Consider the following 57671-nt stretch of genomic DNA (forward strand, 5'->3'; position numbering starts at 1 on the left):
AAGCTCGTTGTTTTCGATTGCTGTATGTAGCCTATTTTCTATTGTTCTTCTCCGGGTATCATTCCCCGTTTGTAAATCTTCATGATATAATTCAAAGCTATTAACCCCATTGGCCTTCGCTTTTTGTAACGATTTTTCAGCATTTATTAATAATGTTTCAACCTGTGAGCCATCAAAGGGATATAAACTAATTCCTACACTAACTGATGTATATACCTCTTCGTCATATAAATAAAAAGGCTGTTTGAGTGTTGAAATGACATCCTCAGAGACGTGGACAGCTTCTTTTACATGCTTTAAATGGGGCAAGACAATGATAAACTCGTCGCCGCCAATTCGTGCAATCACATTTTCGTTTTTCAACATTCTCTTTATTCTTGCTGCAACTTTTTTCAGCAATAAATCCCCATATCCATGACCTAGTGTTTCATTAATCGCTTTAAATCGTGCAAGGTCTAAGTGTAACACAGCGAGTGTTTGATTGTATTTTTCAGACATTTCGATTAAGCGGCACAGCTCTTCATTCAATAAAGAACGGTTAGCCATTCCTGTCAAAGCATCATACCGAATCAGTTTTTGCAGTTGATTTTCCTGATGCTTCCTATCGGTGATATCAGAAAACAACGCAACATAGTGTGTGACTTCTCCAGATTCATTCGTAATGGCAAGAATCGTTAACCACTCAAGGAAAACCTCACCATTTTTTCGTCTATTCCAGATTTCTCCGCTCCATCTTCCACATTCCCCTATCTCTTTCCACATGGCATCATAAAAATCTTTTTTATGATATCCGGATTGAAGAATATTTGGCTTTTTTCCAACTGCCTCTTCTTCTGTATATCCTGTCACGATTTGAAAGGCTGGGTTCACGGATAGAATGACACCATGCTTGTCCGTATATAAGACACTCTCTTCAATATTCATGAAAATTTTTTCAGCAAGGATCCTTTCTGTTTCTTCCCTTACCCGAAAATCATGATGATCAAAAATAACAGAGTAAAACATTTGTCCCTTTAATGAGATTCCACTAATTTTCATTTTACTTTTAAATCGCTCTCCATTTTTACGGATCATAATTGGAGAGCCAGTATAGGATTGACTACTTCGTAATTCCTTACTCATCATTTCAACCTCATGCTCACTGGCAAATAAAGAAGGAAATAAATGGCCACATTGTTTAAAATCAGAGTATCCGATAATTTTCTCCGCCGCCTTATTCCATTGGATAATTAATCCTTCTTCAGTATAGACCAAAGCCCCCTCCTGCATTTGCTGCAGCATGGTATCAGCCAATGAAAACACTTCCGGAAAACCAACCTGCATATCCCTCATGTTGAAAACCTCCGATAGTACACTAGTTTATACTTCCATGATAAAGTATTTTACACACGTAGTGTTAAGAAGGGGAAATCCGACATTGTTTTGACATATTTAGATTAGATAAAATTTCATAAACAAAACAAAAACTCTCCTTTCACAAGGAGAGTTGTTCTTTAATTGTTATATGGTAACGTTCTGTAAGCCATGTTTTGTTCCTCAGTACTGCAAGCGACTTGCGTCTCGTACTTCGGCGGTAATCATCTATCTACAGAAGCAATGCTTCTGTCCTTCTCCTCGTTCAATTCCAAGGAAGAAAGCGCCCCTACCATTAATTTGGGTTTCTCGCTCGTGGGGTTTACCTCGTTCCACCCTTTGCATTTCTGCAAAGGCTCCGTCACTGTGGCACTTTTATAGGTATTCATGCCATATCCAAAAGGACTTAGGCATTTTCCCGGCCGTCAACAGTCAAAGACTGCTGCCCAAGCTTATTTTTTCGCCAGGCACGAACACTACGGGCATCTCAGCCCGTGCGAGCATGGACTTTCCTCAACTGCATAAATGCAGCAGCAATTACCCAAACGTTAACATAACATTAATGATTATAACCCATAAACAAATAAAACACAATACAATTTCAAAAAAGAAATAAAACCAAGCAATTAATCGAACAGTTTATTTCCAAAGACATGCTTTTCTAAGTTGGATAACCGTTTTAAAATATCAAAGTTTGTAGTACCAGGAGTTGCTCCTGGAGCAGGTTGACTCGGACGTTTCGGATTCTCTTCGGTTTGTTTTTTCAATTTAAGATTTTCTTGTTTAAGATCTTCAATTTCCTGATGAAACACTTCATAATCCTTGATGATAAGATCTAGAAACTGGTCTACATCTTCAGGTTTATAACCTCGCATAGCCGTTTTAAAATCTTTTTCAAGAATATCTTTAGCCGTTAATTTTATCTTATCGGATAGCATAAGACTTCACCTCAATACTTTCGCCAATACAATCGACTTTTTATTATTTTTTCAAATCTGCTTGGATTTGTCAAACAAACACATTTTTATTTAAAATAAGGACAAATTTTTTACGACTTGCAGGACTACCTTTTGTTTCTAATTTTCATCATAATATGATTATGCTCTGGAAACAACATTTAGTCCATGATTTATTGCTTTATGGTTTAATCGTTAGCCCAGTTATCCTCTTCCGCTACTTGCTGCAAATCGTCAAAGCTAATCTGGTAAATGGGATAGGCTAGGGATTCCGCTTTTTTCATGGCTTCATAATATGGATATTTTGCAGATCCTTCCTTTTCAGGATCGAAAACAATCAACATGGCATCACTTTTCTTGACCATGTAACGATTTTTAACTTTCAACTGCTGTGGTCCTTCATAAGGCTTCTTGAAAATTGATTCGACAAAGTCGGCACGTGTCAAAATGGAACGGTAGAAATCCTGATTCGTCTCATTCCATGACTCTTCCTGATTCAAAAAAGGAGTAAGCACACCCAATTTTAAGGAAGGGTACTCCTCTTTCACCTCGAATACCACCTCAGCCCCCCATAGCTCCGATCCTAACTGGCCGGAAATAATCACCCATTCAAGTCCATCCTCGACTAAGGGAATGAGCCGTTGCCTAATCGCTTTTTTTATGTATTGTACGCCTTCATGATCATTTTTAAATATCCCTAATTCGAATGCTTTATAACCAGTTAGATACAAAACCTTCATCTAAAGACCACTCCCCCTTTCAGACATTATGTAAGAAAAATAAGGGCTTATTAGGCCCTTAATTTTTTCAGTATCCAAATTGCCTAGGTGGGCAGCAAGGATTGACTGGCGGCATACCACAAATCAAGTTTTGAGTGTAACACTCGTTCACTACAGATTGAGTATGCGGGAAATAGTGTTTATATGTGTTGCAATGTTTATTAACGGTTGTTGTATGAGATGGGTGAATAACAGGAATCACTGTATTAGATACATTTGTGTTTACGTATTGCTGAGTAGGAGATACTTGTGCCGGTGCCGTTTGCGTAGGAAGAGCCTGGGTTTGACCATGTACTGGAGAAACAGCAGTCGGATAGTGTTGCGCTCCCATCACATTGGATTGTGCCCCCATTACATTGGATTTTGCTCCCATCACATTGGATTGTGCCCCCATTACATTGGAGTGTGCTCCCATTACATTGGATTGTGCCCCCATTACATTGGAGTGTGCTCCCATTACATTTGAGTGTGCTCCCATTACATTTGAGTGATATCCCCCACAATTACGAAAATACATATATAATTCGTCCCCTTTCATCAAGATAAGTTTTGCCTTACCATTACAGACTATGAAAAAAAGGGTAGACGTGTACTGATGAAATAACCTATTTATATCAATTAATCCAATAATCAAGGAAAATTCAAACTACCTTTCATCTTATGTGGGCAGCTTTACCTCGTGCTTTTTATAAAAAAGAATAAAAACTATCTTTTAATGATGTAAATAAAACAATCGTCAAACATAGGACAACAAAAAATAGAAATAATGTGGTTTTATACATTTCTTCGCTCCGCTTTCACTATTAAATTTATTGAACGGATGGATGTTTCTACATTCATCCTCGACGACTATCATTTTACACATTATGACTTGAGGCTACAATACTTGTTTACTACATTTTTATCACAAGAAGAATTTGGCAATTGGTAGTTACTTATTAATCATTAGAGCTTTTATTGTAGGAGTCTATTTTTTCTTTCAAGCCGCAACATCCTTTTTTCTAATTCCAAAAGTTTTTTCTCCAAGTTCAGCCTATTCCCATTGCCCATTTCCAGCATTTCTTGATATGCCTTCTTGCTGCAAGTAAGGGCAGCAGCGGGATTCTTGGATTGGTGCTCCAAAATTTTTGCGCATTCAATCTGAGCCTGAATCCTCAACCGAGGTATCCCATTTAACGCTACTTCCTTCCAGATTGTAAGTGCCTCGTCAAATTTCCCTTGTTTCTTTTTCTGAAAAGCTATTGCATGACCTGCCGAGATCCGGTCTTCCTCATTTCCGACTTCCCTTATTTTTTCATACGCCTCCACAGAGTCTTCCTTTTTCCCTAAGTAGGCGAACCAACGGGCAATCTCCAATGATTCTTCCGTATATCCGTCCATTTGTAGGATTTTTCGGGACAAGTGAATATACAAGGTGATTAGCGATAAAATATCCAATTCATTATGTTTCATGATCCCAAAAAGAATGTCCGGATTCTTCCGTTCAACAAAATCGAAATAAATCATTGGTGCCAAGTACCCTGGGATATCATCTTCGCGTTCAAACCCTAAAATGTCCGTTTCCACTGCAGATAATTTCACTCGTTCTAATTTATCTTTCCAGAGCCGTCTTGAAGCATGATATAAATCAAAGTGACCGAATTCCGGAAGCTTCGGGACATGTTCCTTTATCAAGGTATGCCTTGTTTTTAACTGTGGCCAGTCAAATGCCTTTCCATTATACGTAACAAGTGTTTCATAATTGATGTTCTCAAGAAAGCTTTGGTAAAGCGGGACCTCACTACCAGGCTGGGGCAGGATATGCTGTTTGACGACGACTTCATCCCCTTCAAAATAAGCGTAACCCAGTAAAAAGATGGTGTTGCCTGCCCCACCACCTAGTCCTGTCGTTTCCGTATCAAAGAAAAAGAGATCTTCGCCCTTAATCCCTTTAGCAGACAAGGGGTGCTCTACAGAAGATTGATTCCATGCCTTTACTATCCCCTTCAACTCCAGGAACGAATACAAACCATGTTTATGTTCCAAGGGATAACGAACTTCACGGACGAAGCAATAATCTCCATCAAAATGGTAGGCACTCGTGTCATTTCCAAGCCACTTTTCAAGAAATGGAATGTCAGTTTTCACCATGTCGTCGCATTCCTTTATCAGTGGTTGTCTATCTTGTGTTTCATGGTTCATATGGGGCTTCATGCGATTCAGTTTATTTTTCAATGACAAAAAGCTACACCTCTATTCATGTAATCCGGCCATTGAATGGTTTTACCGAAAATACAGGTTCAACATCCGGAGAGCTTTAAAATTAACTCGTTCTTTCTTTCAACTAAAATTGGTCTAGCAACTCCACACTTCTCTTTTTGGCACGTACCCCTTCTATTTCAGTCCCTATACATGAAGGGCACCCATCTTTGCATGGGCATTTTCTTATAAGATTCTTCGCTGCCTCTTTCACCTGGTCAAAACGCTTATAAACATCTTCAGCTAGCCCTATTCCACCTGGATAATGATCGTACATAAATATAGTGGGTAGCTGGGTATGTGCCGCTTTTATTTGGGCAACAACATGGATATCATTCCTATCGCACATAACAAGAATGGGAACTACGTGTCCCAAAACATTAGCAACCCCTTGTAGGAGCTGCTCCAGTGTTTTTTCGCCAAGTGTGGAATCAACTTCTTTTATTTCCAACCAAGTTGCGCTAGTATGCAGTTCTTCCTCTGGTAAGTAAATGGGACCTGACCCTATGTTTTCAAATGTCGTTAGTTTTATCTTTTTAAAGATGCTTGGTAAGATATTGATGGTAACATCGCCATAATTGATTGACGATTCCCTCGTATTGACCGTTTTATCTATTTCCAGTACTTTTAGCTGTACGGCTAAGTTTGCATCTGTGTAATATTCCACGTCCACTTCCCGCACATATGCCTTTTTATGTTCCCAATCTAGTTTTTCAACTTGATATTGGACTCCTTCATGTAAATAAATTGCCTCATCATGTAGGAGTGTCATAGCGCTAAACCTATCCATTTCCCCGATTATTTTTACATTTGCCGTTTCTGATTGATCGACTATAACGACATTTTCTTGGGACGCAGACCGTAAACTGATATTTCCAGCCGGGAAAGATTGATTGGCCCAGTAGAATGTATCACCATTTTGGTGAATAACCCTTTCTTCCACTAGATACTCCAAAATTTCTTTCACATCCAAGGGACCAAATTCTTCATTTTCCTTAAAAGGGAGTTCGTAAGCGGCACACTTTAAATGGTCAACCAGAATAATTAAGTTTTCCGGATTAATCCGGGCCGACTCAGGAGAACGGTCAAAAAAGTATTCTGGATTTTGTACAATGTACTGATCTATGGGGGTAGAACTTGCCACCATCAGTATCAAAGCTTCCCCATGCCTTCTCCCTGCTCTCCCAGCCTGTTGCCATGTACTCGCCACACTTCCCGGGTATCCTGTCATGACACATACCTGTAACTGCCCTATATCCACTCCCAATTCTAAAGCGTTCGTACTGACAACACCTAGAATATCGCCTTCCCTTAAGCCCCGTTCTATTTCCCTTCTTTGTTTTGGGAGATATCCTCCGCGATAGCCCCTAATGGATTTCGACCCGATTTGACCTTTCACGAGGTCCTGCAAATGACTTAATATGATTTCCACTCTAACTCGGCTACGAGCAAAAACGATGGTCTGGATTTTATTCTTCAAGAATTCCTTTGCTAGGTTGTTAACCTCTACAGTTGCACTTTTCCTGATGTTCAAGGGCTTATTAACAATTGGCGGATTATAAAAAACGAAGTGTTTTCTACCGCTAGGCGCTCCGTTATCATCTATTAAGCGCATGGGATTACCAGTTAGCTGCTCCGCCAATTCCTTCGGGTTGGCGATTGTAGCGGATGTACATATAAAGATCGGATTACTTCCATAAAATTTACAGATTCGTTTCAACCTTCTAATGACATTGGCAACATGGCTTCCAAACACGCCCCTATATGTATGGAGTTCATCAATGACGACATACTTGAGATTTTCAAAGAGACTCACCCACTTTGTATGATGCGGTAAAATGGCCGAATGCAACATATCCGGGTTTGTAATCACGATATGACCAGCCTTTCTCACCACCTGGCGAATGGCAGGCGAAGTATCCCCATCGTAGGTGTAGCTTTTGATGTCTATCCCCATTTCACTGATTATCTCGTTCAGTTCGCTTTTCTGATCTTGGGCTAGAGCTTTAGTCGGGAAAATATACAACGCACGGTTTTCCCCATTTTCTGCAATGGATTGTAACACTGGAAGGTTATAACATAGTGTTTTTCCCGAAGCCGTAGGGGTTACGGCTACAATATTTTCTCCTTTCCTCAATGTTTCATATGCTGTGTATTGATGGCTATACAGGTCACCAATCCCTCTTTTTTGCAAAGCATTTTTAATTCTATCGTCAACGCTGGAAGGCAACGGTCTCGTCTTCGCTTCCCGCGGTTCAATTTCATGCCAATTAATGATATTTTCATTTTCCCTTAATTCTTTTATTAATTCCGAAAGTGATTTCTTTCCAATCATACTAGTCACCTCTTTGTACATAATAGTTTACCGAATAAACGTTTGGTTGACCAGTTGGGATATACTGCCAAACAAAAAAAGACCTAAAACTGCTTAGGTCCATAGTTAGTGTAATTTTAGCTTTCACCAATTGATAAAATTTTCACCTTCTACTATTTGACTTCTTCAATGAAATGTTCAATTTCACTCGCAAGCCTTTCAGGGTCTTCAAGCATTCCCATATGGCCGCATCCTTCTAGGACTACCTCTTTTATATTCTTACCCTTTATGGAAAAGGTCTTTTCCGGGGCGATGACTTTATCCTTTTCACCTGCGACCAAAAGGACTGGTAGCTTGGTATCCTGTAAGACGTAATTTTTATCTTTTCTATTTCTCATAGCATGTAACGATCCAATTGCCGCTGTTTCCCTCGTTTGATATCCAATCCTCTTAACCTGCTCGATTTGAGGGTCATTGGAATCCGCAAATAACTTAGGGATGAGTCCATCAATGAAAGGCGGCATACCATCAGCCTCAATTTTTTCAACTGCCTTCATGCGCCCTTCCTTCCCTCCCTCATCATCCGGAAAAGCAGTAGAATGAATAAGTGAGAATCCGTTCAATTTTTCCGGGAACTTCTCAGCAAAGGCCAAAGTTATATAGCCTCCTAGAGAATGCCCGAATAAATATACCTGCTCGATATCCTGGTCTTCTAAAAAGAGTGCAATATCCTCAGCCATATCTTCAATAGAAAAAGATGTTACATTCGATTCGCTTGCTCCATGGCCACGCAGGTCGACCGCAATGACTCTATACTTTTTCTGCAAGTTTGGAATTAGCTTCTGCCAATATTCATGGCTCCCGCAAAATCCATGAATAAACAATAGTGTATCTTTTCCTTCGCCTCGATCTATGTATGATAAATTACTGCTTCCAGTCATCTTCAATCCCCCATCCCCAAGATTATGTTTAATATTGTTATTCCCCGTGGGTCTATATCTAAACCACTTATGTCCATTCACACATCTTTAGCCTCTACATAGCCTATAGGCAAAGGAGTTTTTTAGATAGGAGGACCGTGATGACCCCTTTTGAAAAGAATGATCAACCCCAAGAAAGAAAAGAACCTTTTACCCACTTCATTAACAAAATGGATCGTTTGTTCTCTGAAAGGCCCGCCAGAGGCATGCTACAGTCCCTGGACGGATTCTTTGGCTCAGCTAAAGAACAAACTTTCCCCATCTACCTTGATGAAACAAATTCGGAATATATCCTTACCGCAAGCTTGCCCGGTATTCCCAGGAGCCAAATTTCCATCGATTTATTGCCACAATCCGTGACCATCTCCACGAAGTCCAAAGTAGGGGAAAAGTTTCGCCAACCCCCAGGCTTCATTCAAAATACGCAATCATCTAGTCAGTTAACAAAAACCATTTCCTTTTTAAAACCAATCGATGAACAAAATGTAAGGGCTAGGCATCGCGATGGCATCCTAACGCTTAATCTGCCTAAAGTGAAAGGGAATCGAATTGAGATCAACGATTGAATTAGGGCAAACTTAAGTAGACGTAAAAAGTGGCTGGGTCACTTTTTACGTCTACTTTTTTATTTTACCCATCTAAACTTTGAAGAACCCCCCTACTCCCTTGACCATCGAAGAAACTTGAGAGACCGTATTCATCATTTGTCCAGCTGTATTCATCATTTTTGTAATATCCATCGATCCGTCCTGTGTTTTAAATTGGTTCATGACAGACTTAATTCCCGAAGGCTGCTGCTTTTGCATGAATTGTTGTTTTGGATATGGGTTATAAACTTGTTGTTGCATTTGCGGAGGTCGTTTCGTCGGCTGTAGCGGGTTATCAAAAGGGTTGAAGCCTTGAGTTTGTTTTGGCATGTATTGATTGACAGGCATTTGTTGATTGGGGTACATAGGTTGAATAGGTGGCATTGGTGACATGGGTGGCATTGTCTGATTCGGTGGCATCGGCTGCATTACACTACTGCCCGGGGCCGCCCCTGTATTCATGGCCTGTTGTGGCACCGGTTGGTAGGATGGAAAGGCAGGTTGCTGGTATGGGTCTTGATAGGGTGGCACCAAGCCTCCATTATACTGGGGAGAGTAATGGTGCATATTCGGGTCCTGAATGGGTGACTGCTGAGGGTACGGCATTGGTTGCTGATATCCCCCCCAGTATTCAGGCATGGATTGCGGGTACTGCTCTTGATTAGGGAAGACAGGATTATAATCCGATCTCATCATGTTCTATGCGTCTCCTCTTTTTTCCTGACATGGTTCCATTATTATATGAAAAAAGAGGATTTTAGTGTTTGGAAGATCATGATAGTAATCTGTCCACTTCTGATTTCACATTGTGAAGGATATACTCAATGGATTGAACATGGCTTTTAAACCGTTTATAGCTGGTCTTCGGAAAGAATGCCTGAACCGCGACATCCGAAAGATTATTGGCCGTTTGTTCGATTTGCTCAGGAAATAGATGTTTGAATGGCGTTTCTTTCATCCACTCTTTTATACCATGCTCCCATTCCGCACAATTTGCTTGGACTTGATCGGCAAACGGCTTGACCTCCGTAAAGAAGTCTTTTTCTATTCCTTCCTTTCGAACACTTTCATAAACTTCATTCGCTTGACTTACGTAATGTATTAATTGTTCGGTTAATTTTTGAAGTTTCTCTTTTTGCACGATGAATTCCTCCGTAGCATGTTTCCAACAGTATAATCGAATTGATGAAAAAATGAAATTCTAGCGACTCATACTTATACACTTAAACTTCTGCTAAAATTTTGGGTACCATCATTGATTTTATTGATTTAACGGGATAAGGTCGGCTTATTTCTTCTGTCTCAACCAAGAAATCCCCGGCTTTCTCCATCGCTTCCTGTGCGTCATCCACTAAATTGTGCTGCTCCGCCCATAGCTTACAACGAGCCGTATTCATGGTCTCACCATAAGCATTTTCCAATTGATCCAGACTGGTACTGATTTCAGCTATCATACTTAAAATTTCTTCTGTTGCTACACTTTTATTGATCATGCTGACCCCTCCCATTCTATACCTGTTACTATTCTTTTTTTAAATAAAAAGCCCTTCTAGGTTGACAAAACTAGAAGGGAATCGGCAAAGAAAGTGGAATTTTCTTAATTTATAGGGGCCTTCGACAATATGGAGCGAATGAAGCTGGCCATTTTAAACAAGAATACAAGCAGGAGGTGATTTATTTGCAGTCGAATGAAAGCAGACAGCAAAAAAACGAAAAACGACAAAAGCCGCCGGCAGAAAAGGCAGGAAAAGGTAATCCAAAACTTAGTGGTGAAAACAAACCCTCTACCTAAACGAATAGGGGTATGACCACACATCAGGGAAGGCGGAAACATCGCCTTCCCTACTTCTTTTTCAAGACCAGCTTTTTGAGCAAGATGACCGTATGCAATTGTTTTTGTTTACGATCGAACCAATCGGTCAAAAGAGGATTTTCTTTCCACTGCGGTTCGAAAAACCATTCTTTTTTTAATCTTTTCTTTATACACCATTTCTCCGGGAGAATGGGATGATGATCGATGATTGGATAAACCATACGCAGCATCGGCGTTTCATGTAGCCTGGGTATCTTTCTGTACTGTTCATAATCAAACCTCGATCCGGTCGGCTCCGTTCGACTGGCGAATTCCAAAAATAATGGAAAAAGCTCTTTCCTAAAAAGAAGATCAGCCAATCTTTTCCCCAATTCGATTCTTTCATCTAGATTCCGAAAATGAGAAACGGATGCGCCATATAACACCCCTTTACATGTGGGAAATAATACGGTGCTAAAATGCATACAATCCTGTAGAAAAAATAAGATGGAATGAAATACGAGAGATCGCTTTTTTATGATGGGTTCAATGATATTCTGTTCATTTATAATAAGGGCGGTGATTAATCTTTCCTGATTTCCATCCTCCCAAAAAGAGTACCACTCATTTATGATGAAATCAGTAATAAAAAAATATGGACATAAGTGAAACAAAGGGCGCTTAAATTTCGTCGAATAATGATAGATGAGTAACTGCGGATAGGCATCCTCAAAAATCCGCCAATTCGCTTCTTCGTAAGCAAGGAATAACTGACGTTTATATTTAGAACCTAATAATTGCGAATACCAGACCCCTTTAAGATCACACATATTCCAACCTGCATTACGGGAAACCATCCCTGCTAGAAAGGACCATTTTATTTCAGGATGAAGTAGGAAGAATTTTTCATAAGCTTGGGTTCTGGATATATTATCTTTGTTCCATTTAGCAGTTTGACCTTTTATAATAGATAACAATTGCTTTTCCATGCTTGTAATCTGATACATAAGAACCACCATTTCCAGGAATTATGACATTTTTCAATTGTTAAATCCTATCGTTCTAAGAAACAATTCTTTTTATTCACATTTTGGATTCTTTTTTTGCTAATATAGATAGGTGAAAAAAAAGGAGGGGTAAAAGTGGCATTCAATTATCCCAACGGACGGAAGTTCGTACCGCAGCCCATGAAAGAAAGGAAAAGTCCACTAAAGAAGTTCAGTTACAGTAATCGTGGAAAAACATTAGAGGATGATTTGAATGAAACCAATCAGTATTATTTAGCGCACGGGATTGCTGTCATACATAAAAAGCCGACACCCGTACAAATTGTGGATGTCCACTATCCCAAAAGAAGTGCTGCCGTTATTAAAGAAGCTTACTTCAAGCAAGCATCGACCACGGATTACAATGGGGTCTATAAAGGTAGATATATTGATTTTGAGGCCAAGGAAACAAAAAATAGGAACTCTTTCCCTCTCAAGAATTTTCACGAACACCAAGTTGAACATATGAAGCAAATCGTTCAGCATGATGGAATTGCATTTGTTATTATCCGCTTTTCTGCGACGGATAGTATATACTTAATGAGCTCCGAACAACTGGTGTTGTATTGGAATCGGATGAAAGACGGTGGACGCAAATCCATTACCCTTGAAGAGGTCAAGACCAGTTCAAAGAAGATTGCGCTTGGCTTTCAACCGAGAATTGACTATATTAAAGTAGTAGATTTACTTATCGCAGAAAATTTTTAGTTTTTTTCTAGAAAGGCAGGTTAGCTGTAATGGCTGAAAAATATAATACAAGAGAAGAACGTAGAAAGCAGGGTCAGGCACAGAAGAAGGCACCAAAAAAAGGGCCGAAAAAACCCACGAACATGCTTAAGCGAGTTTTTCTCATTCTCGTTACAATTGGAATTATTTGTTTAGTTGCTGGAGGAGCTACATTAGCTTACTTTATCAGTGATGCTCCCAAGCTCGACGAAAGCCTTTTAAAAGACCCCGTTACCTCGAAGATCCTTGATGAAGAAGGTAAATTACTTGGAGAGGTCGGCACTGAGAATCGTGACTTTGTCAATTATGAAGATATACCTGAACTAGTCGAAGACGCATTCCTGGCAACAGAAGATTCCCGTTTTTATTCCCACCATGGGGTTGACTTCCTTCGTTTAGGCAGCGCAGTCCTCGCCAATGTCAAAAATGGCTTTGGTTCAGAAGGTGCTAGTACTTTAACCCAACAGGTTATCAAACGCTCTTATTTAACACCTGATAAAACGATTAAAAGGAAAGTCCAAGAAATGTGGCTGGCCATACAGCTAGAAAGAAAATATACAAAACAAGAAATACTGGAAATGTATGTGAACAAAATTTTCTTTGCCAATCGTGCAAACGGAATTCTGACGGCTTCGCAAACATATTACGGGAAAGACTTGGATAAATTGGACCTTAACGAAGTGGCCATGCTTGTCGGGTTACCGCAAAGCCCAAGTCGCTATGATCCATATAAATATCCAGAACGGGCAAAAGAACGTCGCGATATTGTACTTCATCTCATGAATAAACATGGATATATTAGCGAACAGGAAATGAAAAAGGCACAAAACGTTAAAATAACAGCCGGACTTCAAGAAGTCGATAAAAACCAAATCGATACGACTGCTTATGATGCCTTCATAGATTTGGTAATAGAAGAAGTCGGAAATATGGGTGACTATAATGTGTTTACAGATGGTCTGGAAATCCAAACGACCATTGATAAAGACGCCCAAGAATACGTTTATAAAATGTTGAATAGTAATGATATCGTTAGTTATCCAAGTGAAGATCTACAAGCCGGTGTTACTTTGCTTGATACGCAAACAGGCGAAATTAAAGCCGTTGGCGGTGGCAGGAACACGAACGTCAAACGCGGGTGGAACTATGCAACAGATGCTAAGCGTTCACCAGGGTCGACAATCAAACCTATCTTAGATTATGGTCCAGCTGTCGAATATTTAAACTGGTCAACCTATCAACCTATTAAAGATGAGGAGTATACCTACTTTGATGGAACTCCCCTCAAAAATGCATCAGGCACTCATTATGGAACGGTTCCTATTCGAGAAGCTCTCGCGAGATCATTGAACATACCGGCCTTGAAAGCGTTCCAAGAAGTCGGGAAAGAACGTGCACGTGATTTTGCAATTGACCTTGGCGTTCCTTTTGATAAAGATAAGGAAATCAACGAATCTGCTTCAATTGGCGGTGGCACAGATGTTTCCACTCTAGAACTTGCCGGTGCATATGGGGCCTTTGGTAATGGTGGGATTTATAACGAACCACATACCGTCAAGAAAATTGTATTACGTGATAAAACAACCATCAAGAACAAAACAGAAACAAAACCTGTCATGAAAGATTCCACGGCTTTCATCGTCACGGATATGCTGAAAAGCGTCATGACAGAAAGTTACGGAACAGGGAGATTGGCCAACATACCTGGGCTTCCAGTCGCTGGTAAGACTGGATCCACTAACTTCACTCCCGAGCAACGTGCAGCAAACAACATACCTGCTTCAGGGGTAAAGGACAGCTGGATGGCTGGTTACACGACTAACTATACCGTTGCCATATGGGCGGGTTATGATAATAATGCAGGTAAAAAGATGGAATACCTAGGCGATTCATCTCAAAGAATACCAAAATACATCTTTAAGAATTTGATGGAACACATGGCCCAATCAAAAACAACGAAAGACTTTGAACAGCCGAGCAGTGTTGCAAAAGTTGGTGTCATTAAAGGGTCGAATCCTGTAGTGAAAGCCAATCAATACACTCCAAGTGATAGAATCAGTTATGAATACTATGTTAAAGGCCACGAGCCAACACAAGTTACCACAGAATATGAGAAAATAGATACACCTAGTGTCAGTGCGTCTTATAATCAGGAAAGCAACGAAATACAGCTTTCATGGTCTCACAGTGATGGAGATCCACAATTTGAAGTCCAAATGTCTGTTGACGGCGGCTCAAAAAGTGTTCTGAAAAAATCGAAGGATACTAGTTTAACCATTCCAAACCCTACACCGGGAAGTAAATATACTTTTTCTGTCGTAGCCATCGTTGATAATCAACGAAGCGACCCTGCTAGTGCTACAGTACAGATTCCTAGTGCTATTGAAGAAGAGCCTGAGGAAGAGGAAGATATTGAAGAGCCAGCCGAGGATGAGGATCTGGAACAAGATACTCCTACTGAAGACGAGGGTAATGAAGACGAAGATAAAGATAAAAACCCAGACCAGGGCAACACGGATAACAACGGGAACAATGGAAACGGTAATGGTAATGGCAATGATGATGCCACCAAAGACGATGAGGATGTCGAAGATGAGGATCCAGGAAAAGTTGATGAGGATAAACCCGCGGATACTCCTGAGCCCGCTCCCGCTCCTGACCCAGAAAAAGACAAAAATAAAAACAAAGATAAAGAAAATGGCAATTAAAAAAAGGTCTAAGCTTAACCGCTTAGACCTTTTTTCGCTTTTCTTAGCTTGTTTCTTACAAAGAGCTTTTCCAATTCGATGAATAATTCGCTAAGCTGTCTGAATGAATGGTAAAACGCCGGTCTTTCCATGATGAAAGATAATCTTTCAACCAAGTTTATCGGTTTAACCGGACAGGCTTCCATCTGTTTCTTCCATGCATTTAGCTTCACGGGTATTTCATTCATCCAATAGACTGCCGAAAAGAATAATCCAATTCCTTCTTTCATAGGCTCTAAAGCCAGTCCCGCTTTTCTATTCGAAAAAAACAATTCGCAATCCTTTTTAATGAGCCTCCATTTTTCAAACAGTTCAGGTATATGCATTTCCCCACTCTTCCAAGGTGAATAAACTTCTTCCCCCCTGTAAAAAAGCAGCTCATATGAAAACACTTCAACTTCACTGGGATTTCTCCACTCTTGATAGTCTTCCTTTTTTAAAGCTTTTATTTCTTTAGGGAAGAAGAATGGATCGTCTAATTCGACCGGCACATTTATTGAATTTAAATCGTTCATTTGGCTTCTATCCTTTTTAGCCGCTTTTTCCCTTCACGACACAAATCAAGAAGCGGACAGGTTTCACATTTTGGAGACTGGGCTTTACAATGATAGCGACCAAAGAAAATGAGTCTATGATGTGTAACGGACCATTCATCCATTGGCACTTTGGTCATTAAGGTTTTTTCCACCTCAAGGACATTGTCTTTCCAGCGGCATATACCCAGCCGTTTGGACACACGCTCTACATGGGTATCCACCGCTATCGCCGGCACACCAAAAGCCACTGAGACGACCACATTGGCCGTTTTCCGACCGACACCCGGTAACTTGGTAAGCTCATCACGGTCCCTAGGAACTCTTCTATCATATTCGTCTATCAGCATTCTAGACAACTTTTGAATGTTCTTTGCTTTATTACGGTACAGACCGATTGAACGAATATCATTTTCCAATTCTTCAATCGGTACACTAAGATAATCTTCAGGCGTTTTATATTTTTGAAATAAATTTTGAGTAACTTTATTAACCAAAACATCTGTACATTGAGCCGAAAGAGCAACAGCAATCACCAATTCAAATGGATTGGAGTGATTCAGCTCACAATGGGCATCAGGAAACATCTCGCCCATCGTATCCAGACAGTAACGAATTTGAGCCTTATTCAGCATGTTTGTTCTCCTTTAATTCACATTACTGTTCGAGCCAATTATAAAAGGGTACATCTTTCAGTGGTTGTGTCGGTTCTATTTTACGGTCCCTTTTTTGATGGACTCTAAATTTTTGTCCTTGTTCCCTTGCTTGTTCCAAGGTTTTAATCCCATTCTTTTTCCACTCGAATAAAATTCGGTCTATATAACGGAAATTCAATTTCCCTGAAATGACAGCCTCCCTTAAAGCCGCTTTGATGATATCTGGTTGATGGTCATCCTCCATCCACATTGCCAGGGTTTCACATTCAAAAGGAGATAATGGACGCCCGAACTCCTGTTCAAATATTGTATACAGGCTCTCCCCTGCCTTCTGTACCTCGGCAGATTCAGCCTGTTTCAAAGACTTCAAGAAACAGTCCATCATTTTCTCATATAGTGGATCGAGCGAATACTTTTCCTGACCAATTTCCTGATTATTTTCAACGACCATCTGGACGAATCCTCTTTGAACTAAACGTTGTATTAAAAATAGGCATTCGGATTCCTGTAATGTCATTCGGTCGGAAAGTTGAGACGGCGCTGGAAATGGATTATCTCCATCGATAAAATTCTGCAATTGGAGTAGTAGAACCATCTCTTGCTCATTCAACCCCATTGTCTTATAGTGAGTCAACAAAAAGGATGGAATCGTTATCGTTCCTTCCTTAAACCAAGCATATAAATGTTCTTTATTCATGTTTTGGACACCTCTAAATTAGTATAACATGAAAAATGTGATACGAATAAGCTTATAATTTTAACAGAATTAATAGAAAAAAACGGTTATTCGCCCAGTATGGCTAAATAACCGTTTTTTTTACAAATCAAGGATATAAGCGATTTAAAAGACGTGGGAAAGGAATAGTTTCACGGACATGTTCAACACCGCTAATCCATGCCACTGTCCGTTCTAAGCCAAGGCCAAATCCAGAATGTGGGACAGATCCATATTTCCTTAATTCCATATACCATTTATAAGCATCTTCACTCAAACCATGTTCAGCAATGCGCTGTTCAAGAAGCTCCTGATCATGGATTCTTTCCGATCCACCGATTATCTCACCATATCCCTCTGGTGCGATCAAGTCGGCACATAAGACGACTTCTTCCCGGTTTGGATCTGGTTGCATATAGAACGGTTTAATTTTAGTAGGATAGTGTGTAATGAAGACCGGCTTATCATAGCTTTCAGCAATTGCCGTTTCATGTGGAGAGCCGAAATCGTCTCCCCATTGAATATCTTCAAACCCTTGTTCGTGAAGGAACTTGATAGCTTCATCGTAAGTGATCCGCGGGAACGGAGCCTTGATTTGTTCAAGCTTTGTCGTGTCACGGCCAAGTGTATTCAATTCTAGCTGACAATTCTTCAGAACAGACTGAATGACGGCTGTGACAAATTGTTCCTGGACTTCTAGGTTTTCTTTGAATTCCACGAAAGCCATTTCCGGTTCAATCATCCAAAATTCGATTAAATGCCTTCTGGTCTTAGATTTCTCTGCCCGGAAAGTCGGACCGAAAGAAAATACTTTTCCTAATGCCATGGCTGCAGCTTCCATATAAAGCTGACCGCTTTGTGATAGATAGGCATCCTCATCAAAATATTTTGTCGCAAACAACTCACTCGTTCCCTCTGGTGCGCTACCAGTTAAAATCGGCGGGTCCACTTTGACAAAACCTTCATCATTGAAGAATTCATATGTAGCACGAATGATTTCATTACGGATTTTCATAACCGCATGTTGACGCTTCGAACGAAGCCATAGATGACGATTATCCATTAAGAATTCTGGTCCATGAGCTTTCGGAGTGATTGGGTAATCAACTGAATCATGAATGATTTCAATATTGTTCACCTGTAGCTCATAACCAAAAGGTGAACGCTCATCCTTCTGAATGACTCCCGTAACATACATGGAAGATTCTTGTGATACCGACTTTGCAGTAGAGAAAAGGCCTTCTCCTACATCAGCCTTCACGACTACCCCTTGGATGAAACCAGAGCCATCGCGGATTTGAAGGAAAGCAATTTTACCACTAGAACGCTTATTAGCAAGCCAGCCTCCAATTGTCACTTCTTGATCGACAAATTTGCTAGCATCTTTTATTGTAATTTTCACCGAATTTCCCTCCAAATATAACTTAACTACTAAGAAATTTACTCTATTTATTATACCTATAGGGCTCATTACAAGCAAATTATTCAGCTAATCTACTATAAATGTCTACTTTACTGCTCATAATCTTTTATCCATATAAAAAATAGGAAGATATAAAAAAGCCTACAAACCCCCTAAACGAAATAGGGGACCTGTAGGCTTTTCAAATACTACGCCATTTTCGCTTTAACGAATGTATGAATTCTTTCAACGGCTGCTTCAAGTAGGTCCAAAGAGGTTGCGTAGGATAATCTGATGTTATCCGGAGCCCCGAATCCTGAACCTGGGATGACGGCCACTTGAGCTTCTTCTAATAATGCGGTAGTAAACTCTTCGACATTGCTGAACCCTGTTAATTCAATTGCACGTTTCACATTCGGGAACAAATAAAATGCCCCCTGCGGTTTAATGCAGCTTACTCCCGGTATATCTACTAATTTTCCATAAATCGTATCCAATCTACTTTCAAATGCTTGTCGCATTTCCTCTACCGGTTCCTGTGGGCCATCATATGCAGCAATTGCGCCATATTGAGCCGTGGTAGTAGGATTGGATGTACTATGGCTAGCTAGGTTTGTCATGGCCTTGATGACGGCCTCATCACCTGCTGCATAACCAATTCTCCATCCTGTCATGGAATGTGATTTAGAAACCCCGTTGATGATGATCGTTTGCTTTTTCAATTCAGGAGAAATTTCTGCAATCGATATATGTTTTGCAGTTCCATATACCAATTTTTCATAGATTTCGTCCGAGATGATTAAAATATCATGATCTAGGCAAACTTTACCGATGGCTTCTAACTCATCTTTAGAATAGAGCATGCCAGTCGGGTTGCTTGGAGAGTTAATGATGACCGCTTTCGTTTTATCAGTGATGGATTCTTCGAGTTGTTCCTTTGTGATCTTATACTGGTTTTCTTCAGAGCCAACAACATACACGGGTTTTCCGCCAGCAAGCTTAATCTGCTCTGGGTAGCTTACCCAATATGGTATAGGAACAATTACTTCATCTTCTTCATCCAAAATCGCTTGGAACAATGTATAAAGCGCATGTTTTGCACCAGATCCGACAATAATTTCAGAAGGCTTATACTCTAGGCCTTGATCACGTTTTAACTTTGCTGCAATCGCGGCTTTCAGTTTTGGAAGCCCAGCAGAAGGCGTGTATTTGGTTTGTCCTTCATTCATGGATTGCATGGCTGCATCGATAATATGTTGAGGAGTATTGTAGTCAGGTTCGCCGGCCCCTAAGCCAATAATATCAAGACCTTGTGCTTTGAGTTCTTTTGCTTTTGCTGTGATTGCCAGTGTTGTTGAGGGTGTTAATGACTGAACCCGATTAGCTAATTTCATAGTAGTAAAATCCTCCATTCTATATACTTCGATAATACTTAAGCCATTCCCCTGTCTTGAAATCGTAATAATCATAATTATACCGTTCAGAATCGTCGAGATATGTTACCTCCCAAAGAGGAACATCCTTTTCCATACCAAGCTTAACAGATATGATTTCTTCAGGTTTTAGCTTATCATTCACTATGTTTAAAATTTCTTTTTTTGTCTTACCGTCTTTAAAATTCCTCACAACTATTTTTTTCTTCTCGTCCTCAGGAATCCAGACGATTTTTTTACTTCCATTTTTCGTCTTGCCAATGATAACAGAATATGAGGTTTGACCATTATAAAGGTAAAACTCATCCTTGGTATCAATTCCGCCTGCTTTCTTTGCCTTTTCAAAAGCCTCATTACCAGCTTCTTTTTTATGCTGTAATGCTTTAATGTATGCTCCGCTGACAAAACCGATAAAACAAAGGACTAGGATAGAAGCAATAACCAACCATTTTTTCAAAGCCGCTTTCCCTCTTTCTATGTACGATAAATAGTAAATATCGCTTTTTCTTGATCTTGTGAATCCAATGCCAGCCCGAACATCAAATCGTCCTTTTTCAACGTTCGATTCAAAGAATCCACAATCTTATACAAATCAGGTGAATTTTGCAGCCTGACTGTCGAGATCACTTCAATTTTGCTCTCCATGAAAATGCTCCTCCATTTTAACTAAAAATTGTCAACAACCACTGGTATGTATGGAATTTGAAGGCATAACTACCTTTCACATTATACCAGTTCATAGGTTATTTTTCTTCATTATTTCGCAAAATTCCACCTATAATAGGAAAAGAATAGAAGAGTCATTAAATCCACTCTTCTATCAAATCCGCCATTTCTCTAATGGAGACATTTTTCCAATCGATAGGGGGAATCGATTTTTTAAACTCATGCCCATATTTAGCCGTGATAACACGTCGATCCAATACGATCAGCAAACCCCGATCTTCTGGCGTACGGATTAACCTACCGAATCCCTGACGGAACCTTAACAGTGCTTCAGGTAAGGAATATGCCGAAAAGGCGTTCTTCCCCTGTTTTTCGAGTAGCTGACATTTTGCAGCCGTAACCGGCTCATCGGGAGGTGAAAAAGGAAGCCTGACAATGACCAGACATGATAGATCTTCTCCTGGTATATCGACACCTTCCCATAGACTCGTCGTCCCGAAGAGCACTGCTTTCTCGAAATTTTGGAAATTCCTTAACAACCTCATCCTGCTTCCACCAGAAATCCCCTGTGCAAACAAAGTGAAATCATCCAAGACCTCGGAATCTTTTATGGCATAATATGTGGCACGCAACATCTCATGTGAAGTAAATAAAACCATCATCCTGCCCTTGGCAGCCTGGGCAGCTACAATTATATGGTTAGCTGCGTTCTCGGAAAACTCTTCCACTGTTAAACAGTTTATATCGGGGATATCATTCGGCACCAACACCTTTACCAAGTCCTTATAAGGGAATGGTGAAGGGTAGATGGCTGTCTGTACCCATTCTTTTTCCAAACCAAGCTGTGCCTTGAAATACTGGAAGGAATGTTTCACGGCTAACGTAGCAGATGTCATGATTACACTCTTCTGACGTCCAAAATAAGATTCCCACAACCATTTGCTTCCTGATATCGGTTGAACCGTCAACGTAACACCGTGCTGTGGCGCCGCTTTTGTATAATCAAGCCAATAAATATTTTCTTCATGAGGCTTAATGAAACATTCATGTAAGGAATCTCTTGTATCCTGAAGATGTCCAAGCAACACTTCGATATCATTCAGGTAAAACAAGGCATTTTTCCCTAAAGATGATTCATTATCCATTAAACGATGCAATCGCCTCTCAAGTTCCATGATCATTGAACCTGATAGATCCACTAACCGTTCCGCTATAAGTATCGCCTGTTTCCAGGAAGGATCTTCTATTTTAAAGGCAATTCGCTTCGGACCTATAGACCGTGAGAGTTTTTCCGCTTGATTGGACAAGAAATAAAAAAGTTGATCGAATTCATATGAAAAGTCACTTAGCTTTTGATCAAATGTATAGGTTGGACTGCCATCCGACCATCCATTGTTCGAAAGCAATTTTTCAAGTCTATAAAATAACTGCTTTTGATCGAAGGTCCCTAACCTGTTTAGCATGGTCTTTACTGAAATATAATGGAGCCTCCTACCAAGTTGTGTGGAAGCCGCCTGTTCCAAGTGATGGGCCTCATCCAAGACTAAATACCCTTCTTTGGGAATAAGGGCGTCTTCTGTAAGGAGGTCACTCATTAAAAAGGAATGGTTTGTAATGATAATATCTGCTTTTGCGGCTGTTTTCTTGGCCCTTTCAAAGAAGTCCAGTTCAATCCAGGGTTTTTTCAAACCTACATATGTAAGACCATCACTTTGAAGCCTGTTCCAAAACAATTGTCCACCACTAGTAAGATTCAATTCATCTTTATCCCCTGTTGCCGTTTCCGTCAACCAGACCAATATCTGCATTTTCGTTAAAGCAGTTTCATAATTATCTTCTTTTTCTCGCAATGCCCGCTCAAACTTTGCCAGGCTCAGGTAATTGCTTCTTCCTTTTAGCAAAACGGCTTGAAAGGAAAAAGGAAGGATCTTCTTCAGTTTAGGTACTTCATTTTGAAGGAGCTGATCCTGCAACTGAAGAGTATATGTCGAAATGACGACAGGTTCATGATGTTTCTTGGCAAAATAAACGGCCGGCAGTAAATAACCCAATGATTTTCCAATTCCCGTGCCAGCTTCAATTATCGCATGCTGTCGGGATTCGAAGGAATCATGAATTAAGTTCATCATGCTAAGCTGTCCATCTCTTGCTTCAAAAGCGGGGTATGCATTTTGAAGCATGGCTATTTTCCCCTCGTCATCGAGTGGGAATTCTGTTTCTTGTTCAATATGCTCACTATCATCGGTTACTTTTTTAAATGCCAGTCCTCTAAATGTCGTAATACCTGGTAAACGGACCTCAGCTTTTGTAAGTTTGCTCGCAATGCAAGCATCTATTAATTCGGAAACCTCGCTCTGTAAGGAAAAAGATAGCCGGTATAATTGCTTAAGTGTCATCAATGGTAGGTCCAACAGCCTTTTTTTCAATTCTAACAATAATAAAGCGGTAGCATATGCATCGCTATCCGCTTGATGTGGCCTCGAATGGTCTAAATTTTCCTCTTTGGCCAGCTGATGCAATTTATATCCATCGGAAGTCGGTTTCATGATTTTCGCCAATTCTACCGTATCAAGCGTAGAACCATAAAAGGGCTCAAATCCGCACCTTACCAATTCTTCCTGTAGAAAAGATAAATCAAATAATACATTATGGGCGACAAAGCAAGCCCCTTCTATAAGATGGGCAATTTTTTCCGCGACATCTTCAAAATCTGGCGCATCCTTTACGGTCTCATTACTTATCCCGGTCAATTCTTCAATGAAAAGGGATATTTCCTGCCCAGGATGGATGAATGTTGAATAGGTATCAACAATCTGATCATTTTCAATGACCACACCAGCAAACTGAATGATCCTATCCCCTTTTTTGGGTGAATTCCCTGTTGTTTCTAAGTCAACCACTACATATCGTTGTGTCATGAATTGTACACCTCAAACTTCACTTTCTCCACTAGCTGATGGAATTCTTTATACCTTTTTTATACCATACTACACAGAATAAAGGAAACACTCCGATTGCCAGATGGACATAGGTTCAGGAGTCTGGTTGCATAAAAAAGGGGCCTGCTCAACATATAGATGTTGAGCCGCCCTCTTTGCTTACAAGATTGTCGCTGCAGGTTCGTGTGAAATCAATTCAATGATTTGGTTCCTTTCATTCATGATTGCCACTTTAGGTTGGTGATCACTCACCCTTTCTTCAGCCACCATCACATAAGAAATGATAATGACAATATCATCAGGCTGGACTAATCTTGCTGCTGCTCCATTTAAGCAGACAACCCCACTTCCACGTTCTCCCGCTATCACATATGTTTCCAGTCGAGCACCATTATTATTGTTGACAATCGCCACTTTCTCATTGGGCACGATGCCCACTGCATCAATAATATCTTCATCTATCGTGATGCTTCCCACATAATTCAAATTGGCTTCAGTCACCCTTGCCCGATGGATTTTCCCATTCATCATTGTCCGAAACATGATCGTTCCCCCTACTATCGTTTTATAGCGTTACTATAATATTATCAATGAGTCTTGCATGTCTGAACTTAACGGCCACAGCAATGATAATATTTCCATTCAGGACATCAAGTAGCTTCAGTTCCGGATATTGATAAATTTCAACATAGTCAATTTTGCCTTTTGTCCGGGCTTTGATATGCTCCTCGACGAGAGCTATCACCTTTTGAGGGTTTCTTTCCCCAGAAATAATAGCATCTTTCGCCTTCAATAAACTTTGGTACAGTTCTTTTGCTTCATGACGCTCATCCTCAAGCAGGAAGACATTCCGTGAGCTCCTTGCCAAACCATCTTCCTCACGTACTATATCAACGGCCACTAGCTCAATGGGGAAATTGAGGTCCTGTATCAACCCGTCGATTATTGCGACCTGCTGGGCATCCTTCATCCCGAAATACGCCCTATCAGGGAGGATGATATTAAAAAACTTCGTCACGACAGTTGCTACGCCATCAAAATGGCCGGGTCGCTTTCTACCACATAAACAATCGGTGCGGTTTTGAACAACGACTTTGACTGATGGATTTTCACCATACATTTCATCCACGGTCGGATAGAAAAGATAATCGACGCCCGCATTGACTGCCAGATTTTCATCCCGGTCCAAATCACGGGGATAAGACGCAAAATCCTCATTGGGTCCAAACTGCAACGGGTTGACGAAAATACTTAAAACTACGATATCATTCTCTCTACGGGCATTTTCTATAAGGGAGGCATGCCCTTCATGTAAGTACCCCATCGTTGCAACATAGCCTACACTTTTTTTATTGGTTCTGTCATGACGGAGTACTTTCTGCAATTCTATTGCTGATGTAAAAGTTTTCATTTTTCCCCTCCGTAAAGCGCATGAAGTTGTTCTTCCTTCATCGTAAATGAATAATCTCTCGTCGGAAAATCGCTTAATTTTACTTCTTTCACATAACTTTCAATTGAATTTCCAATTAATTCATTGGCATTTCCATATACCTTGACAAATTTTGCAACCCGTTCAACCCCATACGTAATGAGATCATGGAAAACCAGGACTTGCCCATCCGTTTCGGCTCCTGCTCCAATTCCAATCGTCGGGATTGTAAGGTCTTTAGTAATAAGCTCACCCACTTGATAAGGTACACACTCAAAAACAATGGCCAGAGCCCCAGCCGCTTCGCATTTCCTTGCATCTTCCATTAGCTTTTGGGCAGCTTCGGCATCTTTTCCTTGAACCTTATATCCTCCGAGCACGCCTACAGATTGGGGTGTCAATCCAAGGTGTGCGACTACCGGAATTCCCGCCTTCGTCAAAGCCGAAATCTTTTCGACCACATCGTCCGCCCCTTCAACCTTCACAGCATCGGCATGGCCTTCCTGCATAATGCGAGCTGCATTCTTGAGCGTTTCATCCAAAGATAGATGATAGCTCATGAAAGGCATATCCGTTACGACAAATGTATCAGGAGCCCCTCGTTTCACCGCTTTTGTATGGTGAATCATGTCTTCAACAGTCACAGGAATGGTGGAGTCGTAACCTAGAACCACCATTCCTAACGAATCCCCAACCAAAATCATATCAACCCCTGATTGCTCGGCTAACTTTGCCGATGGATAATCATAGGCGGTCAGCATGACAATTTTTTCACCTTTTTGTTTCATTTTCAAAAAATCACCGGACATCAACTTCATTACGTTTCCTCCTTTATTAGAGGAGATGAAAACATCAGTGTTTTAAAAAACTGGTGTCTAAACATTCGCTGCACAAAAAAGACCGACTAAATAGAGTCCCTAGTTCGTGATGATAAAAATGGCCAAACAAATGGCCTTTATCATCAACGTTCAAAGTACTTTCCTTTAGTCGATCTCTTTGGTATCTTTAGAAGTTTCATCCCTCCGTCCCCGTCCAATCATTTGGATCAAGGCAGATTTTCAAATATTTTTGTGTTATTGGGGTGCAGTTCTTTCACGATACTGCCCACTTGAATTATATCAAGCCACATTCGATTATTCTATTTATTTTTCTTGAATTCTACAAAAATCTACTGAATTTCTATATCTGCAGAATAAATCGAATGGATGGTCCCTTGATTATCTTCGAGAAGTAGAACGCCAGCGTCCGTGATTCCAAGTGCCTTGCCGACAATTGTATCATTAACGGTACTTGCTTTAAGAATTTGTCCTAAACTGATTGCATAACTCTCCCAAAGGAGCTTAATTGGCATGAAACCTTCTTGTAAATAGAGTGTATACAGATCTTCTAGACGAAGCAGGACTCGTTGAATGACCTTGGCCCTTGAAATCTTCACTCCACTTTCAATGGAAAGAGAAGAAGCTTTCTCCTGAAGGTCCTCTGGAAAGTCTTCTTTTTGTTGGTTGATATTCATTCCGATCCCGATGATGACGGAATGTATTCTATCCGACTCAGCCTGCATTTCCGTTAAGATCCCCGTAACTTTTCTACGATTAATAAGTAGGTCATTTGGCCATTTGATTTGAGGTTGAAGTTCTGTAACATCCTCGATTGCCTGTGCTACAGCAACTGCAGCCAACAAGGTTAACTGCGGCGCCTGATGGAGCGGGATTTTCGGACGTAAGATCAGACTCATCCAAATCCCGCTGAATTTTGGAGAATGCCAAGATCTCATGAGCCTCCCTTTTCCTGAAACTTGTTCCTCGGCAATCACAAGGGTGCCTTCCTCCGCCCCTTCGTTAGCCAGCTGGTGGGCAATTTTTTGTGTGGATTCAACGGATTCCTGATAATGGATCATCTTTCCAAGGACTTTCGTCTCCAGCCCGAATTGAATTTCACTTTCCGATACTTTTTCTGGAGCCGATACAATGCGGTACCCTTTCTTCCGGACTGCTTCAACCATATATCCTTCACCGCGCAAATCCTCTATATGCTTCCAAACGGCCGTACGGGAACAGCCAATATACTCAGCGATTTCCTGTCCTGAAATAAATGTTCCATTCGCTTTAGAGAGGGCTTGCATCAGTTTAGTCCTTAAATCAGATTGCATGTTATAAGCCACTCCTTAATTTCAGCTTTTTCATTTGTTATTTCCGAATTCAATACAGCTGCCAAAATCAGTTCCAAGTATTTTCTAACCCAAGGACCCGGTTTTTCTATATGCCATGACAATAAGTCCTCTCCAGTTACATCAAGATCTGACATACTCTTTAGAAGAAGATTTTCGTACTTGATAGACATGGACTTTTCCGCTTCTAATACGTTTCTGCCTTCGAGAATTGCCTTAACTTTGGCTGCCTGAACCGCTTCGATATGACCTGCCTGGAATACATCAAAAGTGGAATCTTCAAATCCAGGTTCCTTTTCGACCAATTGTATAATACGTTGGACATTCCTGATTGATTTTAAAGGAAGCTTCCATGCTCTCAATACTTCCTCAATATCCTCCATATCTGCCTGGATGAGGACGACCGCCCATAACTCAGGCACTGTCAATTGATGAAGGGGAAGAAGCAATACCTTTTCCAACTTTTCCTTTTGACCAGCAAATTGGGGAAGAAACTGATATAATCCACTATCCAGTAAAAGACTTAGTGCCTTTATCCGATTGTCGCCGGCTAATAGCTTTTCAAATTCTACAAGAATTCTTTCAACGGCAATCTCCCGTAAAATAGGCCCGTTCTCCTTTAAGGATTGGAATGTTTCTTCATCAAGTTGAAAATTCAGCTGACTGACGAACCTCAATGCTCTCATCATCCTAAGACCATCTTCAGCAAAACGATCATGTGGGTTACCAACAGTCGTTATCTTTTTTTGAAAAAGGTCAAGTTGGCCCTTGTATGGGTCGAAGATGACCCCGGATTTGTCCATAGCGATTGCATTTATCGTAAAATCTCTTCTTTGTAGATCCTCAGTCAAAGAACGGACGAATTTTACTGAATCAGGCCTACGATAATCCGTGTATCCACTCTCTGTTCGAAAAGTAGTAATTTCATATGTCCCTGACTCCAGTATCACTAATACAGTTCCATGTTCGATTCCCACATCCGCCGTTTTTGGGAATATCCCTTTAACTTCCAAAGGTGTAGCGGAGGTTGCGATATCCACGTCATTAATGGGCCTGCCGAGTATATAGTCCCTGACCGATCCACCAACAAAATAAGCTTCGAACCCCGCTTCTTCAATTCTTTCAAGAATGGGTACCGCTTCTATAAATAACCGATCCAACTATGTCTCCTCCTCACTACTCCAATGAATTGGTCCCAAGCACCTGCATATAGATTTCTTCATATTCTTTCATGATCGTATCTGAGTGGAACTCAGTATTGGCACGATCCAAAGCAGCTTTTGAGAACTGTTCATGTAAGGTGGGATCACTTAATAGTTTGATCGCTTTTTGAGAGATCATTTCGACGTCTCCTAATTCACATATGTAACCCGTTTCTCCGTCAACAATGACTTCAGGTATCCCGCCGACATTCGTTCCGATGCAAGGAACTCCACAGGCCATCGCTTCTAACAGTACAAGCCCAAAGCTTTCTTTTTGGGACAACAATAAAATTAAATCACTGATTGAATATAATTCTGCCAGGTTATCCTGCTTGCCCAAGAATAGAACCTTATCGCTGATGCCCAGATCTTCCGCCAACTTCAATACAGTAGTCACTTCAGGTCCATCCCCGACAAGTAAAAGCTTGGCTGGCACCTTTTTTTGCGTTAAATAGAAGGCACGGACCACATCTTGTACTCGTTTAACTGTCCGGAAATTAGAAACGTGGATGATGACTTTTTCATTCTTCTCAAACCCGTATTCGTCCCGTAAATATCCTGAGTCGGTTTTATGATAATCGCGTTCATCAATAAAGTTATAAATGGTTTGAATTTCCTTATCCGGAGCAATCAACTCATGTGTTTGCTTGACGAGTGAATGAGAGACGCCTGTGACGACATCCGAATTTTCTATACCGAATTTGATTAAATTAGATAATGATGGGTCATGACCCAATACCGTGATGTCCGTTCCATGAAGCGTTGTGACAATTTTCACTTTATTACCTGACATCTGCTTAGCCAGAATTGCACAAACCGCGTGAGGTATCGCATAATGAACATGTAAAATATCAAGTTCTTCCCGTTTAACAACCTCGGCTATCTTGCTTGCAAGTGCCAAATCATAAGGAGGATATTGAAAAACGGAATACGAATTCACTTCCACTTGATGATAATAAATATTATGGTACATCTTATTTAACCGAAACGGGAGACTTGAAGAAATAAAATGAATCTCATGCCCCTTTTCCGCAAACATTTTGCCCAACTCGGTAGCCACGACACCTGACCCACCTACAGTCGGGTAGCAGGTAATTCCGATTTTTAATTTCATATGATTAATTTTCCCCTAACAAATCGTTTTCGACCAAAAATGGTTTTTTTGACATGAACCCTTCCGCATAATCGACACCGACTTCTTTACCGAACATCCGCTCACGTGCTTCGACTGTTTCGATATAACCGTTAACAAGCGGAGTATCCACTGTGGTATCCTTCTGTTCAAACTGACTTTCGTAAGCTCTAAGACTGTCAAGTTTCTTTGATATCGTAGAGGAAATGTCAATGACAAAATCAGGCTTATGAAAACCATTTATCATGTAATAATACATATTTTTGACACGGTGGGCTTCCAATCCAGCATTCTCCATATATTTTCTCACACCAGCAGAAAAAACTGCTTCTTCAACTAACTTTGCACAGTTTCCATGGTCAGGATGGCGATCTTCTAGAAAAGGTGCAAAGACAAGTTTGGGCTTATACTGACGGATGACCGCTATTACTTTCTGTATGTATTCTTCTTTCATATAAAGCCCACGGTCAGGAAGGTCTAGGGAGATTCTATCGACCCCGAGGATTTCCGCCGCCTTTGATGCTTCCTTAATCCTTAATGGGACAGTCCCATTGGATGACATTTCAGCCTTGGTCAAATCACAAATAACAATTTTTTTACCTTGCTGTGCATATTTAGCTATCGTGCCCCCCATCCCGATTTCTACATCGTCTGCGTGGGCCCCGAATGCCAGGATATCTATATTATTTTTGTTTGTCATTTATCTCACCTTGTTTTTCTCTAAGTTTGAGCCAGTCCATATATCCATGTTTAAGTCCTTGAATAAGGACCTCCGCTGTTCCCATATTCGTTGCCAGCGGGATTTCATAGACATCAGATAGGCGGATAAGTGCTGATACATCCGGTTCATGGGGTTGGGAAGTTAAAGGATCACGAAAGAATAGCACCATATCCATTTCCCCTCTAGCTATCATCGCCCCGATTTCTTGGTCTCCTCCAAGTGGTCCAGAATGGAAACGATGGATTGGCAAAGATACTTCATCTATAATCCTTTGCCCCGTTGTACCAGTCGCAAATAGTTCATGTTGTTGAAACACATCTTTATAGGCCATTACGAATTGAATGATATCTTCCTTTTTCTTATCATGAGCAATTAAAGCAATCTTCATCATACGCCTCCTTAATCCCTACTCGATAATATTTTCCAAGCCATAAACAAGTACATCGAGTTTCATGACTGTTTCCACAGCAAGCTTTACTCCTGTCATGAATGATGCACGGTTAAATGAATCATGGCGTACCGTCAAGAGTTCCCCATCGCTCCCGAATAGTACCTGTTGATGGGCAACAAGTCCTGGAAGGCGTACACTGTGGATATGCATGCCATCGATCTTGGCTCCTCGAGCCCCTTGAATCGTCTCTTTCTCGTTTGGATGCCCTTGTTCTTTTGTTTCGCGGACTGCCGCTATCATATCTGCCGTTTTTGAGGCAGTTCCGGAAGGTGCATCCAATTTTTGATCATGATGCATTTCAATAATTTCAACATCCGGAAAGTATTTGGCTGCCATTTGTGAAAACTTCATCATCAAGATTGCGCCAATCGCAAAATTGGGTGCGATGATACAACCAATGCCTTTTTCCTTAGTCAAAGAATCCAGTTTCTCTAAATCCGATTTAGAAAAACCTGTCGTACCTACAACAGGGCGAATACCATGGTTCAAGGCTGTTTCTGTATGGTACATCCCAACTTCCGGTGTTGTTAAATCAATCAATACATCTGCTTCCACCTTGGAAAAGCATTCATTAATATCTGAATACACTGGTGCCTCAATGCCATTGAACCCCTCGATAGTAGATAAGTTCTCTCCATTAAACTTACGATCTATAACAGCGGCTAATTGAAATCCATCTGTGCGATGTACCAATTTCACCGCTTCATTTCCCATTCTGCCACGCGGCCCCGCAACAATCACTCTCACTTCACTCATCCTTCATTCCCCCTAGGTTCTCATCTTTTTTTGTCCATCTGTCTTTATCCCGGGTTGTAAATTTATGCATGACCATATCATGCGATTTTTGTAGATCAATGCCAAGGGAATTAGCAAAACAGATCATCACGAACAACATATCCCCCAATTCCTCTTCAACTGTATTTTCTTTTTCAGTCAATTTTTTAGGTTTTTCGCCATAGTAATGATTGACTTCTCTTGCAAGTTCCCCGAGCTCCTCTGACATGCGTGCAAGCATGGCCAATGGGCTAAAATATCCTTCTTTAAATTGTCCTATGTATTGATCGACCTCAGCTTGCATTTGTTGAATCGTTTTCTGTTCCATTTTGTCACCCATTCTTGATATTCGATTACAAATATTTATTTCTACTCCATGTTAGCTAAAAGTGCAAGAGATGACAACCGATACGCCCACCGTAATTAATTGCTCACAAATGGTTAATTGGTTATAATAAGTAAATTACTTGAATACATACGTTTTGGGGGTCTCTAGACATGCTAAACGGTTTAAAAGTGAAAAACATCCTGTTCATCCTAATTGGAGCTGGAATTTTTGCATTCGGCCTTGTCCATTTCAATATGCAAAATAACTTGGCAGAAGGCGGATTCACTGGTCTTACCTTGATTATATATCAACTCATTGGTTTAAATCCGTCATATTCCAATTTGATATTAAATATTCCCCTTTTCTTCGTTGGTTGGAAATACTTGGGCCGAACTTCTTTTTTTTATACAATCGTTGGCACTGTCGGTTTATCGGCTTGGCTTTGGATTTTTGAAAGGTATCAGTTTGAAATAAATCTTGGCCAAGATTTAATGCTGGTTGCCTTGTTTGCAGGGGTCTTTGTCGGTGTTGGCCTGGGCATCATATTCCGGTATGGCGGAACGACGGGCGGAGTTGATATTATTGCCCAATTTGCTCATCGTTATTTAGGGATGGGGATGGGGCGTACCATGTTTATATTCGATGCGGTCGTCATTGGTCTTTCCATTTTAACTTATTTGGATTATCGAGAAGCGATGTATACCCTCGTAGCCGTATTCATAGGGGCGCGCGTCATCGACTTTATGCAAGAAGGTGCCTACGCTGCAAGAGGAGCCATGATTATCAGTGAGAAAAATGAAGAAATTGCTGAAAGGATCATGCATGACATGGATCGGGGGGTAACCGTCTTGAAAGGCTATGGTTCATTCACAAAAAACAATCGTGAAATTCTATATTGTGTCGTTGCCAAAAATGAACTTGTCCGATTAAAAAGTGCTATAACGTCAGTCGACCCCCATGCTTTTGTGTCTGTCAGTGAAGTACATGACGTTCTAGGAGAAGGTTTTACGTTAGATGAAAACAAAAATCCAATAATACGATAACGCTTTCGGATGATCCTTGAAATATCCCTGTAGTTCGTACGTGAATGTAGAGATTGAAAAAGGCATGATTTCAAAATGAAATCATGCCTTTTCTTAATCTTCTTCCCTCATACCTGTGTACATAAGCAGAAGGCGAACTAATTCGAGTACAGCTACAAGAGCAGCAGCTACATAGGTCATCGCGGCAGCACTTAACACTTTTTTCGTTTCTCTCTCTTCATCATTTCGGATGACTCCAACGGAAACAAGTTGATCCATTGCCCGTGAGGAAGCATTAAACTCAACTGGCAGAGTGACTACCTGAAATAATACAGCTGCAGCCATGAATACGATACCCGCTAATAATAAATCTGGTATGTTCGCAAACATACCGACTAAAATTAAAATCCAGGAAATATTCGAACCAAAGTTTGCGACTGGGACTAACGCATGACGAATCCGCAAGAATGCATAAGCTTCCTTATCTTGTATCGCATGTCCAACTTCATGGGCTGCAACAGCTACACCAGCAACTGAATGTCCATGATAGTTATCTGTGGATAAGCGTACTGTCTTATCTCTTGGATCGTAATGATCGGATAGCATGCCTGGTGTTTCTTCGACTCTTACATTGTAGAGACCATTTTGGTCGAGAATGGCCCTAGCAGTCTCTGCACCATTCATACCTGATGAAGCAGGCACTTGAGAGTACTTTTTATACGCACTCTTCACTTTCATTTGTGCGTAAATCGGGATTAAGATGATAATCGCCAAATAAATGAAATACATGGTTTCCTCCTAAGAACTATAATTACTTTTATTCTATGGATACGGGACGGTCATGTCAAATATAGTGTTCTTCAGGGTAGCGCCTTTCAATCATTACGTTCCTTGGTTGGCTTTTCACGATCTCCCTTATATTTTCTCCAACCTACATAGGATAGCGTCATAATTATTATACTGCCCGTTGAAATGATCACCCACCATAAGGAGGGGTCTGAATCGTCTTCTCCCATTTCCTCAAAGACAGCCGTCAATTCATCCTGCAGGTCTTCCATTTCTTTTTGATTTCCACCTTTCCTAATCACTTCAGGACGATATTGATCCATATACTGAATTCGGGTATCCAACTGTTGAATTGTTTCCCTGGAAAGGTCCACTTTTAAACTGGGATAAATCATTTCATATTGCGAGAGGAATAAGTTCAATTGATCATTAAAAGTGATGGCATCTTGATTGGTTGCCGCGTCTTTCGTTTGTCTAAAAGAATTCATCATTTGATCTTCCATTTCAGTCCAGAGGGGTTGATGCGTAGACTTAACTGCATCCATTACAAGTCTAAACTTAGTGACGGAATTAATCTTTTCGGAATCTCCCTTACTACTATCCTTTATCGTCATCAATGCTTCATTATGAGCAACGGTAATGATTCGAAGTTCGTCCATATCAAGAATTTGCTCTATTGCAGTCTTTTTTATAAACTGATCAGAAAAAAATGTCAGCATCTTTTCTGAATCATCATATCGCTTCAACTTGGCCATTTCGAGAGCTTTATCCGAAATGTTGTCCAACTTCTCCAAATTTGAAGAGGATTGTGCATAAACAGGGAAATTCAAGACGGAAAATAAAAGGGCAGTGGTTAAGATGAATTTTTTCAACATGATACTCGTCCCTCCTCATATCTCTACTAAAACGATATGAGCAAAAAAACATGAGTAGACCATGTTCATGATAAAAAAATAACCTTGCCCATTTAATTATGAACAAGGTCATTTTTACTTTATGAAAGAAAGCGTAAATCTCCCTTTTCTGTATCCGAAATACCAAGCAACGAAAATGGACAATATACTGAGCCAAAACGTGAAATAACCGATCATATCCATATACTCAAATAAATCACGATAGCTGGGCATCATCTTAAAAACGTAATCGATTATATCATTATGTATGGTCCAGATTCCGGCCACAATTAAATGCCAAGGTTTTATTCTGTAAAATGGTGCGTATAATATCCCCTGAATTGCCATCCCTAAATGGGATGCCATTAACATATAGCCTTCTATTGGCAATGTACCGGTCGTCAATAAAGTAAGTACGTTCATCACAACGGCCCAAATACCATATTTGAATAAAGTCATGATTGCCAAGGCTTCCATGAAACCAAAGTTTTTCTTGAGTAGAAATCCTACTAATACAAGTGAAAAAAACAAAGAAGCCGTTGGGCTATCAGGTACAAATGGTAAAAAGATAGCAGGTGTTTCAGCTAATTGATAACCATACCAATAATATCCATATGCCGTTCCGAATACATTCACTATTAACAATAAAACAAGTACTTGCCGATGCGCAAACCAACTATAAATCACATTCATCCACTTTTCCCTCGCATTCTCTATATATTCATATTACAGATTCTATCCTCCAAATCCAAGTTTTTCTTTTAAATTGCCATTCAATAAAAATGACTGACAACGGAGTTGTCAGCCATTTTATTCAACAGTAGCGAAATAATGCTACCTGAATTCATTTATTTTGCTGATAAACCAGAAACGAATTCAGCTAATGTCTTCAATTCTTCATCAGAACCTTTGAACATACCAGCTGGCATCGCCCCTTGACCTTTGACAGCAATTTTAGAAACTTCTTCTGGAGTTAAACCGGTGTCAATCAAGCTAGGTGCTCCTGCCCCACCTGTCAATTCTGCTCCATGACAGCTTATACATCCGCTTGAATCCATAAGCTTATAACCATCGCTATCTTTATCGATGTCAGCACCTTCTACGATGGCCCCTTGCTTTTTAGAAGCTTCCCAATCGTGATGGGCCGCCGATTCCCATGTTAAATAAAACACTCCAGCAATAGCTAATAACATAAACCCTACAGCAAATGGGCGTTTAGCTGGACTACGCTCAGGACCGCGATCTAAAAACGGTGCCAGAAGCAATGCTCCAAAAGCTAAACCTGGTATAACCATGGCTCCAATTGCATTGTACGGACCTGAAGCATAGGTATACTTAAGTAATTGGTAAAGGAATAGAAAATACCAGTCAGGCAGCGGAATGTACGCTGTATCTGTCGGATCGGCTATCCTTTCCAATGGGGACGGATGTGCAACTGTCAAGCATAAATAGCCAACTAAAAATACTGCTCCGACCATCCATTCCTTTAAAAGGAAATTCGGCCAAAATGCTTCAGTTTTCCCAGGATATTCAGAATAATCTTTCGGAATATTCGGTTTACGGTTCGCAGAAATACGCGAGTCGCCTACGAATTTCATACCTTTCCCACGATGCATTGAATGATCCCCTCCTTTATGAAAAGGTTTTTATGATTCTTGTTCCATATTCTTTTATAGTGGACCTGAAATACCTTGCTTACGAATCATTAAGAAATGAGCCGCCAATAATGCAAATAATGCCGCAGGAAGGAAGAATACATGAATCGCGAAGAATCGAGTCAATGTCTGTGCACCAACGATTGTTGGGTCTCCTGCTATCAATGTCTTAAGTGCAGGTCCCATTAAAGGTACCGATTCGACAATGGTAAGTGTAACTTTTGTTGCAAATAGCGCTTTCATATCCCATGGTAATAAGTATCCTGTTAAACCCAATGCCAGCATAATAAAGAAGATTAATACGCCAACCATCCAGTTCAATTCGCGCGGTTTTTTGTAAGCTCCCTGGAAGAAGACACGAAGAGTATGTAAGAACATCATAACGATAACTAGACTTGCTCCCCAGTGATGCATGCCACGGACAATTTGACCGAAGGCCACTTCGTTTTGTAAATAATAAACCGATTCCCAAGCATTCTTGATATCGGGTACATAATACATCGTCAAGAACATACCTGACAAAATTTGAATGACCGTGATAAAGAAAGTTAACCCACCAAAACAATATACGAATGCAGAAAAATGATGCGCAGGGTTAACATGTTCCGGAACCTCATGGTCAGCAATATCCCGCCATAACGGCGTAATGTCTAAACGCTCGTCCACCCAGTCATATAACTTTGTTAGCAATGTTTACGCCTCCCCGTGCGGTTTTAGTTGACCTAAATAAAGAATTCCGTCTTTTTCTTTCGTGTCAAAGACATCCAAAGGTGAAATCGGTGGTGTCCCTTTCACGTTCATGCCATCTTTCGTGTACCTGCCATAATGACAAGGACAGAAGAACTGGTTTGGATTAGATTTATCCGTATTCCACGCTACCGTACAACCTAAATGCTTACAAATTGGAGATAGTGCAACTAACTTCCCATCATCCGTTTTATAAACCCAAGCTGTGTTTGTTTCTTCAGACTCATACCACCCGTCGACCTGCTTAAAGCTAAAATCAACTCGGACTGGTTCTGTAGTCAGTTCGCTTACCTTCTGCTTAGTTGCAATGTAATCCCCGCCTTTATCAGCTGATAGTACTGGATCAATTGCAAACCTAACCATAGGCATCAACATACCGGCCGCCATAAATCCACCAACGCCAGTAAGTGTGTAATTAAGGAATTGACGTCGTGAAACATTATGTTTGCTCATGCGTTTTCCCCCCCTCTATTACTATATTGAGAGCCCATTGGACCACTAAATAGCAACACTATAAAACTAGGACATTTCCATGATATATCAATAATTTCCCAAGGTCAATATTTGTAAAACCCAAAAGGTGGCAACTATGTGTCAAAAAATGAAAAAAACCCTTATTTTATTAGCTTTTCCAGTAATGAGTAAATATGTCTAGAATTTGATTGACTTGTTGGCTAATCATAGCCCTAGCTTGGGCATTTTCTAAATTTTCAAGCGGGATGGCAGGAATCCAAACCAAATGATGCTCCAATTCCAATTCATTCTTTTTCCACTCGATATCCGATGTAAGGAAAAATACATGCTTAAAGTTGTTTGCTTCCAGTTTTTCAGACCAACGCTTTAGAATGGAAAGCTTGTCCTCCTCATCACTTAGGTAGTGAAATGTTGGCATTAAAAGCATTCTGCCCTTCATTTGCTTTTCGATTTCCATACTCAAAATAGTAATGAATTCGTTATTCGAACCGGACTGTTTCATTTGTTCTCCAAAAGAGAGGGGAACCAATGGTATTAATGCCGTATCCACAAACTCTTTTGCATGGATATACATATCCAATTCTTTTGCTGACCACTTCATATTCTTTACTCCACTCCCACTTTATCGAATCAACTCCTTTTCATTGTACCATTTATCGTAATATCTTTACCATATACCCCTAGTATTCATAAAAATGTAGTTTTTAACCATATTTTTTAAAAAAATAAAAATAAAAAACCTTTCCTGCTTCAGGAAAGGTCTTTGCAATTTATCCCAGTACTTTTAGTTGATTGAGTTGTTCCGTTAAATCCTTAAAAGCTTGTTCATCATGTTTATCCAACGCTTCATCGATTGCCTTGAGTATTCGGTCTCTCTCGAAATGAAGCATACTCTTCTCTAAAAACTGCTCAGCAAGTAGCTGATCTTTTTCATTAGCGGCTGTTGATTTTGGCATGAACGGGTTATTTTCCAATACTGCGGCGTATTGATAAGACGAATAAGCTGATTTGAAATTTAGCTGGATATAGATATCCTCATCCCGATTCAATCGAATATCATGAAAAGATTTCTCTGCATCGGTTGTCATGATATTGGATTTATAAAATCTGAAAGGCACTTCCTCCACACAATGGGTAGACATGATAAGACCACGGGGACAATATTGTGCATTCTCTACAAAATGGACCTTTTTCATTAATTGGTCGTGACTCATTAGATAATTTAAAATCCAAACACATTCTCTTCTTTTAAGTTGATAATGATTTAAAAACCACCGAATAAAATCCTTTTTCTCATTTACAGAAACAGGGGTAGCCACCATGAATTCCCTCCTCTGTCTTACTATTTTTTTTATAGCCCTGAACTTTCACCTAAACGTTCCAAAATCATCGCATATTCATCATTTGCCGGATTTATTACGAGCAGCTTGTTAAATACTTCTCTAGCAGTAGCGCTGTCTCCTTCTTCAATTAAAAAGAAACCGTAATCCTCCAGAAAATCCGGATTGTCTCTGAAAGAATTATATGCTTTACCATAGCTGGTTAATGACTCTTTATATTGCTCTGTTTTTTGATAACAGACAGCAGCTATCCATTCAAACTGTGGATCATCCTCGCCATATCTCCTTACCTCACCAATGCATTCTAAAATATCTTCATACCTTTCATTATGCATATAGAGCTTCAGTAGGGTAAGGGCAGCTTCTAAGTAGCCGGGATCGATTGCCAAAGCCTCTTTGAATAGGTTTTCCGCTTCATCCTCCAAACCGCTTTTCAAGGCGATTTTACCACCGAAGAAATATAGTTCCTTATTGAACTCATCTGCCTTGATGCCTTCCTTAACCGTATTCAAAGCCTTATCAAGATCCTCTAGATGTTCATAGCTTTTTGCTAAGTATAAGTAGAGGGAATGGTACTCATGGTCTATTTCCTTCAGTTCGATAAACTTGCGCACGGCAGTTTCATATAGACCAGCTTGGAAGGCAGTAAAGGCGTATTCAAATAGCGTATTGATTTCGACGCTACCATCTAAGGCCTTCTCGAAGTAAGGAAGGGCCTCCTCGAATTTCCCCGAACTACTCAACGCTTCCGCAAGACGCTGATGGACGTTCACCCCTGCAATTTCATGTTCCCGTTCTAATACCTTTATGTAATTTGCAATGGCATCCTGGTCTCTTCCTTGATGATAAAATAGTTCAGCTAGTGCAAAATCAATGATGATCTCATCCGGCAATAATTCCTTAGCCTGCAACAATTTCCTTTCACTGACCTCGCTCATCCCCTGTAATTGATAAAGGTCTGCTTCTAGTAATAGGGCACTTGGATAGACCTCATCTTCCGGGCTGACTTTTTCAAGCATCAGCATGGCTTCATCTTCTTGATCCATATCGATAAGGATTTCTGCTAAAGAAACAATCAACTCGCCCTCGTCTGGATACAGTGCCAGTAGATGCTCAAAAAGATCCTTAGCTTCCTCGACAAACCCAAGTTGGAACATTTCCTCAGCCAACAATAAGATGTCCTCTGCCGACTCTGATGATTTAATTCGATTTATATGTTTAAGAGCTTCTGTTAATTCCCCTTTTTTTAAATACTGAATAACTTGTTCTACTATATTCATAGCTGCTTCCTTCCTTTTGCATAAACTTAGTCTCTAGACAAACAACATCACGCAAAACGTCAACTTTCCTGTCATAAAAAGGATGAAACGGATCGTGAAGATGTTTAGTAAAAACAGTAATATTTAGTTTACCATACTGCAGCCCGGTAATTCCATTGATGTAGTTCCCCCCATTCTTCATAAAAAAAGGTTACTATCTAATTCTCCATGGAAAGGAGAATCTCCTTTTTGATTAATCGGACCTTTATCATCAGTCCCCACCGTTATATTTCATAAAACGTTATTTTGACAACGCTTACAAAGGGATAGGAGCAAAAAACAAAAAAATAAAAAAAGTTTGCAGCACCAAAATATCTGCAAACTTTTTTCAATTCACTTAATCAAGTATGTTAAATGGTCAAAAAATTCCGGATACGAAACATCAATGGCTCCTGGGTCTTCCAGCTGAACATCCCCATTAGTAATTAATGCCGCTATTGCAAGCATCATTCCAATGCGGTGATCTCCATGGCTCGTGACCGTCCCTCCCTGAAGGGATTTACGCCCACTAATAATCAAACCATCTGCAGTCGGCGTTATATCCGCTCCCAGGATTTTAAGCTCATTGGCCACCGTGTCTATCCGGTTCGTCTCTTTTACCTTTAACTCACTAGCATCCTTGATTGTGGTAATACCTTCCGCTTGAGTGGCTAGGAGAGCAATGACCGGAATCTCGTCAATTAAACGAGGAATCAAATCACCACTGATCGTCGTCCCTTTTAATTGGGAACTCCGTACAGTAACGTCTCCTGCGGGTTCACCTTCTCCAGAATGTAAATCGACCGTTATATCCGCTCCCATTGCCTTCATCACTTCAATAATGCCTGTTCTTGTGGGATTAAGGCCTACGTTTTTTAAAACAACTTCACTATTTTTTGTAATCGCTGCAGCTACCATAAAGAATGCAGCCGAAGAAATATCGCCAGGCACATGTATTGTAGTTCCTTTGAACAACTGATTGCCACTTACTTTAATCGTTTGACCGTCTTTTTCAATTTTTCCACCAAATTGTTGGATCATCCGTTCAGTATGGTCTCGTGTCGCTTCCGGCTCCACGATGATCGTTTCTCCTTCAGCTTGTAGCCCCGCAAGGATAATAGCAGATTTGACCTGGGCACTAGCTACAGGCAATTGATAGCGAACCCCTTGTAATTGCCCTCCCCTTATGGAAAGGGGCGTGTATTCGCCGTCTTTACGTCCGTCTATGAGCGCTCCCATCTCACGGAGGGGATTCACCACTCTTGTCATCGGCCGTTTAGCAATGGAGGAATCACCAGCGAGGACTGCAGAAAAGTCTTGTCCAGCCAAGATACCTAGCATCAATCGAATCGTAGTTCCAGAATTTCCGACATCCAGGACTTCACGAGGCTCAGTCAACCCATTGAATCCTTTCCCCTCTATACGGACTAGCTGACCCTCTTGTTCTATGCTCACGCCAAGCTGCTTGAAACAGGAGATTGTACTTAAGCAATCCGCACCAGGTAAAAAATTAGTAACCTCCGTAACCCCTTCAGCTAGCGCTCCAAACATAATAGATCGATGGGAGATAGACTTATCCCCCGGTACAGCGATCGTTCCACGCAAAGATTGAATGTTCGTTGGCAACCTTTTTGTCTTCATACAACCATCCTTCACCATGTATTATTTTATGCCAGAATCGTTTCATAATCAGTATGCCTCGCCACACAATCAGCAGCTTTAATACGGTCTTCCTCTGTCTGGAAGCTGATTACTAGTACGCCATATATTTCTTCCCTTGTTTCGATGATTCGTATATTCGTTATACTGATTCCTTCCTGTGCCAAATAACCAGTAATCTCTGAAATGACCCCTGAGTAATCTGGTATATCAACATATAAATCATAAAACGCCGGAATGGCACCTTTCATATTGCTCGGTAAGTCATCCCTATATACCTTGGCATCAGTAAAGAAACGAAAAATTTCTTCGCTATCTTCATTGGCTACAAGTTCTTTGATATATTCCATTTCCCTTAACCAATCATTCATCAACACTAATAGCACTTCACGGTTATGTAATAAAATATCACGCCACATTTCGGGATTACTGGAAGCTATTCTAGTAATATCACGAAAGCCTCCTGCAGCAAGCCTTGAAATCAGCTCATTCTCCTGACTGTATGCTTCCGCCTGTTTGACAAGGCCTGAGGCGATGATATGTGGAAAATGACTGATCACTCCTGTAATTCTGTCGTGGGTATCAGGTGAAACTACCAAAAAATTAGCTCTTGTGCCACTTAACCATTGTTTTAACTGCTCTATTCTTTCTTCCTCGACATGTTCCTCTGGAGTAAGTAAATAGAACGCGTGCTCAAATAAGTGCAATTTGGCTGCCCCCGCTCCACTCTTGTGGGAACCAGCCATTGGATGGCCCCCTATGAAGGTGTAACCTCTATTGATCAAGCTGCTGGCCGCATTCACAACGGTTGTTTTCGTACTTGCAGCATCCGATATGATGACATCCCTTTTTAAGTCCAGATGAGCTAATTCCGCTAAAGTCCGGACCGTTTCATTGACGGGGACCGCCATTAAGATTAAATCGGCATCACAGGCGCCAGCTTCAAGAGAAGATACGGAATCATCAATGATTCCTAATAAGGTGGCTAGTTGTAAATTCTTTTCGTTTAAATCATAACCAACAATTACAGCGTCAGGATGAGCATGGCGGATAGCCATGGCCAACGATCCACCAATTAGTCCGAGGCCAATTACGAAAACCTTTCCTTTCACTCTTCTCTCCCCCGCTCCTTTAGTCCTCTAACCTAGATGAAATTAATGTATTGAATTAGAAGGCAAACTTACTTCAGTCAAGAATGATTTAATAGCACGAATCATTCCTTCATTTTCCTCCGTCGACCCAATCGTCACACGGACGCTATTTGGGAAACCGAATGACTTACCTGATCTTGCGATATATCCCCGCTCCAATAAAAACTGAAATACTGCATCAGCGTCATGATTGAAATGAATGAAAATAAAATTACCCTGAGATGGATAATATGAGAGATTTTCCGATTCACAAAACTCATAATACTGTTGTAGACCTTTTTGGTTTTCCGTCCTACATTTTTCTATGAAGGCCTGGTCCTCTAATGCCACGACGGCAATCTTTTGTCCGAATGTATTCACATTGAATGGTTCACGCGATGGATCAAGCTTCTGGATAATGTCTTCATCAGCCAATCCGTATCCAACTCTAAAGCTGGCAAGACCGTATATTTTTGAAAATGTTCGAAGTATGATCAGATTCTTATATTTATTGATCCATTGATTGGTTCTCGGATAATCCTCAGCCACTGCATATTCACTATAGGCTTCATCTAAAACAACAAGTACATCTTCCGGAACTTTTTCAAGGAATGCAATTAAATCAGGTTCGGGAACGTATTTTCCTGTCGGATTATTAGGTGTACAGATCCAAATAACAGATGTGTTTTCATCAATAGCATTAAGCATACCTTCTAGGTCATGAGCTCCGTCAATGTGCGGCACTTCTCTAATTTCCGCCCCTTCAAGGGTGGCATTATGTCGATACTGTGAAAAAGTCCCCGTAGCCATAACAGTGTTTTTTCCCGCTCCAAGCAAACTCCTTGATATTATTTGAATATTCTCATCTGATCCATTCCCAAAAATAAGTTGTGTCTCTTTAACACCTGTATGTATAGCAACGGCCTCTCTAAGCGAGGTTGCATATCCGTCAGGGTAAATAGCGAAAGAATGGCTTGCATTTTTTATGCTATCTTTAACTTTTTCGGAACACCCAAACGGATTTTCATTTGAAGCAAGTTTCACTATTTTTTCAAGACCATACATTTTCTTCACTTCATCGGTTGATTTTCCCGGTTGATAAGATTTCAAGGAAAGGACCGCTTCATTCCATTTCATATCATTCACCCCTATTTTTACTACTTTAAAGCAACAAAGTGTACAAATATTATACCATATCTTTTTTCTTGAATTCTAATTTTTTAGTTAAATCCGGCCTCAAAACAGTGGCACCCGCTTGATATACATGCTCAATATCTCTCTGCGATTTCGTCGTCTCTACATGAAGCATCACTCTTATACAGGAAGGCAAAGAATTTATCACAGGAATTTCTTGCATACAAGTGACCGGTACATATGTCCACCCTTCAAATTTCCTGAGGGCTTTGGCAGGGAAGACGGAGCGTATATCATCCGTTGCAGAAAAAAATACGGAGGCAACCATTTCAGGTTCAATATCGTTTTTTCGAATAATTTCTTCCAACAGTAGTTCAACAGCAGAAATCACTTCTGATTCTGTGTCATTTTCTACGGTTGTTGCGCCCCTTATTCCTCTAATCACACACGATTCCCCCATTCTTCAATCACATTAAATCAGTCATTTCTTCTAACAGTAGCGAATCTTCCATATCCATTAACACAGGAGAACCCAATTGTTTTAGCAAGACAAATGTGGCACCGCCATGGACGGACTTTTTATCAGTTTTCATCAAATGGAGCAATACTTCTTTTTCAAGCTGCTGAGGTATAGTTGTTTGATAACCTAAAGAGGAAACCCATTGTATGAACTCGTTAAGGTTAAAATCCAGATCCTGTTTCTTCTGACTTAATTTCAGGGCGTAGACCATTCCTATTAAAATGGATTCGCCATGAGTAAAGTTACCATATCCCATAGAGCCTTCAATAGCATGACCAAGTGTATGACCAAAATTTAAATAGGCACGGATACCCGTTTCTTTTTCGTCCTTTTCTACGATGGATGCTTTTATGCTTATCCCTTTTGTAATCATGATTAGAAATTGCTCATCCGTTACATTGGTGAGATCCACAATATTCAACCTTAACCATCGGTAAAAGTCTTCATCAGCAATCAAGGAATGCTTAATTACTTCGGCAAAACCCGAACGTAACTCTTGTAATGGAAGCGTATGTAAAAATTCAAGGTCATAAAAGACCGCTTCAGGCTGGTGAAAGGCACCAACCATATTTTTTCCTAGTGGATGGTTGATGGCAACCTTGCCACCAACAGCACTATCATGCGCAAGTAAAGTCGTCGGGATCTGGATAAACGGGATTCCCCTCATAAAAGTGGCCGCAACAAATCCAGCTAGGTCGCCGACTGCACCACCGCCAAGAGCAATAATCATTGACTTCCGATTAAGCCGTTGGGATAAGGCGTAGCTTTGGCACTCGTAAAATACGTCAAATGTCTTAGCATGCTCCCCTTCCGGAACAACATGGTGCAACACCGGTTTTCCCGTCTTAATTAAAGCGCTTTTGACTGTCTGTAAATGCAATTCTGCTACTTTTTCATCCGTAATGATTAAAATCTTGCTTACATGACTATATTCATTGGAAATGAAATCGGATAATTCACGAATCGCATTCTTGCCTATTACAACCGGGTATTGCTTGGAAGCCGTTTTAATTTGTATGGATTCCATCGTTAAAACTCCTTTACTTCTTCCCGATAAGAATTTATGTATTCTTCCAATCGATCAAAGCGGTCTGAAGGAAATTGTTCCACGATTGCCGTCGCAAGTTCCCAGGCCACTACTGCCTCGGCAACCACGGCTGCAGCTGGCACAGCACAGCTATCAGAGCGCTCCACACTTGCTTCAAATACTTCCTTAGTATCGATATCAACGCTTTTCAACGGTTTATATAATGTCGGAATTGGTTTCATGACACCACGTACAACAATCGGCATACCAGTCGTCATCCCGCCTTCAAAACCACCCAGGCGATTCGTTTTCCGATAGTAGCCCTTATCCTTGTCCCAAGCTATCTCATCATGAACATCACTACCGAATCGATGAGCCGCTTCGAATCCTATACCTATCTCGACACCTTTAAAAGCGTTAATGCTCATAATTGCCGCTGCAAGCTTAGCATCGAGTTTACGGTCATAATGAACATAGCTTCCAACGCCCACTGGCATTCCTTCAACAATGACTTCCACAACGCCGCCGATTGAATCTCCCTTTTGTTTAGCATCATCAATGGCATCCTTCATTTGTTGCTCGACATTCTTATCAAAACATCTGACTGATGATTCTTCCGTCACATGCTGTAACTGCTGAATCGACTCATATTTAGGAGGATCAGCCTTTATACCACCGATTTCAAGTACATGTGATGCCACTTCAATTCCTAACAAAGCCAGTAATTTTTTAGCTACTGCACCTGCTGCCACACGCACGGTCGTTTCGCGGGCCGATGAGCGCTCCAAAACGTTCCGTAAATCACGATGACCGTATTTAATGCCACCATTCAAGTCTGCATGACCTGGACGTGGACGCGTAATTTTGCGTTTGATCTCTTCAGCTTCTTCCTCTGATAGACCTTCACTTCCCATGATCTTGGTCCAATGCTTCCAATCGTCATTCTCGACTACCAATGCGATCGGTGATCCCAACGTGTAACCATGTCTGATTCCAGAAGATATGAAGGCTTGATCCTTTTCAATCTGCATTCTTCTTCCTCGGCCATGCCCTTTTTGCCGGCGACCCAAATCTTTGTTAATATCCTCATTTGTAATTGGCATACCCGCTGGTAAACCTTCAATAATAGTAGTTAGCTGCGGACCATGTGATTCTCCCGCTGTTAAATATCTCATTTTCCTGCCCCCTTTTAGCACTTTAAAGGATTTATGTATCAATATAACACAATTTTATGAAAAGTGGGAATACAGTTAAAGCAAAATCATTATTTCTTTATATTTCAACACTTTTCTTTTATTATTTTACATGTTCTCAAACAATTTCGATATAGTTTAATCTTTCCCAAGCTAACATTTCACCCCCATCTTCTCTCTCAGCTTACCAAAAATGGCCCTTTAGTCCAATAACGTATATAGAAAAGAGAACTGAATGTTCCATTCAGCCCTCTATACCGTAAATCTATTTACTTTTTCTTATAAAAGAATGTGTCTATGGTTTCAAATTCATATTTTCCCGGATTAAAAATCTGTTCTGTACTCCCCACAAAAAAGACACCACCACTTTTCAAAGATGCACTGAATTTATCATATAAAAGACATTTTGCGTCTTCAGTAAAATAAATCAAGACATTTCGACAGACGACTAAGTCAAAACCCTGTTCAAATCGATCTGCAAGTAGATTATGTTTCTTAAAGGTGACTGTTCGCTTAATTTCATCTTTAACACGATAAAAATCATCTTCTTTTTTAAAGTGCTTGTTCTTTATATCATCTGGCACTTCATTCAAAGAACGCTCAGGATACACCCCCATTTTGGCCCGGGCAATTACGTTTTCATCTAAATCCGTTGCCAATATTTCAATTTGGCTTAATGGAACAAGATTCGATAAAATCATCGCAATTGTATATGGCTCTTCACCGGTTGAACAGGCAGCACTCCATATTTTTAATTTTTTTTTGCTGGCTAAGAGGGAAGGCAGGACTTTTTTCTCTAAAACTTCCCATCTCTTCGCATTCCGATAAAATTCCGAAACATTAATCGTCATTCTGTCTAAAAACTCATTTAATACTTTAGAATTGGACTGAATGTCTTTAAAATATTCCCGGAATGATCGATACCCTCTTTTCTCATACAGAGAGGTGAGACGACGTTTCATTTGCCCTTCCTTGTACAATGACAAATCAATGCCTGTCAACACTTTAATATTGCGAATAAACTCTTCATATTCTTGAGGCATTGCTGTGACTCCCCCGAACTTATTGATTTATGTCGTTCTTCTCTTTATATCGGAGTGGGCTTGGGATTCTTTAAATAATAATGCCGCTTTACGCCTTTAATTTCAATAACTGCAAAGATACAAAAAAAGCGGGTTCTGTCGAATCATTCGACAAAACCCGCTTTTATATTCTTACCTACCTAATTAGTAAACCCATTCGTTAGCGATTTTTGAATACTCAACTAGTTCTTCTTCTTTGAAGAATAAACCAATTTCACGTGCAGCGCTTTCAGCTGAGTCTGATCCGTGAATGATGTTTTTGCCTACAGTAACTGCGAAGTCGCCACGAATTGTAGCTGCTGCAGCATCTTTAGGATTAGTAGCACCCATCATTTGACGAGCAGTTGCAATTACGTTTTCACCTTCCCAAACCATTGCGAAAACAGGGCCTGAAGTGATGAAGTCCACTAATTCGCCGAAGAAAGGACGTTCTTTGTGCTCTCCGTAATGTTGCTCAGCTAATTCCTGAGAGATAACCATTAATTTTGCTCCAGCTAATAGGAAGCCTTTCTTTTCGAAACGAGAAACGATTTCACCGATTAAATTACGTTGAACGCCGTCAGGCTTTACCATTAAAAATGTTTTTTCCATAATTGTCACTCCTAATATGTATCATAGTTATTTGCCTTTATAAGGCAATCCTTTTAGAATACTACCATGGTTTGTCCAGTTTCGCAACTGCAAGCTTTAAAACTTCCTTTTTCCGATGTTTTTTGCTATGTCAGATAATGTCTTCCTCGCCTTTATGGCGGGAAGTCCTTTCAATTCCGAGAAAGCCTTTTCTAAATAAAGGTCACTTATCTTAGCCGCTTGTTCAATGGCACCTGAAGACTTGATAGCTGTAATGATTTTCGATAAATCTTCTTTGGACATATCTTCCCTAACCGTTTCGATTAGCTTTTTAAGCATTGGGTCTTCCATTGCAATCAAAACGGGTAAGGTGATGTTTCCCTGTATCAAATCACTGCCTGCCGGCTTACCCAATTCTTCTTCAGATGCAGTGAAGTCCAGGATATCATCTGTTATTTGATAAGACATGCCAACATAATAACCAAATCTAAATAACTTTTGATGGATTTTTTCATCAACACCGGCAGCAATCGCCCCGAGCTGGCAGCTTGAAGCTATGAGTAACGCTGTTTTTCTCTTTATCCTTCGAAGATAAATTCGCCAGTTTTGATTGAAATTGTATTTATCCTTAATTTGCTCTATTTCCCCAAGGCACAATTCGACCATGGTATCCGCGAGAATCTTATGTGCAAGCGGGGTCTCAATCACTGCCATCATTTCCAGTGCTCTTGCAAAAATGAAGTCGCCGGTATACATGGCAACACGATTGTCCCATTTCGATTTAATAGTGGCAGACCCTCTGCGTAAATCCGCATCATCTACAACATCATCATGTACGAGTGAAGCCGTGTGTATCAGTTCCAATGTCGCTGCAACATGCTTGACTACATGGATATCATAATCGCCAAACTTCGCCCCTAAAAGGACGAATACCGGGCGAATACGTTTTCCACCTGATTGCAGTAAATGTAGTGAAGCTTCCCGCAAAACCGTGGAATCCGCTATAATTGCCGCTTCTAATTCTTTTTCAATTAATTGCAAATCTGTATTCAAGAAGGAATACATCATTCTATATTTCATAAATTCCACCCAGCTTTGTCCATTGCTTTTATGCTTTATTTAAAGGCTTATATCCGAAATGTGTTGCAGCAACGCCACCAAAATGCGCTTTATAACTCACTTTTTCCATGCCTGCCTGCTTAAACATACTTTCAAGTTTTTTCATACCCGGGAAATCGCGTGCAGATTCCTGAAGCCAAGAATATTCATTATAGCTTTTAGCGAACAACTTGCCGAAAACCGGCATGATAAAACGAAAATAAAAATAATAGCCCTGTTTAAAACCTAGCATCGTTGGCTGCGAAGTATCGAGACAAACGACCATTCCCCCAGGCTTTACCACTCGGTTTAATTCTTTAAGGACTTGCATGTAATCTGGCACATTCCGAAGGCCAAAGCCAATCGTTACGTAATCAAAGCTATTATCATCAAAAGGGAGTTCCATTGCATTACCATGCATAAGAGAAACATGATCCAATTTAAGATCTTTGACTTTTTGTTCGCCAATTTTCAGCATGTTCTTACTGAAATCCAACCCTATTACTTTTCCTTCCGGTCCGACTTCATTAGCGAGCGCAATGGTCCAATCCGCCGTTCCACAGCATACATCGAGTGCATGGGCGCCTTTTGGGACTTTCATGATATCCATGGTCGCCTTTCGCCATTTTAGATGCTGCTTAAAGCTGATGAGGGAATTCATCTTGTCATAATTTCCGTATATCTTTTCAAAAACATGATGAACTTTTTGCTCTTTAGACTGTTCCATGGCTCAACCTTCTTTCACACATGAATTCGCTTGATTCTTTGTTTGCTTAAGTATCTCGCTCACTCTTTGTAAGATTTCTTCATTTTTTTTTGTTACATTCCGAGAGGAAAGTTCTACAGCTTTACTTACATCTCTTAGACATCTATCTATTTCAATCTTTACTCGTTCTTCTTTTTCTGATGAATGGACGTCATTACGCTTTCCTTCATCGATGATATTTCTCATGTTATCAAAGACAATCGATTGGCCAGTAAGCAAATAGTTTGTCTTTTCAGTCTGCAGTCGATTTAAAAGAAGCAGGTCTTCCGAAATCTCCATCCAATCAGGTCGTTTATAATATTCGGCCATTTTATAAACAAGCGAGGATTCGATTGCCTTTAGAGTATTTAGAAGTGTAGGAAGATCGCTTATGCATTTTTGATAAAGAATAATTTTATTATCGTTGATTTTCTTTATCGCACTTGAAAGTACGCGGATCATCTCAATGTTTCCGATACTCGCTAGCCCCTGATAATACAGGCCACTGTAGTAATCACCTGCAAGGACTTGTAATTGCCGATTTTTCAAAACCTGAGGCGTTTCCGGCCCATCGAATGAATTAGAGACGATTTCATGGGTATCAAGAGCAATTTGAACGAGCATGGTCGATTCAATGTATTGATTCCGCTCTTCGTTTAAAACGTCCAGATCATTAAACAAGCCCCAAAGTAATATTAATTTATTTTCATCAACTAATGGCTTTTGGATATATTTAAGTAAATAAGGATGTTGAGCCTTTGTTTCTATCGTTTGTTTTAATTGTCTTAAGTCATTCGTTATGTTTAACAATTGAGATCACCTTTGCATCCCCGAAAGATAATTTTTTCATACATATTCGTTTCTTATCTGTGTAAAATACACATTATTATACCATAAAAACAATCAGTTGAAATGAACAACGTTTATAAAATGATACATCCCTGAATGGGAAGGAATATCTTTTATTCTTTCTAACCAACTGGATGCAGAAGTTTTCTTAAATAAATGTGTGAAATAGGTGAGGAATAACCTTTTAGGTGAGAATCATTTACTTCACGGTTGGATTCTTTTTTGACTCACTTTCCATTTCACCGTAGGGAGTGTAAATCTTTGCATGTCCTCTTATTTTTATGGCCGATGTATGCTCCGTGAATTGAGCTATCATCACTTCCCCTGAGTCAAGCTTCTCAGAATGATGAAACTTGGTATCGGTCCCTCTTGTCAACCCAATCACGTTTACGCTATCTTCAATGGCTTTAATGACTACAAAATCACTTGAGAATTTTTCGTCCATTTCTATTCTCCCCCTATATCCTTAGTCTTTAATGAATGCCAATACTTCGGCCCGAGTACGATGGTCCTTTGCAAAAGACCCTCTCACCGCTGAGGTCACTGTTTTAGACCCTGGTTTTTTCACGCCCCGCATGGTCATACACATATGTTCAGCCTCTACTACAACCATCACACCATGTGGCTCCAGCTTCTCCATAATCGCATTTGCGACGGTCGATGTTATGCGTTCTTGCAATTGTGGTCGTTTTGAAACCGCCTCGACAGCTCTGGCTAACTTACTCAAGCCTGTCACTTTTCCGTTTTTAGGGATGTAAGCGACATGGGCTTTCCCGTAAAAAGGCACTAAATGATGCTCACAAACCGAGTAAAAAGGAATATCCTTCACAAGAACAAGCTCTTCATGATCTTCACCAAAAACCGTATCGAAATATTCTTTTGGATCCTGATTCAGCCCTGAAAATATTTCTTCATACATTCTAGCCACGCGCGCTGGAGTATCTAGTAACCCTTCTCTCCCAGGATCTTCCCCAACTGCCTCAAGAAGCATCTTCACCGCTTCTTCTATTTTTGCATGGTCGACATTTGCCATTCCCTTACCCCCTATTTAAATTGAACTAATATGTATTAGAAAAAAACACAAGACAAAACGCCTGGCATTTAATGTTCTTTCATCAAAAGGACTTTTAACCAGTATAAAGATCAATAAATAATTCATGTACCATTCATTGCATTCATTGATACTTATTATTATATTATCTTTTCTTCAGTATTCACTGCCTTTTATAATAGCATAGATAGAAATTAAGAAGCAAAAAAAGACCGCGTATGCACGCGGCCCTTTTTGTCGGTTAAGCACCCGTATGTAATGGTAAAATTACTTCACTGCATCTTTCAGTGCTTTACCAGGTTTGAAAGCTGGCACTTTGCTAGCTGCAATTTCGATTTCGTCACCAGTTTGTGGGTTACGACCTTTACGAGCCGCACGTTCACGAACTTCAAAGTTACCAAAACCGATCAATTGTACTTTATCTCCAGATTTTAGAGCTTCTAAGATTGTATCAAAAACAGCATCAACAGCTTTTGTAGCGTCTTTCTTAGAAATTTCAGTTGCTGTAACAACTTCATTAATTAATTCTGTTTTGTTCATGCCATTCACCTCCTCCCAAAAGGATCTTTATAAAAAATCATTATTACAACACGATAATAGTGATTTGATATTTAATTCAATGGGAACTTTTCCTACTGCTAACCATGTGTAACCTATCTTGAATAATTTTCCAAAAGGACACATCAGCTAAGTTAAAAATAGGTTGAAACCGCTGTTATAACGCGTTTTCTGTATGTAGATTATCACAAATCCTATTCGCTTAGCAAGGGAATTCAAAAAATAATGGGAATCTTTTCATAAAAAATTGTATAATTTATAAATTTTGTCTCCCGCTAATCATCATTTCCCTTTTTTATAGAAAGTAAACTCCTAATCCCACTGAAAATCCCATAACACTAGGGTTTTTAGAGATTCCATTAAAAACTTACTAAAAAATCGTATCGGTCAGATTCTTTTTACCCTTATAAGGACTGATGTAATCCTAACAATAAAAAGACCAATCCCACGAACGGAATTGGTCCCATTTAATATGGTTCCTTATAAAATGATCGCTATTAAACCACCACTACCTTCATTGATGATTCTTTCAAGCGTCTCCTTCAACTTATACCGAGCATTATCTGGCATCATGGCTAGTTTCACCTGAATTCCTTCTCTAACATATGAGCTTAGGCTTCGGCCAAAGATATCGGAATTCCAAATGGAGAGTGGATTATCTTCGAAATCCTGCATTAAATACCTGACTAATTCTTCACTCTGCTTCTCCGTACCAATGATCGGTGAAAACTCTGATTCGACATCTACCTTTATCATATGAATAGATGGGGCAACCGCCTTTAACCTGACCCCGAACCTGGCTCCCTGACGAATGATTTCCGGCTCATCCAAGCTCATATCGTTCAAAGATGGAGCCGCTACACCATATCCGGTTTGCTTAACCATCCTTAAAGCATCTGCTACTTGATCATATTCGGCCTTGGCATATGCAAAGTCCTGCATAAGGGATAGGAGGTGATCCTTGCCACGTATCTCGACACCGACAATTTCCTTCAGGATATCGTCGTAGAGTTCATCTGGGGCATATAAGTCGATTTCAGCCACACCCTGCCCCATTTCTATCCCCGCGAGTGCAGCATGGTCAATAAATTCAAACTCATTAAAATGCCCGACTACCCGGTCAACATCCCTTAGACGTTTGATGTCTTTTACAGTCTCTTTGACCGCTTCCTGATAGCTTTCCCTTAACCAATGGTCTTCTCGGAGGACCATTACCCAACTCGGAAGGTTGACGTTGACTTCAAGAACCGGAAACTCATAGAGAGCTTCACGAAGCACACTGTATACATCCGATTCGCGCATCCCTTCCACACTCATCGCCAATACAGGGATATCGTACTTTTCCTGTAAAGAATCCCTCAGTGCCACCGTATTTGGATGATGGGGTTGCACGGAATTAATGACTATAATAAACGGCTTTCCAACCTCTTTCAATTCTTCGATGACCCTTTCCTCGGCCTCTAAATAATCACTGCGGGGAATTTCACCAATTGTCCCGTCTGTTGTAACCACAATCCCTAAAGTTGAGTGATCCTGGATTACCTTCCGTGTACCAATTTCTGCTGCTTCATTGAAAGGGATCGGTTCTTCGTACCATGGAGTATGAATCATACGGGGCCCATTTTCATCTTCATACCCTTTGGCCCCAGGTATTGTATACCCTACACAATCGACTAATCGAATATTCACTTCTAGACCTTCCGCTACCTGAATGGAGGCTGCCTGGTTAGGCACGAACTTAGGTTCAGTCGTCATGATTGTTCTTCCCGCTGCACTTTGCGGCAGTTCATCTTGAGCTCTTGCTCGGTCTGCTTCTGACGGTATATTCGGAATGACAACAAGCTCCATGAATTTTTTTATAAATGTGGATTTCCCTGTCCTGACAGCTCCAACTACACCTAAATATATGTCTCCACCGGTTCTTTCAGCAATATCTTTAAAAATATCTACCTTTTCCAAGGTATCCCCTCCCGAATTAGCGTTTTGGGATCACGATTATCCATTTACTCATGTTTAGGACACTATATGTCTATGATGTTGTCCGAAAAATTTATTCCGATTATTCCCGTACCCATACTCCTCCACCAACAGATTTTATATAAGGGTTTTTATTTTAAAAGTAAGATAAAATGAAGATAAAGAAATAACCCTTCCCCTACAATATATTTTGTAGAAGAAGGGTTATGACTATTTTGTGAGAAATATTGGGCTTTTACTTTTTTCATCGATGGTATATGGCAGTGAATAAGCTGGAACGAATTCCGAACTATCCACAAGAAGTTCCCGAATATCTTCTCCCGTCTTGATTTTTCCATCATGCTGCTGCAGTACATCATATAAATCCGGTGTGTAATCAACATAAAGATTCCCATCCCCATCCACCACTAAATAAAGGTCCTTTTGTGAGTAGGGGCTCGTAACAGTTGGTGCTTCCTTTAGACCCATCTTTTTATAATCAAGCGTAAAGACATTTTCCGATATCCTCTCTTTATAAGGGGGATACCCGTTACTTTGCTGATATGCCTGCAACCGTAAAGAAATATCTTGAATTTTCTGGGCCATCCGGACATCCAAAAGTTTCACCGTCGGATCGTTCTCTACGTTCACTAAGACATATTGAAAAACCCCTCCCGATTCATAAGCATTATCAGGCGGTTCCGCCATATACCTTGGTGAGATTTTCGTGAACTTGATTACATACTTTTGATAAATCGGAGTGTCCGCTTCTTTCGTCACAATGGGAAGAATCCCGCCTTCGTCTTCCTTAAATTGATCAACAGCGCTTTGAACAGATTGAATTTGTTCTTTATATGGTAATTGATTTTGAACTTTTTGCTTCTGAGGATACAAACAGCCTGTCAATAATCCAGAGATGCATAATAAACATAATATTTTGAAAGAATTTCTCATCATATCTCCTCACCTATTAAGTGGTTGGGCCGCTCAGAACAACGATAAGGATGATCAAGCCGGCTAGAAGCATAAGTATGTATGCAATAATTGCTGTTAAGCCTTTCCAGATTCCTTTTAGTTTATAACGACTTCCATAAATAAGTAGGATAGAGATAACCATAAAGCCCATCGCTATAAAGGATATCCACATTTTTTGCAGAGCTGGTGTCATATCATCTTCACTCCTTTTTCCAGAAATTATTATAACATACCAAATTACGTTAAAGGTATTAAATCGTTGTCCAAACTGTTTAAATTATTGCTCAATTAGCTTTTTCGTTTAAAAATAATGTTTAAAAAGTTAAGAAAAGAATAACCAGTTTGACAAAATAACAGCCCAGCAACAACTTTTTTCATGAAGGATGCTATAGTCATTCACTTAGCCGAAAAGAGGCCAACACATGGTTTTGAATTGTTTCATAGCCCAATAGAAACAATGGCACTTCCACACGTCCAAAACCCTCTTGTGGAGTCACGATTCGAGTGATGATGAGTTCCCTTGGTTAACATTTACTGCTGACAGGGGAAAAACTTGAACATATGAAGGATATTTCTCCATAAAAAAAAGCAGAAGATAATAAGATATCTTCTGCCATTTGACTAAATCCCCCGTGCCGAGGTCAAATTACTAGTTTACTTTCGTTGCATTGTATGCTGATACCTTGTAACTCGCATCCTCAAATGCCCATTTTAATGAAATTCTTTTAACAGATTTACAGTCCATGGAATTATTTTTCCTGTCTATTATCCAATATGTTAAAAAGTTCTTCCATTTCATTGGTTTTTGAACGGTTCATCAAGAGATCAACAGCCTTCTTCACTTCTTCCCCATTAAATAACACACGATATAGGGCTTCAGTGATTGGCATGTTCACATCATACTTATGAGCTAGCTGATAGGCTGCTTTAGTCGTTCTGACACCTTCAACGACCATACCCATATTTTCTAATACTTCTTCTAGGTTTTGCCCTTTACCAAGCAAATTTCCGGCTCTCCAGTTCCGAGAGTGCACGCTTGTACATGTCACAATCAAATCGCCGATGCCAGCTAAACCTGAAAATGTAAGGGGATTGGCACCCATTGCAACTCCTAGTCGAGAAATTTCCGCCAGTCCACGCGTAATCAAGGCAGCCTTTGCATTATCCCCATAACCCAAACCATCCGTTATTCCGGCAGCCAAAGCTATGATGTTCTTCAAGGCTCCTCCGATTTCAACACCAACCAAATCCGGGTTCGTATAGACACGGAAAGAATGATTGATAAAAAGGTCTTGAACCTTTTCTGCGGCTTTCATATTTTTAGATGATACGGCAACCGTTGTTGGATGGCGCTTACTTACCTCTTCAGCATGGCTTGGCCCAGAAAGGACCACTATATCTTTAAGCCATTCCGGCGAAGAGACTTCTTCAATCATCTCGGAAATACGAAGTAGAGAATCTGGCTCGATACCTTTACTCACATGTACAATCGTTAACGGAATATCGTGAACCGCTTCAATTTGCCCAAGCACTTCACGATAGGCTTTAGTCGGAACAGCCAAAATAACGATTTCAATGCCACTTAAAGCCTTCTCCATGGAGGAATAGCCCTTAATCCCCAATGGCAGCTCAATGCCTGGCAAATATTTATTATTGGTATGTTCTACATTTATTTCATCAATCTGCTTCGGGTTATGTCCCCATAATCTCACTTCATGCTGGTTATCGGCTAACACCATGGCTAGAGCGGTTCCCCAGCTACCGGCACCAATAACAGCGATGCTTTCTTTTTCATTCACCATTGTACATACCGCCTTTCTATTTTCTTTGGCGTCCAAAAATC

61 protein-coding genes and 1 other RNA gene (2 of these 62 running past the window's edge) are annotated in these 57671 nt (G+C 40.3%); 4 read left to right on the forward strand and 58 right to left on the reverse strand.

Features of this window, described 5'->3' with window-relative positions:
* The 8 genes from ACIQXH_RS00805 to ACIQXH_RS00840 all read right to left on the reverse strand — a co-directional run.
* A protein-coding gene (locus ACIQXH_RS00805) for a sensor domain-containing protein (RefSeq protein ID WP_403079398.1) crosses the window boundary here: on the reverse strand, positions 1-1332 show its 5' portion. It extends 753 nt beyond the left edge of the window; only the first 1332 of its 2085 coding nucleotides appear in the window; the start codon lies at positions 1330-1332; its stop codon lies off the left edge, out of view.
* Between the two features lie 181 nt (positions 1333-1513).
* Positions 1514-1902, reverse strand: an RNA gene (gene rnpB / locus ACIQXH_RS00810) — RNase P RNA component class B.
* A gap of 77 nt (positions 1903-1979) precedes the next feature.
* A complete protein-coding gene (gene gpsB, locus ACIQXH_RS00815) occupies positions 1980-2291 on the reverse strand; it encodes a cell division regulator GpsB (RefSeq protein WP_402869090.1) in 312 nt (103 codons plus the stop codon).
* A 206-nt stretch (positions 2292-2497) separates the two neighbouring features.
* Positions 2498-3049, reverse strand: a complete 552-nt coding sequence (locus ACIQXH_RS00820) for an SLOG family protein (protein ID WP_402869092.1) — start codon at positions 3047-3049, stop codon at positions 2498-2500.
* Positions 3050-3116: 67 nt separating this feature from the next.
* Positions 3117-3605, reverse strand: coding sequence for a CotD family spore coat protein (locus ACIQXH_RS00825; protein WP_403079397.1), 489 nt, complete (start codon positions 3603-3605; stop codon positions 3117-3119).
* Positions 3606-4042: 437 nt separating this feature from the next.
* Positions 4043-5308: a ribonuclease H-like domain-containing protein gene (locus ACIQXH_RS00830; protein ID WP_403121847.1), complete on the reverse strand. Its 1266-nt coding sequence runs from the start codon at positions 5306-5308 to the stop codon at positions 4043-4045.
* A gap of 103 nt (positions 5309-5411) precedes the next feature.
* Positions 5412-7658 (reverse strand): DEAD/DEAH box helicase, encoded by a 2247-nt coding sequence (locus ACIQXH_RS00835; RefSeq protein ID WP_402869871.1) that lies wholly within the window; start codon positions 7656-7658, stop codon positions 5412-5414.
* Between the two features lie 155 nt (positions 7659-7813).
* Entirely contained in the window at positions 7814-8581 is a 768-nt protein-coding gene (locus ACIQXH_RS00840; protein ID WP_402869098.1) for an alpha/beta fold hydrolase, read from the reverse strand.
* Between the two features lie 140 nt (positions 8582-8721).
* Between ACIQXH_RS00840 and ACIQXH_RS00845 the strand changes: the two genes are divergently transcribed.
* On the forward strand, positions 8722-9186 hold the full coding sequence (locus ACIQXH_RS00845; RefSeq protein WP_402869100.1) for an Hsp20/alpha crystallin family protein: 465 nt from the start codon (positions 8722-8724) through the stop codon (positions 9184-9186).
* A 72-nt stretch (positions 9187-9258) separates the two neighbouring features.
* Here the strand turns inward: ACIQXH_RS00845 and ACIQXH_RS00850 are convergent, their stop codons facing one another.
* The 4 genes from ACIQXH_RS00850 to ACIQXH_RS00865 form a co-directional block, all read right to left on the reverse strand.
* Entirely contained in the window at positions 9259-9903 is a 645-nt protein-coding gene (locus ACIQXH_RS00850; RefSeq protein ID WP_402869102.1) for a YppG family protein, read from the reverse strand.
* Between the two features lie 76 nt (positions 9904-9979).
* A complete protein-coding gene (locus ACIQXH_RS00855; protein WP_402869105.1) occupies positions 9980-10348 on the reverse strand; it encodes a YppE family protein in 369 nt (122 codons plus the stop codon).
* An 82-nt stretch (positions 10349-10430) separates the two neighbouring features.
* Entirely contained in the window at positions 10431-10700 is a 270-nt protein-coding gene (locus ACIQXH_RS00860) for a hypothetical protein (protein ID WP_402869107.1), read from the reverse strand.
* A gap of 349 nt (positions 10701-11049) precedes the next feature.
* Entirely contained in the window at positions 11050-12006 is a 957-nt protein-coding gene (locus ACIQXH_RS00865) for a DUF2515 family protein (RefSeq protein WP_402869108.1), read from the reverse strand.
* Positions 12007-12141: 135 nt separating this feature from the next.
* On the opposite strand from ACIQXH_RS00865, the gene recU reads away from it, so the two are divergent.
* Both recU and ACIQXH_RS00875 read left to right on the forward strand, forming a co-directional pair.
* The gene (gene recU, locus ACIQXH_RS00870) at positions 12142-12753 is read left to right on the forward strand and encodes a Holliday junction resolvase RecU (protein ID WP_402869109.1); all 612 of its coding nucleotides are present in this window, start codon (positions 12142-12144) and stop codon (positions 12751-12753) included.
* 29 nt (positions 12754-12782) lie between these two features.
* Positions 12783-15479 (forward strand): PBP1A family penicillin-binding protein, encoded by a 2697-nt coding sequence (locus ACIQXH_RS00875; RefSeq protein ID WP_402869111.1) that lies wholly within the window; start codon positions 12783-12785, stop codon positions 15477-15479.
* 14 nt (positions 15480-15493) lie between these two features.
* Here the strand turns inward: ACIQXH_RS00875 and ACIQXH_RS00880 are convergent, their stop codons facing one another.
* From ACIQXH_RS00880 to ACIQXH_RS00965, 18 genes are all read right to left on the reverse strand, one after another.
* Positions 15494-16033, reverse strand: coding sequence for a YpoC family protein (locus ACIQXH_RS00880; RefSeq protein ID WP_402869112.1), 540 nt, complete (start codon positions 16031-16033; stop codon positions 15494-15496).
* Positions 16030-16686 carry an endonuclease III gene (gene nth / locus ACIQXH_RS00885; protein ID WP_402869114.1) on the reverse strand — a complete coding sequence of 219 codons (657 nt, stop codon included), beginning with the start codon at positions 16684-16686 and terminating at the stop codon, positions 16030-16032. The genes ACIQXH_RS00880 and nth overlap by 4 nt, the downstream gene beginning before the upstream one ends.
* Before the next feature lie 22 nt (positions 16687-16708).
* The gene (locus ACIQXH_RS00890; RefSeq protein ID WP_402869116.1) at positions 16709-17404 is read right to left on the reverse strand and encodes a DnaD domain-containing protein; all 696 of its coding nucleotides are present in this window, start codon (positions 17402-17404) and stop codon (positions 16709-16711) included.
* Positions 17405-17531: 127 nt separating this feature from the next.
* The gene (gene asnS / locus ACIQXH_RS00895) at positions 17532-18824 is read right to left on the reverse strand and encodes an asparagine--tRNA ligase (protein WP_402869117.1); all 1293 of its coding nucleotides are present in this window, start codon (positions 18822-18824) and stop codon (positions 17532-17534) included.
* Positions 18825-19033: 209 nt separating this feature from the next.
* Positions 19034-20218, reverse strand: coding sequence for a pyridoxal phosphate-dependent aminotransferase (locus ACIQXH_RS00900; protein WP_402869119.1), 1185 nt, complete (start codon positions 20216-20218; stop codon positions 19034-19036).
* 19 nt (positions 20219-20237) lie between these two features.
* Positions 20238-20714, reverse strand: coding sequence for a cell wall elongation regulator TseB-like domain-containing protein (locus ACIQXH_RS00905; protein WP_402869121.1), 477 nt, complete (start codon positions 20712-20714; stop codon positions 20238-20240).
* Positions 20715-20731: 17 nt separating this feature from the next.
* A complete protein-coding gene (locus ACIQXH_RS00910; RefSeq protein WP_214772022.1) occupies positions 20732-20902 on the reverse strand; it encodes a YpmA family protein in 171 nt (56 codons plus the stop codon).
* A 158-nt stretch (positions 20903-21060) separates the two neighbouring features.
* Positions 21061-23841, reverse strand: coding sequence for an ATP-dependent DNA helicase DinG (gene dinG, locus ACIQXH_RS00915; RefSeq protein WP_403121849.1), 2781 nt, complete (start codon positions 23839-23841; stop codon positions 21061-21063).
* A gap of 180 nt (positions 23842-24021) precedes the next feature.
* Positions 24022-24405 (reverse strand): aspartate 1-decarboxylase, encoded by a 384-nt coding sequence (panD, locus tag ACIQXH_RS00920; RefSeq protein ID WP_402869126.1) that lies wholly within the window; start codon positions 24403-24405, stop codon positions 24022-24024.
* A 22-nt stretch (positions 24406-24427) separates the two neighbouring features.
* Complete coding sequence (panC, locus tag ACIQXH_RS00925; protein ID WP_402869128.1) at positions 24428-25273, reverse strand: pantoate--beta-alanine ligase; 846 nt, start codon at positions 25271-25273, stop codon at positions 24428-24430.
* Complete coding sequence (gene panB / locus ACIQXH_RS00930; protein ID WP_402869873.1) at positions 25270-26100, reverse strand: 3-methyl-2-oxobutanoate hydroxymethyltransferase; 831 nt, start codon at positions 26098-26100, stop codon at positions 25270-25272. The genes panC and panB overlap by 4 nt, the downstream gene beginning before the upstream one ends.
* A 359-nt stretch (positions 26101-26459) precedes the next feature.
* Entirely contained in the window at positions 26460-27440 is a 981-nt protein-coding gene (locus ACIQXH_RS00935) for a biotin--[acetyl-CoA-carboxylase] ligase (RefSeq protein ID WP_402869130.1), read from the reverse strand.
* Positions 27425-28618 (reverse strand): CCA tRNA nucleotidyltransferase, encoded by a 1194-nt coding sequence (locus tag ACIQXH_RS00940; RefSeq protein ID WP_402869132.1) that lies wholly within the window; start codon positions 28616-28618, stop codon positions 27425-27427. The genes ACIQXH_RS00935 and ACIQXH_RS00940 overlap by 16 nt, the downstream gene beginning before the upstream one ends.
* Positions 28619-28634: 16 nt before the next feature.
* A complete protein-coding gene (bshA, locus tag ACIQXH_RS00945; RefSeq protein ID WP_402956712.1) occupies positions 28635-29774 on the reverse strand; it encodes an N-acetyl-alpha-D-glucosaminyl L-malate synthase BshA in 1140 nt (379 codons plus the stop codon).
* 4 nt (positions 29775-29778) lie between these two features.
* On the reverse strand, positions 29779-30492 hold the full coding sequence (bshB1, locus tag ACIQXH_RS00950; protein WP_402869135.1) for a bacillithiol biosynthesis deacetylase BshB1: 714 nt from the start codon (positions 30490-30492) through the stop codon (positions 29779-29781).
* A complete protein-coding gene (locus ACIQXH_RS00955; protein ID WP_402869137.1) occupies positions 30476-30901 on the reverse strand; it encodes a methylglyoxal synthase in 426 nt (141 codons plus the stop codon). The genes bshB1 and ACIQXH_RS00955 overlap by 17 nt, the downstream gene beginning before the upstream one ends.
* A gap of 18 nt (positions 30902-30919) precedes the next feature.
* Positions 30920-31720 carry a 4-hydroxy-tetrahydrodipicolinate reductase gene (gene dapB / locus ACIQXH_RS00960; protein ID WP_402869139.1) on the reverse strand — a complete coding sequence of 267 codons (801 nt, stop codon included), beginning with the start codon at positions 31718-31720 and terminating at the stop codon, positions 30920-30922.
* Positions 31713-32066 carry a nucleotide pyrophosphohydrolase gene (locus tag ACIQXH_RS00965; RefSeq protein WP_402869874.1) on the reverse strand — a complete coding sequence of 118 codons (354 nt, stop codon included), beginning with the start codon at positions 32064-32066 and terminating at the stop codon, positions 31713-31715. Before ACIQXH_RS00965 ends, dapB begins: the two co-directional genes overlap by 8 nt.
* 170 nt (positions 32067-32236) lie before the next feature.
* Here ACIQXH_RS00965 and ACIQXH_RS00970 point away from each other — a divergent pair, with 170 nt between their 5' ends.
* The gene (locus ACIQXH_RS00970; RefSeq protein WP_402869141.1) at positions 32237-33109 is read left to right on the forward strand and encodes a YitT family protein; all 873 of its coding nucleotides are present in this window, start codon (positions 32237-32239) and stop codon (positions 33107-33109) included.
* Positions 33110-33202: 93 nt separating this feature from the next.
* Here the strand turns inward: ACIQXH_RS00970 and ACIQXH_RS00975 are convergent, their stop codons facing one another.
* The 28 genes from ACIQXH_RS00975 to der form a co-directional block, all read right to left on the reverse strand.
* Positions 33203-33877, reverse strand: a complete 675-nt coding sequence (locus tag ACIQXH_RS00975) for a zinc metallopeptidase (protein ID WP_402869142.1) — start codon at positions 33875-33877, stop codon at positions 33203-33205.
* A gap of 86 nt (positions 33878-33963) precedes the next feature.
* Positions 33964-34749, reverse strand: coding sequence for a sporulation protein YpjB (ypjB, locus tag ACIQXH_RS00980; RefSeq protein ID WP_402869144.1), 786 nt, complete (start codon positions 34747-34749; stop codon positions 33964-33966).
* 114 nt (positions 34750-34863) lie between these two features.
* Entirely contained in the window at positions 34864-35460 is a 597-nt protein-coding gene (lhaT, locus tag ACIQXH_RS00985; protein WP_402869146.1) for a lipoprotein heptaprenylglyceryl N-acetyltransferase LhaT, read from the reverse strand.
* A 155-nt stretch (positions 35461-35615) separates the two neighbouring features.
* Positions 35616-36383, reverse strand: a complete 768-nt coding sequence (locus ACIQXH_RS00990; protein WP_402869148.1) for a menaquinol-cytochrome c reductase cytochrome b/c subunit — start codon at positions 36381-36383, stop codon at positions 35616-35618.
* Positions 36384-36437: 54 nt separating this feature from the next.
* Positions 36438-37112, reverse strand: a complete 675-nt coding sequence (gene qcrB, locus ACIQXH_RS00995; protein ID WP_034307974.1) for a menaquinol-cytochrome c reductase cytochrome b subunit — start codon at positions 37110-37112, stop codon at positions 36438-36440.
* Between the two features lie 3 nt (positions 37113-37115).
* On the reverse strand, positions 37116-37622 hold the full coding sequence (locus ACIQXH_RS01000; RefSeq protein ID WP_402869149.1) for a QcrA and Rieske domain-containing protein: 507 nt from the start codon (positions 37620-37622) through the stop codon (positions 37116-37118).
* Between the two features lie 169 nt (positions 37623-37791).
* Complete coding sequence (locus tag ACIQXH_RS01005) at positions 37792-38244, reverse strand: YpiF family protein (protein WP_402869151.1); 453 nt, start codon at positions 38242-38244, stop codon at positions 37792-37794.
* A gap of 169 nt (positions 38245-38413) precedes the next feature.
* The gene (locus tag ACIQXH_RS01010; protein ID WP_402869153.1) at positions 38414-38965 is read right to left on the reverse strand and encodes a ReoY family proteolytic degradation factor; all 552 of its coding nucleotides are present in this window, start codon (positions 38963-38965) and stop codon (positions 38414-38416) included.
* Between the two features lie 29 nt (positions 38966-38994).
* Positions 38995-40263 carry a tetratricopeptide repeat protein gene (locus ACIQXH_RS01015; protein WP_402869155.1) on the reverse strand — a complete coding sequence of 423 codons (1269 nt, stop codon included), beginning with the start codon at positions 40261-40263 and terminating at the stop codon, positions 38995-38997.
* A gap of 372 nt (positions 40264-40635) precedes the next feature.
* Positions 40636-41922, reverse strand: coding sequence for a 3-phosphoshikimate 1-carboxyvinyltransferase (gene aroA, locus ACIQXH_RS01020; RefSeq protein ID WP_402869157.1), 1287 nt, complete (start codon positions 41920-41922; stop codon positions 40636-40638).
* A 26-nt stretch (positions 41923-41948) separates the two neighbouring features.
* Positions 41949-43052 carry a prephenate dehydrogenase gene (locus tag ACIQXH_RS01025; protein WP_402869158.1) on the reverse strand — a complete coding sequence of 368 codons (1104 nt, stop codon included), beginning with the start codon at positions 43050-43052 and terminating at the stop codon, positions 41949-41951.
* Positions 43053-43094: 42 nt separating this feature from the next.
* Positions 43095-44207: a histidinol-phosphate transaminase gene (gene hisC / locus ACIQXH_RS01030; protein WP_403121851.1), complete on the reverse strand. Its 1113-nt coding sequence runs from the start codon at positions 44205-44207 to the stop codon at positions 43095-43097.
* Positions 44208-44256: 49 nt separating this feature from the next.
* The gene (gene aroH, locus ACIQXH_RS01035; RefSeq protein WP_402869162.1) at positions 44257-44649 is read right to left on the reverse strand and encodes a chorismate mutase; all 393 of its coding nucleotides are present in this window, start codon (positions 44647-44649) and stop codon (positions 44257-44259) included.
* A 22-nt stretch (positions 44650-44671) separates the two neighbouring features.
* On the reverse strand, positions 44672-45751 hold the full coding sequence (gene aroB, locus ACIQXH_RS01040; protein ID WP_402869164.1) for a 3-dehydroquinate synthase: 1080 nt from the start codon (positions 45749-45751) through the stop codon (positions 44672-44674).
* 2 nt (positions 45752-45753) lie between these two features.
* A complete protein-coding gene (aroC, locus tag ACIQXH_RS01045; RefSeq protein WP_403121855.1) occupies positions 45754-46926 on the reverse strand; it encodes a chorismate synthase in 1173 nt (390 codons plus the stop codon).
* A 287-nt stretch (positions 46927-47213) separates the two neighbouring features.
* The gene (locus ACIQXH_RS01050) at positions 47214-47987 is read right to left on the reverse strand and encodes a CheR family methyltransferase (RefSeq protein WP_403121857.1); all 774 of its coding nucleotides are present in this window, start codon (positions 47985-47987) and stop codon (positions 47214-47216) included.
* A gap of 183 nt (positions 47988-48170) precedes the next feature.
* The gene (gene ndk, locus ACIQXH_RS01055) at positions 48171-48617 is read right to left on the reverse strand and encodes a nucleoside-diphosphate kinase (RefSeq protein WP_402869169.1); all 447 of its coding nucleotides are present in this window, start codon (positions 48615-48617) and stop codon (positions 48171-48173) included.
* A gap of 96 nt (positions 48618-48713) precedes the next feature.
* Positions 48714-49676: a heptaprenyl diphosphate synthase component II gene (gene hepT / locus ACIQXH_RS01060; protein WP_402956690.1), complete on the reverse strand. Its 963-nt coding sequence runs from the start codon at positions 49674-49676 to the stop codon at positions 48714-48716.
* Positions 49677-49704: 28 nt separating this feature from the next.
* On the reverse strand, positions 49705-50421 hold the full coding sequence (locus tag ACIQXH_RS01065; protein WP_402869172.1) for a demethylmenaquinone methyltransferase: 717 nt from the start codon (positions 50419-50421) through the stop codon (positions 49705-49707).
* Positions 50422-50424: 3 nt separating this feature from the next.
* The gene (locus ACIQXH_RS01070; RefSeq protein ID WP_402986081.1) at positions 50425-51249 is read right to left on the reverse strand and encodes a heptaprenyl diphosphate synthase component 1; all 825 of its coding nucleotides are present in this window, start codon (positions 51247-51249) and stop codon (positions 50425-50427) included.
* A gap of 238 nt (positions 51250-51487) precedes the next feature.
* Positions 51488-51733 (reverse strand): trp RNA-binding attenuation protein MtrB, encoded by a 246-nt coding sequence (mtrB, locus tag ACIQXH_RS01075; RefSeq protein WP_402869175.1) that lies wholly within the window; start codon positions 51731-51733, stop codon positions 51488-51490.
* Positions 51734-51754: 21 nt separating this feature from the next.
* Complete coding sequence (gene folE, locus ACIQXH_RS01080; protein ID WP_402869176.1) at positions 51755-52321, reverse strand: GTP cyclohydrolase I FolE; 567 nt, start codon at positions 52319-52321, stop codon at positions 51755-51757.
* A 285-nt stretch (positions 52322-52606) separates the two neighbouring features.
* Complete coding sequence (locus ACIQXH_RS01085) at positions 52607-52879, reverse strand: HU family DNA-binding protein (protein WP_318683240.1); 273 nt, start codon at positions 52877-52879, stop codon at positions 52607-52609.
* A 498-nt stretch (positions 52880-53377) separates the two neighbouring features.
* Complete coding sequence (spoIVA, locus tag ACIQXH_RS01090) at positions 53378-54856, reverse strand: stage IV sporulation protein A (protein ID WP_402869179.1); 1479 nt, start codon at positions 54854-54856, stop codon at positions 53378-53380.
* Between the two features lie 228 nt (positions 54857-55084).
* Positions 55085-55807 (reverse strand): hypothetical protein, encoded by a 723-nt coding sequence (locus ACIQXH_RS01095; protein WP_402869181.1) that lies wholly within the window; start codon positions 55805-55807, stop codon positions 55085-55087.
* 16 nt (positions 55808-55823) lie between these two features.
* A complete protein-coding gene (locus ACIQXH_RS01100) occupies positions 55824-56021 on the reverse strand; it encodes a DUF2768 domain-containing protein (RefSeq protein WP_402869182.1) in 198 nt (65 codons plus the stop codon).
* 556 nt (positions 56022-56577) lie between these two features.
* Positions 56578-57630 carry an NAD(P)H-dependent glycerol-3-phosphate dehydrogenase gene (locus tag ACIQXH_RS01105; protein ID WP_402869184.1) on the reverse strand — a complete coding sequence of 351 codons (1053 nt, stop codon included), beginning with the start codon at positions 57628-57630 and terminating at the stop codon, positions 56578-56580.
* 16 nt (positions 57631-57646) lie between these two features.
* Positions 57647-57671, reverse strand: the end of a protein-coding gene (der, locus tag ACIQXH_RS01110) for a ribosome biogenesis GTPase Der (RefSeq protein WP_402869186.1). It continues 1286 nt past the right edge of the window; 25 of the gene's 1311 nt are visible here — the last part of the coding sequence; the start codon falls outside the window, past its right edge — the gene reads right to left on this strand; its stop codon occupies positions 57647-57649.

Origin of the sequence: Peribacillus sp. NPDC097225 (assembly GCF_044761955.1) — a bacterium.
Taxonomy (GTDB): Bacteria; Bacillota; Bacilli; order Bacillales; family DSM-1321; genus Peribacillus.

Coding starts and splice junctions, on each gene's coding strand:
- gpsB (WP_402869090.1), bottom strand. CDS start 2,291: ATGCTATCCGATAAGATAAAATTAACGGCTAAAGATATTCTTGAAAAA.
- ACIQXH_RS00820 (WP_402869092.1), bottom strand. CDS start 3,049: ATGAAGGTTTTGTATCTAACTGGTTATAAAGCATTCGAATTAGGGATA.
- ACIQXH_RS00825 (WP_403079397.1), bottom strand. CDS start 3,605: ATGTATTTTCGTAATTGTGGGGGATATCACTCAAATGTAATGGGAGCA.
- ACIQXH_RS00840 (WP_402869098.1), bottom strand. CDS start 8,581: ATGACTGGAAGCAGTAATTTATCATACATAGATCGAGGCGAAGGAAAA.
- ACIQXH_RS00845 (WP_402869100.1), top strand. CDS start 8,722: ATGACCCCTTTTGAAAAGAATGATCAACCCCAAGAAAGAAAAGAACCT.
- ACIQXH_RS00850 (WP_402869102.1), bottom strand. CDS start 9,903: ATGATGAGATCGGATTATAATCCTGTCTTCCCTAATCAAGAGCAGTAC.
- ACIQXH_RS00860 (WP_402869107.1), bottom strand. CDS start 10,700: ATGATCAATAAAAGTGTAGCAACAGAAGAAATTTTAAGTATGATAGCT.
- ACIQXH_RS00865 (WP_402869108.1), bottom strand. CDS start 12,006: ATGTATCAGATTACAAGCATGGAAAAGCAATTGTTATCTATTATAAAA.
- ACIQXH_RS00875 (WP_402869111.1), top strand. CDS start 12,783: ATGGCTGAAAAATATAATACAAGAGAAGAACGTAGAAAGCAGGGTCAG.
- ACIQXH_RS00880 (WP_402869112.1), bottom strand. CDS start 16,033: ATGAACGATTTAAATTCAATAAATGTGCCGGTCGAATTAGACGATCCA.
- nth (WP_402869114.1), bottom strand. CDS start 16,686: ATGCTGAATAAGGCTCAAATTCGTTACTGTCTGGATACGATGGGCGAG.
- ACIQXH_RS00890 (WP_402869116.1), bottom strand. CDS start 17,404: ATGAATAAAGAACATTTATATGCTTGGTTTAAGGAAGGAACGATAACG.
- ACIQXH_RS00900 (WP_402869119.1), bottom strand. CDS start 20,218: ATGAAATTAGCTAATCGGGTTCAGTCATTAACACCCTCAACAACACTG.
- ACIQXH_RS00910 (WP_214772022.1), bottom strand. CDS start 20,902: ATGGAGAGCAAAATTGAAGTGATCTCGACAGTCAGGCTGCAAAATTCA.
- dinG (WP_403121849.1), bottom strand. CDS start 23,841: ATGACACAACGATATGTAGTGGTTGACTTAGAAACAACAGGGAATTCA.
- panD (WP_402869126.1), bottom strand. CDS start 24,405: ATGTTTCGGACAATGATGAATGGGAAAATCCATCGGGCAAGGGTGACT.
- panC (WP_402869128.1), bottom strand. CDS start 25,273: ATGAAAACTTTTACATCAGCAATAGAATTGCAGAAAGTACTCCGTCAT.
- panB (WP_402869873.1), bottom strand. CDS start 26,100: ATGTCCGGTGATTTTTTGAAAATGAAACAAAAAGGTGAAAAAATTGTC.
- ACIQXH_RS00935 (WP_402869130.1), bottom strand. CDS start 27,440: ATGCAATCTGATTTAAGGACTAAACTGATGCAAGCCCTCTCTAAAGCG.
- bshA (WP_402956712.1), bottom strand. CDS start 29,774: ATGAAATTAAAAATCGGAATTACCTGCTACCCGACTGTAGGTGGGTCA.
- bshB1 (WP_402869135.1), bottom strand. CDS start 30,492: ATGACAAACAAAAATAATATAGATATCCTGGCATTCGGGGCCCACGCA.
- ACIQXH_RS00955 (WP_402869137.1), bottom strand. CDS start 30,901: ATGAAGATTGCTTTAATTGCTCATGATAAGAAAAAGGAAGATATCATT.
- dapB (WP_402869139.1), bottom strand. CDS start 31,720: ATGAGTGAAGTGAGAGTGATTGTTGCGGGGCCGCGTGGCAGAATGGGA.
- ACIQXH_RS00965 (WP_402869874.1), bottom strand. CDS start 32,066: ATGGAACAGAAAACGATTCAACAAATGCAAGCTGAGGTCGATCAATAC.
- ACIQXH_RS00970 (WP_402869141.1), top strand. CDS start 32,237: ATGCTAAACGGTTTAAAAGTGAAAAACATCCTGTTCATCCTAATTGGA.
- ACIQXH_RS00975 (WP_402869142.1), bottom strand. CDS start 33,877: ATGTATTTCATTTATTTGGCGATTATCATCTTAATCCCGATTTACGCA.
- ypjB (WP_402869144.1), bottom strand. CDS start 34,749: ATGTTGAAAAAATTCATCTTAACCACTGCCCTTTTATTTTCCGTCTTG.
- lhaT (WP_402869146.1), bottom strand. CDS start 35,460: ATGAATGTGATTTATAGTTGGTTTGCGCATCGGCAAGTACTTGTTTTA.
- ACIQXH_RS00990 (WP_402869148.1), bottom strand. CDS start 36,383: ATGCATCGTGGGAAAGGTATGAAATTCGTAGGCGACTCGCGTATTTCT.
- ACIQXH_RS01000 (WP_402869149.1), bottom strand. CDS start 37,622: ATGAGCAAACATAATGTTTCACGACGTCAATTCCTTAATTACACACTT.
- ACIQXH_RS01005 (WP_402869151.1), bottom strand. CDS start 38,244: ATGAAGTGGTCAGCAAAAGAATTGGATATGTATATCCATGCAAAAGAG.
- ACIQXH_RS01010 (WP_402869153.1), bottom strand. CDS start 38,965: ATGGTGGCTACCCCTGTTTCTGTAAATGAGAAAAAGGATTTTATTCGG.
- ACIQXH_RS01015 (WP_402869155.1), bottom strand. CDS start 40,263: ATGAATATAGTAGAACAAGTTATTCAGTATTTAAAAAAAGGGGAATTA.
- aroA (WP_402869157.1), bottom strand. CDS start 41,922: ATGAAGACAAAAAGGTTGCCAACGAACATTCAATCTTTGCGTGGAACG.
- hisC (WP_403121851.1), bottom strand. CDS start 44,207: ATGAAATGGAATGAAGCGGTCCTTTCCTTGAAATCTTATCAACCGGGA.
- aroB (WP_402869164.1), bottom strand. CDS start 45,751: ATGGAATCCATACAAATTAAAACGGCTTCCAAGCAATACCCGGTTGTA.
- aroC (WP_403121855.1), bottom strand. CDS start 46,926: ATGAGATATTTAACAGCGGGAGAATCACATGGTCCGCAGCTAACTACT.
- ACIQXH_RS01050 (WP_403121857.1), bottom strand. CDS start 47,987: ATGCCTCAAGAATATGAAGAGTTTATTCGCAATATTAAAGTGTTGACA.
- ndk (WP_402869169.1), bottom strand. CDS start 48,617: ATGGAAAAAACATTTTTAATGGTAAAGCCTGACGGCGTTCAACGTAAT.
- hepT (WP_402956690.1), bottom strand. CDS start 49,676: ATGAAATATAGAATGATGTATTCCTTCTTGAATACAGATTTGCAATTA.
- ACIQXH_RS01065 (WP_402869172.1), bottom strand. CDS start 50,421: ATGGAACAGTCTAAAGAGCAAAAAGTTCATCATGTTTTTGAAAAGATA.
- mtrB (WP_402869175.1), bottom strand. CDS start 51,733: ATGGACGAAAAATTCTCAAGTGATTTTGTAGTCATTAAAGCCATTGAA.
- folE (WP_402869176.1), bottom strand. CDS start 52,321: ATGGCAAATGTCGACCATGCAAAAATAGAAGAAGCGGTGAAGATGCTT.
- ACIQXH_RS01085 (WP_318683240.1), bottom strand. CDS start 52,879: ATGAACAAAACAGAATTAATTAATGAAGTTGTTACAGCAACTGAAATT.
- ACIQXH_RS01095 (WP_402869181.1), bottom strand. CDS start 55,807: ATGAGAAATTCTTTCAAAATATTATGTTTATTATGCATCTCTGGATTA.
- ACIQXH_RS01100 (WP_402869182.1), bottom strand. CDS start 56,021: ATGACACCAGCTCTGCAAAAAATGTGGATATCCTTTATAGCGATGGGC.
- ACIQXH_RS01105 (WP_402869184.1), bottom strand. CDS start 57,630: ATGGTGAATGAAAAAGAAAGCATCGCTGTTATTGGTGCCGGTAGCTGG.